Raw genomic sequence first — 51911 nt, forward strand, 5'->3', positions numbered from 1 at the left:
GGAAATCCCGAGTCCCCGCATCAAAATGGTTCTTTCTTAATTCTACGCTGTCGTTACAATATGTATATGAACTTCTTGTCTTTTTTTCTTTCAAAACACCTCTTTCGGTCTTTCAAAAGCGCCTTGCCTTATCAGCTAAGCGGGTGCAAATATACGCACCTTATTTCCTTACCACAAAATGTTTTTCGATATTTTTTTTGAAAAAAATTAGATTCATTTCTAAGTGCTTGTTTTCCAGTAATTCCTTTTTACGATCTTCCAAAAAATTATGAAAAGAAATTCCAGACCAACCCAAATCTGATCACAAAATCACGATAGGGATAATTGGGCGCCGAGTAGTAATTGGGCTCTGAAAAAATGGAATTCAAGTGTTCGGCCTTTAAATAAATCCTTGTTTGTCTCACTTTGGCATTTATAAAAAGATCTAACAATGGATATCCGCCAAACTCTTCATTGTTCTGAATATAGAATTCGCCCAACAGCGGATTGTAGGCATTCATATTATATGCGGTAAAATACTTAAAGGTTACTCCTGTTTGGATAAACATTGCCTTTTTAAAGACATCGCTGGAAAAATACAGACTGTTCCTTGTCACAATTTCTGGAAGATTGAGCACTTGGGCGCTTTGGTCCACGCTCTGATACATCACCGTATTCATTAAGGCCCATTTTCTCCACTTTACTTCCTTTTGATACTTTACCTTTAAATGGTTTACCGTTCCCGATTCCTGAAAAGGTCTTACGAAGGCCGTTTCTTGCCCCAACCCTATTTGCTCTTCATTGGCCGTTGATGCGAAGTAAGTGTAATTCTCCAATGTACTGTATTCCGCTGTTAAATCACCTAGCATTTTGGATTCCAAACCAAATTTGATGCTCTTTGTCCGTACATTCTCAAAAGTATCCGTGTTTTGCCAGTTGAAGTTGCGGTAGTCACTCTGATATAGCAGATAATTAAAATCGGGCATGCGCGACGATAGGTGTATGGAACCGGTTACCGAATGATTCTCGCCCAATCGATATCTGGCAAAGGCGTCCAAATTGTTTCCCGTAAGCTCACCCGATACCGTATAATTAACATCCCCCTCCAGATACAAAGGTCCAATGGTATTACTGTAACTTCCTCCTACAGAAATCTCTTCTCCCTGCAATTTGTTTTGAATGGTCTCTTCCTCCGTGATCAGAATACTGTTGAAGAAGTAATTATAGTTGAACAATCCAATATTGCCCGACAGTTTTCCCAACGTCCTATTTGAAAATTCTACGGTACCTTTATTGAACATGGTCTTCAGCCTTGCCCTATCCCTGATGGGAACCAAAAATGGGTCTTGCCCCAATGCATCATTTCGTTGGGTTTGCTCAAAATCATAAAGTTTGGTCTCGTAACTAAATTCGTGACCAATGGCCAAGGTTGTTGGATTGGTATCAACAGAATCTCTTTTTGCGTTGACCAATTTGAACCGTTGGTCCAAAAAATATCGCTTGCCCAATATTTTGTTGTTCGCATTTTCATAAAGCGGGTCGATCTTGGCCCGATCTTGAAAATCGGGTTGGTCATCCTCAAATTGGCTCCGATCTCGCAGACCACCACTTTCTTCCGTTCGCATATCCTGCGCGGCAATGTGTCCCCTGAGACTATATCGTCCATTTTGGGAAAGATAATTGAAGGTGACCCTGAATTTTCCGTCCTCTGCTTCTTCGTACCTATATTTTCCCAAGGACCTAAAACCATTGTAGGCCACTGATGCATTGAACCGTTCGGAAATATTGAAAGTGAGCAACGCATCCAAATACTGCCCTTGCTCCATGGTCGTCTTGAACATGAGCTCCGTCATGGGCGTAGGGACATTATAATAGTTGATGTCCTCTTTTTCAAAATAACCAGGGTGCTTGGCCGTTGCGCCAATTCTTGGGTAATAAGGTGTCGATACAAAGCTTTTGCCCAACTCATTATAAGGTTGCCCCATATTGGCAAAGGGCATTAACTCAAAATCATCTTCCCTTAAATAATTGTAGATATAATCCTTTCTGATAGTCAAAGTGGTATCGACATAAGTCGTGTCCCTTTGATAGGAGATGATCTTGTAATCGTTTATGGTAACGGAATCCTTCTGTTTTGATTCCATTTTGGTTCTACGTTCTTCCTTTGCCCTGCGCCTATCAGCATCCATTGGAGCAGCTTTAGTTTTTGGAAGTGTGAGGGAATCTTTGATTTGAAGCCTTGTAGAGTCCCCCTCCTTTTGCGGAGGAATCGAATCTTGCTGTGCCAAGACCGATTGGCCAATCAATAAAAGTAGGGTCAATGCTAAAAATCTCATTCCTTGATATTGGTTGGGCAAAGGTAAAAGTTTTGTTTCTAAAGAAATGTGAAAAGTTGAGACATAAAAAAACCCCCGCTGCTGGCGGGGGTCCTTTATTTTTAATGCGCTATTCCTATTCAAAAGGAACTACGGCATCCGATGTTTTGTTGTTCACCAAAATCTGGTTCAAATCGATTACGGTACTCGCAGTGGTTGAACCGGGCTCGTAGTTGATGGCATCAAGGTCACCTACTACAGCAGCAATGAAAGAAGGGATTACCGGAGTTGTACCCAAGTCACCTTCATTGATGTTCTCGTTCAACAGAATCTCGTTCTCATCGATGACCAGTTTTACACCCATGTCAACAAATCGAAGACCTTCGGCAATGAACACCTCTTGTCTAGTGCGGTACAATAGCGCCAATCCAGCATCGTCATCCTGCATGGCAGCAACGTCGGCAGCGGTCAAGGAAGTTCCAGAAACTGAAGGAACATCCACGTTTCCATCCTGACGGGACAATACAAGTCCAGCTCTACCATTTACGATGATATCATCGCTATCTGGCCTTGAACCTTCATCAACCTGGGAACGTTGCTCGATGGAATCATCGATGTTTCTCACTTCCCTTGTGTCGATCAAATCCAATAGATTGTTCAAGTTGGTTCTGGCCGCAGTGATGTTATTGTCTGCCAATGCAGCTTCAGCCAAAATCAAATAAGCCTCTTCCGCTTTTAGGTAATGCACGGGAGCATCTTGCGAAGTACTCAAGAAAGAATACTTTGGATCCAAGAAGTCCAAGGTTGGCAATGGCTGTAAATCATCGAAGGTAGCTCTTTGGTAAAGCGCGTTTTCGAAAATGTTTACAGGACCGTTCGCCTGATCGAACAATACAAATCGGTCAAAATCACCACTCAGGCCAAGTGCCGCAGTAGCAGCAGCTACTGCTTCGTTCTTGTTGCCCAAATAGTAGTTTGCCCTTGCCTTGGCCAGATGATATTCTGGTTGGGGGTTGAGCGCAATGGCAGCGTCAAAAGAAGCAATTGCATTTTGATAATGCTCATTTGCGGTTATTGGAACACCTGTAGGTTCTGCTGGCAATGCGGAAAAATACATTGCGGACATCAAATAGGACATTCCTTCGAAAAAGTTAAACTCTGCCTCGGTAGCGGTGTCATAGTTAGGGTCACCAGGACCTACTTGGGCAAGACCAAATACAGCCAATTCTCGCAAACGCTGAATCTGACGCTGAGTATCCCTCATGTCAGGGTCTGTAATCTGGATTTCCAGACCGTCCATAAACTGGTTGAAGAACGTCTGTGTGTTTACATAGTTGTCCGAACCTAGCTCCGAAAGGACCAAGGTTTCGTTGAACGCGATTGCCAACTGTCTTTCGAGTCCTGAAAGCCAGATGGAGGCCGAGTTGGGCTGCCCCACTACGGAAGACTCCGATAGGTTGGGGTTTTCAACCTCTTTAAAGTCCACTACATCGCCAAAGTCGCCTGTACAGCTAATGGCTAGCATGGATAGAGAAAATATAATCAGTTTTTTCATCGTTATCTTTTTTTATTAAAATTGAAACCTTAGCGAGGCTACATAAGTTCTTGGTGCGGATTCCGTACCGTAGGCAAAACCACCACTGGCAAAACCGTTCTGTGCTGTAATACCGGAACCTGTGGTCTCAGGGTCAAAGTTACCTGCCGTCCAGTTGAACGGATTGGTCACGGTTACGCCCAAACGAATGTTGCTGAACAATGGCTTGGCGATATCCCCGAAGTTGTACGAAGCACCGATGTTTCTAACTTTCAAGAAGTCGTTGTCGAACACAAAGAAGTTCACGTAGTTGAAAGGAGATGTTGTTCCGATCAAATCCTCTGGGATTCCAGTGTTGTCAGTTCCTCTTAAGTGTCTCAACAAGAAGCTCAAATCGGTGATCTGACCTCCAAATTGATAATCGGCTGTCGCGAAGAAGTTGAAATCTCCCCAAGTGTAGTTAAGTCCCATGGAACCAAAGTTCGGGGCGAAAGTATCTCCTAGAGGCGTATTTGGCTCAAAGGAGTAAGTACCATCTTCCTGAAGGATTGCTGCAGTACCCCTTAGGTAACCCAAGCTCTGTCCTTCTTCCACTACTGATCCCAATACGGTGAAACCACCCACAACGAATGCCGGTGCACCTCCTGAATCGGTCACCAAGTTTTCGTTGGTGTTATAAGATAGGTTAACACTCAAAGTGTGCTTGTCCGTTTGGATCGGAGTCGCTCTCAACTCAAATTCGTAACCTTTGTTCTCTACCTCACCAATGTTCTGGATCTGGTTCAACTGACCTGTTGAAGGCGCTGACTGAGGTGTAAACAATGCATCTTCGGTGATACCCACATATCGAGTACCGCTCAAGAACAACCTGTTGCTGAAGAAACCAAGTTCCACACCAAATTCAGTGGTCTTTACACGCTCGGATACCAACTCATCATTACCAGGATTGGCAAAGGTAAAGGAAGGTCCTCCCAAGAATGGGTTCTGGGCAAAGGTCCTGTCCTGCAAAAACGGCTGTGCAAAGTTGGTAGCCTCACCGTAGTTGGCACGCAACTTCACTGTAGAAAGTATATTGCTGATACCTGCATCCCTGTAAAAATCGTGGTCGCTCAAGTTATAGGTAAGACCGATTTTAGGAAGGAAAAGTGGATCGGTATTGGAACCGGAAGCAGTGTTCCTGTCCAATCTACCACCCAATTCCAAGAAGGCCACATCGTAGATACCGATGTTCTCCAAGAAGTACAGACCGTAGTTCGCGTTTTCAAGAACGAAATCCGAGAACGCTTGCTCTGAGAAGTTGTTCAAGGAACGGGTTCCATCAACACCTCCAGAACCGTCAAGCCTGTTCTGTCTGTCAGAAGTTCTAAAGAACTGCCCACCTAGAATACTTACAAAAGAGAAGTTTTCCAAATCGGCTGTATGCGTAATGTTTACGTCAGTAGTCAAGGTGAATGCAGAACGCAACACCCTGCTCAAACTACCTTGATCGGTAGTACCAGGAGCAATAGCACCAAGCTCTACCAAAAGGGCATTGCTTTGCAATTCTTCCTGAACTGTATTCCTGTTATCGATACCGATGGTGGCGTTCACCTGTAGGTTATCGTTGATATCATAAATGAACTTATTGGAAGCGGTGATACGGTTGGTGGTGCTGGTAATGTCTACCAACTCACCAATTCTTCTGTACCTGGCCACTTCATCTTGCCATTCTGCATCCGTGAATTCATCGGTTGCTCCCCTAGCGGAACCTTCGATGTTGGAGAAACGCGAAAAGCTTGTGTTTGCGTTGTAATCCAAGTTAGATTCGAAATTCACAAAAGAGAAAGACCCTTGGTACTGTAATCTGTCGGTTACCTTTGCGGTCAATCCGAAAGTAAAGGATCTTCTTGTTTGCTCGTTGATGTCATTGAAGCTATCATCGGTATACAAGTTACCGGCGAAGTTATAGGAGAATTTCTCAGAACCTCCATTCAATCCAACCTTCATCTCTTGGGAAAGTCCGGGCTCAAAAATAGCCTCGGCAGTTCTGTCGTATCTCAAGAAATCCTTGGTTGCTTTGATTACCCCAAGATTGGTTTCGAAATAGGCTGAACTTTTTCCATCCTTACCTTTTTTGGTAATGATTTGGATAACACCGTTCGCAGCATCCGCACCGTACAATGTAGTTGCAGCACCACCTTTAATGTATTCGATTTTTTCGATGGACTCCACTGGGATATCCGCAAGGGCCGAAACGTTCGCACCACCTGTTCCAATACCCAATTGTGGGTTGGAGTTCAAGTTATCCACACGGATACCATCAATAATGATCACCGGAGTGGCAGATGAAGCAGCAGAAATTGGACCCCTTGTCCTGATCAAAGCTGCAGTACCGGGCTGACCGGAACTCAAGCGAATCTGTGCACTTGGAGTAGTCGACTGTAATAACTGGTCAATCTGGTTGGCAGGCAATTTGTCGATTTCTTCGGCATCCAGAACGTCAACCGTTGTAGACAACTTTCTTCTGGCGATACCAGAACCCTGACCGGTTACAATAACCTCTTCCAACGCCTGGGCGTCGGCTTCCATTTGTACATCGATGGTGGATGAAGCTCCTACAGTCCTATCAACGGTCTTTTGACCAATGTAGCTGAAGCGCAATACTTGCCCCTCACTGACCGAGATAGAATAATTACCATCAAAATCTGTTTGTGTTCCGTTGGTCGTTCCAACAACCAAAATGGAAACACCAGGCAAAGGCAGACCTGTGTCGTCCGTCACGTTACCTGAAACTGTTTTCTCTTGTCCGAAAGAGAAAGACATACATAACACCAAAAAAGGTGTCAGCATCCATGCTAACTTAGCTTTCATTTATTTCATTTTTTGAATTAGTCCAGCCCAAAAGTCAATATAAAAAGTTAATATTCAAAAAAATTAACACCACCAACAATCGTATATTAGCGCAGTATCCATCAGGGTTTTTCATAATTTTAACAGAATATTCGCAAGCTAAAGCCTTATAAATAGGATATGTAGGAATTTTTTTAACTTTTCATTAATAATTATGTTTTTTCTAACAAACACCCTGTTAAATTTTTAAGAAATATGTTAAAATCGTGTTACCGAACCTTTTTTGAAGCAGGAACCGATGAAGCTGGCAGGGGATGCCTAGCTGGTCCAGTGACCGCTGCGGCCATTATTTTGCCCGAAAAATTCAACCACAACACCTTAAATGATTCCAAACAGCTTTCAGAGGCCAAGCGGACCCTTTTAAAACCAATTTTGGAAGAAGAAGCAGTCTGTTTTTCTGTAAGTCATGTTTTTCAAGAGGAAATTGATGAAATCAATATTCTAAACGCTTCTTTTTTGGCCATGCACCGAGCCATTGCTCAGCTAAGCCCACAACCAGAATTCTTGATTGTGGATGGCAATCGTTTTAAGCCCTATCCTAAAATCGAACACCAATGCATTATAAAAGGAGACAGCAAGTATATGAGCATTGCGGCCGCATCCGTTTTGGCCAAAACCTACCGTGATGAATACATGGCACGTATCCATGAAGAGTTCCCAATGTACAATTGGAAAAAAAACAAAGGCTATCCTACCAAAGAGCATAGGGAGGCCATTAGAACATATGGCCTTACCAAGTATCACAGAAAAAGCTTTAGGCAACTCCCTGAACAGTTGTCACTGGAGATTTAAAAACCCTAACTTTGTATGAAACTTCAAGAATGAGATTAAAGGTACTTTTCTGCTTGCTCCCCATTTTGATTGCTTCGTGCACAAAAGAGGTGAAGACCAAAGACTCCCTTCTTCAACATTTACCGCCCAACCCATCGCTTGTCGTAAAAATCAACAACCTCACCAATTTTAGGAGCGAGCTCAAAAACAATACCTTTTTGAAGGATGTGGAACAGCTCTCGCACCTGAACGACATCCTATCCAAAGTCAAAAGCCTTGAACATCTTTCTACCGACAAAACAACGGCACTTGGTATTTACGAAGTCGGAAAGGGCCATTATGATTACATTCTAGTCGCAAAAAACAACGCGGACCTGTTCAATGTCGATAGCATTGCCAATAAAACTATAGAATCCATCACCTACGAAGGGACCACAATAACCAAATACACTTTGGATGGACTGGAAGTTTTTGGAGTGCAAAAAGAGAACGACATGGTCATGAGCTCCTCCCAAATGCTCATCGAGAACATGGTCCGTATGAGCGGGAACCAACAAACAGACCCCAATCTGGAAAAGCTTTACGAAACGAGTGCCACGGATAAATCGGCAACGCTCTTCCTTAACCCTGAAGGAAATATCTCTTTGCTTTCCCTAAAGGAAAACAACGATGCCAACAAACCATTCTCTTCATGGATTTCCTTGGATTTTACCGCCAATTCAGATGAAGTGAACCTCAACGGAGTGGCCATGGCCACTGACTCCACCAAAACCTTTATCAATCTGTTTAAAGGCACTTCCCCCCTTGCCAATAAAACGGCTGCCTATGCCCCACTCAATGCACAGGCCATCATTTCCTATACCTTTGACGACTATAGGGTATTTGCCAACAACCAGAACTCTTATTTGGACAGGGTAAAACAAACTGATTCCCTCTTCAACACCATCGAAGAGGTAGGCATCATCTATTTGAACAACAAAAAGACGGTACTTCTAAAATCGTATGGTACCGAAGGGCTCTACGATTACTTGGACAGTAAAAAAACGGCCTCACAAAACTATCAGGGCAACGAGATCTTGGAACTGCAGGAGCCTAAACTCATTACCGAAAACTTCACGCCCCTAGTTAAAAATTTTGAGGCCAACTTTTGTACGGTCATTGAAAACAGCTTTATTTTTTCAGAGGATAAAGAAGCGTTACAGACCATCATCAGCAGCCACAAAAGTTCTTCCTCTTTTGATAAGGACCAGGGTTATTTAACCGCCAAAGCATACATGGCCAACGAGTCCAGTATGCTTTTTATTTCCAATGCTGCGGGCATCGATTTTTTTACCGAGGCGGAACTTTCCGAAGATGTGGCAGAAGATATCGTAAATGACGACCTGAACGACTTGGTCTTTGCTTCGCAAATGGTGATGGACAATGGCTTTGGCCATTTCAATTTGCTGACTTCCAAAATCAAGCAGAGCCAAGAGAAAAATGCGGTATCGCCCTTGTTCACCTTGGAACTCAATACCGATTTGGCTACCGATCCACAATTCGTGAAAAACCACAGGACCAACGAACAGGAAATCGTTGTGCAGGACCAAAATAATGTGCTTTACCTTATTTCCAACGACGGAAAGGTGCTGTGGACCAAACAACTGGATGGTCGAATTCAAGGGGACATCCAACAAGTTGACATCTACAAGAATGGAAAATTGCAGATGGCCTTTACCACCAACGATCAATTCATGGTCCTTGACCGCAACGGCGACGAGGTGGCCCCATTCAAAATTGATTTTGAGGGAGGCAACCTAAATCCATTGGCCGTTTTTGATTATGATGGAAGTCGGAACTATCGCTTTGTAGTGACCCAAGGCCGAAAAGTATTCATGTACAACAATCAAGGAAAAATTGTGCGCGGCTTTACCTTTACCGAAGCACCCAGCAATATTTTGGGTGCGCCTAAGCATTTTAGGGTAGGCAACAAGGACTACCTTGTCTTTAGATTGGACAACAGCACCATCCGCATTTTGCACCGTGTAGGTAGCGACCGCATCAAGGTGCCGGAAAAAATCGATTTCTCCAATAACGATGTGTTTCTGTACAAGGACAAATTCACGGTGACCAACAAAACAGGAGTGCTCCACCAAATCGATACCAACGGAAAACTGGTCGCAACGAATTTCAACCTAAATCCAGATCACGGTTTTTACGCCACCAGCAACACCTTGGTGTTTATGGACGATAATGTGCTGAGCATTAAGGGCAAAAAAGTGGAACTGGAACTTGGCGTGTATTCCAAGCCTGAGATTTTTTACATCTACGATAAAATCTATGTGGGCGTAACGGATATCCAAAACCGTCAAATCTATTTGTTCGACAGCCAAGCAGAGCCCATCCCCAATTTTCCCGTATTCGGCAGTTCCATGATCGACCTTACCGACATGGACAACGACAAACAATTGGAATTGGTCGCAAAAGATCAGGACAATTCCCTGATTGTGTACAAAATAAACTAGCCGTTCATCTGGATGCGACTTATACAATAGTTGCTACGAAACATACATATTTGATTTCAGGAAGGAGTTCATTTTAGTAATTTGGGTGGAATTGCTTTATCAACAAACTAAAACACTTAGAAATGAAAACCTCCAACAAACTATTCTGCTGTTTGTCCTTTGCCCTATTGCTGGGCACTAGTGCCGAGGCCCAATTCTTTAAAAAATTGGCCAAAAAAGCGGAAAAGGCAGCCGAACGAACGGTTGAACGCCGAGTAGAACAAGAAACCTCCAAAAAAACAGACCAGGCCCTCGATAGTATCTTGGAACCCGGTTCTGGCGGAAATACGCCAGGAAACACACCCGGCAATGAAAATACCAACGGGAATGCAGATGGTAATCCCTCCACTACGGGACCTATGACCACTGGGCCAAAAACCATGGAAGTCTACAGCAAATTTGACTTTGTTCCTGGGGACAAGCCACTTTTTTATGATGATTTCAACGACGATTTTATGGGTGATTTCCCATCCAAATGGAACACCAATGGTTCTGGAGAAGTAGTAACGGTAGGAGACCTTCCCGGAAAATGGTATTCCGTGGCCAATAGAAGTCTTACGATTCCCAATCTGGGCACTCAACTCCCAGAGGACTTTACCATAGAATTCGACCTCAAAGTCGTTAATTTGAGTAGAAATACAGGCTCAGGTGCCGTTCTTAGCATTTACCTTTCCGAGACCGATGGGTTGACGACAAACGAAAACAATGCATTTGCCAACCTCAATTTTTGCCAATACATCGCAATCGGGGTAAGAGTTGACAATAATTTTAGGGGAGACCCTGCCCCCATACAAAACACTTTACAGCAAGATCTACGTCAATTATATCAAGATGTAGTGCATGTATCCATAGCGGTAAACAAAAACCGCTACCGGCTTTGGCTCAATGAAAACAAGATTGCCGACCTACCCCAGTTTATCGTAAAACCGGAATTGATCAACTACCTGAAGTTTTACGTGAATGGCATCGACAAGCAAAAAAGACAGGAACAAGTGTTGATCAGCAACCTAAAGATTGCCGAAGGAGGCGTAGATCTTCGAAGAAAATTGATGTCCGAAGGTAAAATTTCCACCAACGGAATCCTTTTCAATTCAGGTTCGGCAGACATTTTACCGCAATCAATGGGTATCATCCGGCAGATTTCACAAGTGCTGAACCAAGATGGTTCCATCCAATTGAATATTGTGGGGCATACCGATTCTGATGGCTCCGATGAAAGCAACATGACGCTTTCCAAAAATCGGGCAGAGGCCGTTAAAAAGGCATTGGTATCTGTATATGGCATTTCTCCGGACCGATTGACTTCCGAAGGAAAAGGCGAAACCGAGCCTGTTGCCGATAATACCTCCGCACAGGGCAAAGCACAGAACCGCAGAGTTGAATTCATTAAAAAATAACACCAAACAAACACATGAAACGATATTTAATTCTTGTGCTGCTTGCGATATTCGCAGCACACACATCCAATGCACAAAACAGCTGCAGCACCTATTACCCTTTGGTCGATGGTGCCAATTTCCAATACACCAATTACGATAAAAAAGGAAGGGAAGAAGGTCAGATCAATTATACCATCACCAATGTGGAAAGCAATGGGGAAAATGTAAGCGCCACCATGCAAATGGAGTTCGTTGACAAAAAAGGGAACAGTTTCCTCTCCGATTACAACATGGTCTGCGAGGGCAATGTGGTAAAAATTGACTTCAAGTCTCTAATGAACGAGCAAATGCTCAGTCAAATGGGCGATGTGGAGATGGATATTTCCGGGACGGATGTGGAACTACCCAACAATCTTTCCGTAGGACAGGAACTGCCCGATGCCAATATGCAGGTCAAAATGAAAATGGGCGGCGCCATTAATATGAACACCAATGTGGAGACCATCAACCGCAAAGTGGAAAAGCGGGAAAGCGTGGACACCCCGGCAGGCACGTTTGACTGCTATGTGATCTACAGCGAGACCAAGACCAAAATGATGATGACCAACCAAACCTTTCCATCCCGCATGTGGTTGGCCGAAGGCGTAGGAATGGTCAAACAGGAATCCTACAATAAAAATGGAAAATTGATGGGCAGCTCTTTACTCACCCAATTCAGCAAATAGGAAGTCCTTATTTTATGACAATCAAAAACCGAGGTAAATGCCTCGGTTTTTTGTTAGTCCTTTTTGTTGGGTAAGGGAGAAATCATGATATGCGCACGGTGCGTCCCTGGATTCATGATCCAAGGGTGGTTAGACCCTATCGGTTGTTCCGGTAAACCTGTGGACTCCGCCGTGGCAAAGGGCAAATACACCACATAGCGGTACTGGGCATCTTCAACCTCGTGGGTTTCTGGGTCGTAGCGGTCGCTCTCACCATAGTAGATGTGCAACGTAGCTCCGGGTATTCCCATATCCAACTTGCCCGATTTGGCCTCTTCTTCACGGATATCAAAAATTTCCGGCCCTGTTTTGCCCTCGGCCCGCAATTCACGTCCCCTAGCCATAAACGGCTCCAGGCTTTTGTGGTAACATGCCGCATTAAAGCCTGATTTTTTGGGATCATCCGCAAGCACAATGAATTCATTATCCCCCTCCTTGAGCGTCACAAACTCCCCGGCCATATTATAGCCGATTACCTTGCACCCATCACGACTTTCTGCTGGCGCAGCCATTAGCGAAGTGGCAATCAGGGCCTCATCGGAATCAATGGGAACATAGTTGGTTTTTATTTCTTCGGCGGTGCTATTTTCTGTTGTTTCGGAGGAAGTGGAATTATCCGTATCCGTATTTTTTTCCGTATTGGTCTTGCAGGAGATAAAGGCTCCGATCAGGGCAATAGTTAAGAGAAATCGTTTCATGTTATGTTAAATTTAGTTACCGGAATATGAAGACCAACTAGCAAAATTTAATTTATTCCACTGATTTGAATCCCATATTCACCCATCATCGGGTAAGTTAAGGATTTTTGTACCAAGGTTAGTGGAGTTGCAATACGCCGTTGCCAAAATGACACTTTTGCTAAAACATCCACTATTTAAAACTACTCATATGCAATCTGGTTTTCTAGTCAAATTCCCATCTGACAAAAGGACCAAAATTATTATTGAAAACTTTGTCTGGTCCAGACCAATCAAAATTGACGCCCAAGCCGAATATAAACTGATTTTTCTGAACTCCACCCCTTAAGTAAACATAGCTGATATTATGTTCATTATAATTAATACTAAAATTGTGAATGAACTGTAATCTGCTATAAAATTTCCAGTTACTATTAATTGGTGGGTGATACTCATACAGCCCAAATAACTTTGCATCGAACCCATCATTGAGGAAAAAGGACAAATTTGTTACTGCCAAGAAATTTTTACTGGCAAAACTATGTTTAGGTCCTACTATGGGCGAGAAACCTGCGAACGAATTAAAGTCCAATCCCGCCATAATCCCAAAGCCCTTCTTAAAATTATATCCAAATTGAGAAATAATTATTGCCCTGTTTTCTTCAACTTCATTTTTATAGTTTGCTTTGTAAGTGGCTAAACCAAAAAAATCAAATTTACTGGTTGGACTGAAAAATCTTTTTAACACGAACTGTGAGTACACCTCTTTGTTTCCCGCCATTATCTCAATGGGAACGGAGGGGGTGGGATTTTGGGCAAAAACCTGTAAAGTGCTAAATGATAGAATAATTACAAATGAAAAGTAAAATTTAAATATTTTCATACCCATATCTTATAGTTTGGTGCGAAACTATAAACTTGGACAAGAAAAAAAGTTGCTCTAAAGCAACAATTAAATTTTTGATTTTAAGCGACTTAACGTGTATGGAGTAACACCTAAATATGAGGCAATCATTTTATTGGACAATCTGGACAAGATTCTAGGTTGATAACTCATTAGCCATCTTAATCGTTTTAAGGTGTCCTCTCCCTGAAAATTATAAATCCTTTTTACCGATGTCACATAGGCCATCTCCAATATATCCCGATAAATTAGATTTATTGATGGCTCTGTTTTAACCAACTCATAAAAATCATCTTTATCTATATATAAAATCTCTGATTTTTCAATTGACTGAATATTCTCTCTGGATGGTTCATTAGTGATTAAGCTAGTGAGATCGGTTCCAAATTTCCCTTCAAAGGCAAAATACCTTGTTAATTCTTTACCTTCTTCATTAAGATGAAAAAATCTCAAACATCCATGATTTATAAAATAAACTTTTCTACATACTTCACCTGCCTTTAAAATCTCTTCATATTTCTTTAAATTTCTAACTTTAAAGCAATGTGAAAAACGATTGAAATCTTCCTCATCAATAGCTGTTTTTTTCTTTATATAGCTAAATAAAATAGAGTGCATCCTGTTTAAATATAAATCATTTGTGAAAATTAGAGCCCAGTTTGGTTTTTCAAATTACATCCAATTACAAGTGATTTCAGTAAATTATTATCCGCAATTGATGTACTATGTTTGCAATTTGACATTTGGAAGAAAAACTAAACCCCAGTCGCTTCCTTAACCAACTCCGCCTCAAAAAGGTTGGTGAAATGATAGAGCAACTTTTCCTTGACTTCGCCCATATCCACAACCTTTTGACCGAGCTCAACATTGAGGGAAGTCACCGCTTTGTCCTTGATACCGCAGGGAATCATCAAATCAAAATAACCCAAGTCGGTGTTCACGTTGAGAGCGAAACCGTGCATAGTGACCCAACGGCTGGCACGAACGCCCATAGCACAAATTTTTCGGGCAAAGGGAGTGCCCACATCCAACCAAACGCCGGTTTCTCCTTCGGAGCGTTGGCCCTTGAGCCCATAATCGGCCAAGGTCAAAATCACCATTTCCTCCAAAAAACGAAGGTATTTATGGATATCGGTAAAAAAGTTGTCCAAGTCCAAAATGGGGTAGCCCACAACCTGTCCCGGGCCATGGTAGGTAATGTCTCCCCCACGATTGATCTTGTAAAAAGTAGCGCCCTTCTCCGCCAGTTTCTGTTCGTCCACCAACAAATTATTGATGTCTCCACTCTTGCCCAAGGTATACACGTGCGGGTGCTCCACAAACAAAAAATGGTTCGGTGTTTCAAGGCCTGCATCCTCCCGCCTATTGCGCACTTTGGTGTCCACAATATGCTTAAACAATGCTTCTTGGTAATCCCAAGTCTCCTTGTAATCCTTGAATCCTAAATCCTGTAGGGCAACCTTTTTGTTCATGCCACAAAGATACAAAGGCTTGTTCTAGAAAACTATTTCTCCAGCTCAACCTCCAAATCGAGTACAGAGGGGTCCTTCATCAAATCCAAAAAGTTGACTTCATAGATCAAGGTTTTGCCATCTTGACTAAAGGTAGCCGCCTCGGCGGTGGTGGATTTTATTTTCTTGGGAAAGTGATACTTCAAGGTATACGTAGACCCGGAAAGGAACATTTCGGCTCCTTCCAAACTGTCCAATTGCTGCTGAAACAGTTCTTGATCGATAATCTCAGCCTTACGGGTAAACTTGTTCTTTTTAAAGGTGTAGTAAACCTCCGTGGGCTGCTCGGTGGGTTTCATTTGGCCTTGCTGCGGATTGGAATTGTTTCCGATGGAACTTGCATCCTGAAAAGCGGCAAAGGCATCGTTTACATCGCTAACGTCCTTAAACTCGCTGAACAGGTCAAACTTCATCACCTTTTGTTCCGGGTCCATGACCATTCGCATATTAAATGGCTCCAATTTTTTCAATTTCTCTTGCTCTTCTAGCGGCAATTGAGCAATACTGTCCTTTTTTTCCTCTAAAAAGTCTTTGAAAGAGATAATGGAGTCAATGGGCTTTTCATTGGTCTTGGTCAATTCATCGCCTGCCATATCCATCATCTCCGAACCGTCAAAATTAATGGAGAGTCGACCCGAACCATCCTCTTGCAAATGGATTTCTTCCGTAAAATTACAGGAAGCGGCCAAAAGGATTATAGCCGTAACTATGGCATATTGAATTTTTTTCATGGTAGTTGTTTTATGGTTAGTGATACCTCTTTTGAGCTTTGTTCGATTGTATTTTGAACGATAAAAGTATCATAATCGGGCAACACCTACAATCACCACAGGTAAATTTAGATGAAAAGCCATCCGATCACATAATCAGAAGATGATTAATTCGGATTGTTCAAAATGACCAAGGCTGCAATTACCCCGGGAACCCACCCGCAAAGCGTCAATAAAAAAACAATAAGAATAGACCCGCAGCCCTTGCCGATAACGGACAGGGGAGGGAATAGAATGGCCAAAAGCACTCTCCAAAAACTCATAGGTATTCGATTTGATTGATGATACTTATAGGTAGTGAAAATGGGTGTTTTGTTACAGAAAACCACTATTTTTAACCAAAATCGGATACCAAATGCGGTTTTTCATACAAATCCTACTTGTTTTCACCTCATCAGCGCTATGGGGACAATTCCATTTCTCGGGTCAGGTGTCCCAAGAACATGCCGGCAACCCCATTTACCTTTCCTTGGTGGAGGATTATCGCAAATCTTCAAGGGTATATGTAGATCAAATTGTGCAAAAAGCAACGGTCGATTCCTTGGGCTATTTTGCTTTTGAAGGGGACAACCTCAATGTGCAAAACCGCATCTACCGTATCCATTTGGACGGTTGTTCGGACAATACTGGGGCCAATCATTTCCTAGGCCGATGCAACAATAGCCAGAATGTGCTATTTATCGCCAATAACACGGACACCTTGCAGTTTCCTACCTCTTTTGAGGACCAATCGCTATGCACCATAGCCTCTACCAACCCAAATTCTGGACTGCTTTTGGAAATAGAGGAACTCAAAGGCCAAATGGCCTTCGACTTTGCGGATTATCCATCAGAAGCTAACAAGAAACTGAACTTGGAGAAATGGTTCAAGACCCTTCACACCTTTGGAGAAGAAGCCAACGAGCCCTTGGCAGAACTCTATATTTACGATTTTTTGTCCGACAAACGAAACGAAACCTTTCGATTTTATCTGGATGACCTCACCACCAATGAATACTACGAAAACCTTTCCGAACGATTGGACAGCACCTATCCTATGGCTACATTTACGCAACAATACGAGGCTGAAATCACCACGGATAGGGAACTGGCGGGATTCAATCGTCCAAAATCTTCCAAATGGAATCGGACCATTATTGCTCTTTTGGCGGTTTCCCTTTTAGGGAATATCCTGTTTTTTCTTGGTAAACGGAAAAAGAACCAAGCTTCACAATTAATTGAAAGACTAACTCCCCAAGAGCAAAAAATCCTTCATTTAATGCTGGAAAACAAAACCAACAAAGAGATTGCCTCGGCGCTTTTTGTGAGCGTAAGCACCATCAAAACACACATCAACAACCTGTACAAAAAATTGGAGGTTACTTCGCGTGAGGAGATGGCGTTGCGCTTCAAAAATAAATTTCAACCCCCGGTCTAGTCCCCATTTCCAACGGGCATTTCTTCTCCCAGACCCTGATTTTAGTGAATTTGGCCGCCAAACCAAAAATCACTGAAAATCATGAAACGAGTATTGACCATTTTATTTGTACTAAGCTTCATCAAAATTTCCGCACAAGAATTCAACAAGGAAGTCACCACGGAAAACGGTCGGCAATTGCTAGTGGGTCAAATCAATCTGGAAGGACTACAAACAGAACCCTACGCCAGTTGGTTCCAAAGTGGATTCGACAACTACCAAGCAGACGAAACCTTGACGACTTTGCTGAAAGAAAAACTGGCCGACTACCGGATTAAATTATTTTTGGGTACTTGGTGCGGGGATAGCAAAAGGGAAACTCCAAGACTCATCAAAATATTGGAAGCCACGGATTTCCCCATGCAGCAATTGGAAATCATTGCCCTGGATTACCGGAAAGGTCGTTACAAAACCAGTCCCACAGGCGAAGAAAAGGACCTGAATATCATCAAAGTACCCACCATCATCTTTTTTAAGGATGGTAAAGAAGTGAACCGCATCGTGGAAAGTCCGTTGGAAAGTTTAGAAGAAGATATGGCCCAAATCATTTTTCAGAAGGGCTACACACCCAATTATGCATATTAAGTTGATGGCAAGGCAAGGATTTAAAGCGCAAAAGTGTAATTTTGCGCTTTAAATTTTTACAGACTATGCAACTATCGGAACAAGAGATCGTTCGAAGGGAAAAATTGACCAAACTTAGGGAAATGGGCATCAACCCATACCCCGCAGCGTTGTATCCTGTTGATGCCACTTCCAAGAGCATCAAGAATGATTTTGAAGAAGGGAAAAAAGTAGTGATTTCCGGTAGATTGATGTCGCGCAGAATTCAGGGAAAAGCCTCCTTTGCCGAACTGCAGGATAGTGAAGGGCGTATTCAGGTCTATTTTAACCGGGACGAAATTTGCCCTGACGACGACAAGACCCTCTACAACGATGTGTACAAAAAGTTGTTGGACATTGGGGATATCATCGGAATTGAAGGGGAGCTGTTCACCACCCAAGTAGGCGAAAAAACCGTGATGGTGAAAAACTTCACCTTGTTGAGCAAAAGTTTGCGCCCCTTGCCGCTACCAAAGGTAGACGATGAAGGAAAGGTGTACGATGCCTTTAACGACCCAGAACTGCGGTACCGCCAACGATACGTGGATTTGGTGGTAAATCCACAGGTAAAGGACACCTTCATCAAAAGGACAAAAATTACCAACAGTATACGGGAGTTCTACAATCAAAAGGGATATTTGGAAGTGGAAACCCCGATTTTGCAGCCCATACCCGGTGGAGCGGCCGCACGCCCCTTCCTCACCCATCACAATGCGTTGAACATCCCGTTATACCTACGGATAGCCAACGAACTGTACTTAAAAAGGTTGATCGTTGGAGGATTTGATGGTGTTTATGAATTCGCCAAGGATTTCCGGAACGAAGGCATGGACCGTACCCATAATCCCGAGTTTACCGTAATGGAGCTGTATGTGGCCTACAAGGACTACAACTGGATGATGGACACCACGGAAAAACTCTTGGAGAAAGTGGCCATTGATGCCACGGGCAGTTCCAAAGTAAAAGTGGGCCAGCACGAAATAGAATTCAAAGCGCCCTACCCAAGGGTTCCCATTTTGGAGGCCATTAAAATCCACACTGGTTTTGACGTAGCCGGAATGGATGAAAACGAACTTCGCGAAGTGGCCAAAAAATTGGACATCGAAGTGGATGATACCATGGGCATTGGCAAGTTGATCGATGAAATTTTCGGGGAGAAATGTGAGCACCACTACATTCAGCCCACCTTCATCATCGATTACCCAAAGGAAATGAGTCCTTTGACCAAAGAGCACCGCAGCAATCCTAGATTGACCGAGCGTTTTGAGTTGATGGTGAACGGCAAGGAGCTGGCCAATGCCTACTCTGAGCTTAACGACCCGATCGACCAACGGGAGCGATTTGAAGAGCAATTGAAACTCTCCGAAAAAGGGGACGACGAAGCTATGTTCATCGATCAAGATTTCTTGCGCGCCTTGGAGTACGGGATGCCCCCAACTTCTGGAATTGGTATCGGGATAGACCGTTTGGTGATGTTGCTCACCAACAATTCATCCATTCAAGAAGTGCTGTTCTTCCCGCAAATGCGACCAGAGAAAAAACAGGTGGAGCTCACCGAAGAGGAGAAAATCATTTTGGACATTCTTAAGCCACAAGGTCAGATGGCCTTGACCGACCTCAAGGAAAAAGCAGGGCTTAGCGGTAAAAAATGGGACAAGAGCACCAAAGGTTTGACCAAACATGGACTCATCAAAATTGAAAAAACCGAAGATGCCCTACTCGTAAAGTATACTGGATAGGTCAAAATCACCATTCCAGAAATAATCAAACCCCTGTACTTTGAATCAAGTGCTGGGGTTTTTATTTTTAAAAAAAGTTCTATCTTTCGACAGTTTTCTTCATAATCAGAAGGAAATTTCCAGCAGCATACCCCAATAATCTTACTAAAACCTATTTAAATGAAAAGAATGAAATTTGCATTCCTTTTTGTGCTGTTGGTATCGTTTACCGGTATGGCACAAGAGGTAACCGGAACCGTTTATGACGACCAAAACGTGCCCTTACCTGGAGCCTCAGTCCGAGTCAAAGGAACTCAAACAGGAGCCATCACCGATTTTGATGGTAATTACACCATAGAAGCGAATGAAGGCGACATCTTGGTGTTCTCTTATGTTGGCTTCAACTCCAAAGAAGCAATCGTAACGGGTAGCACCCTAAATATTACCTTGGAAGCTGGGCTGGAACTGGAAAATGTCGTGGTTGTTGGTTCTAGAAATCCAAATCGAACGGCAACCGAAAGCACTGTTCCTGTAGATGTCATTGATATAAAGGAACTTAATAATGTTGCTCCGCAGGTAAATTTAAATCAAATACTAAACTATGTGGCGCCATCCTTCACCTCTAACACGCAAACCATTTCTGACGGGACTGACCACATTGACCCTGCCTCTTTAAGGGGACTTGGACCAGACCAAGTATTGGTTTTAATCAATGGGAAACGAAGGCATACCTCCTCCTTAATCAATGTGAACGGTACTTTTGGCCGTGGAAGTGTTGGTACCGATTTAAATGCAATTCCAGCTTCAGCAATTAAGCGAATTGAAGTGCTCAGAGATGGTGCAGCAGCACAATACGGTTCTGATGCCATTGCCGGTGTAATCAATATCGTCCTGAACACCACGGTTAACGAATTGACAGCGACAGTTACAAGTGGTGCCAATTTTTCCAAAAATGCAAACGGGCAAACAGGCGGTGTAGACGGTGAAACAACAAATTTTGCAGCTAGTTATGGTTTGCCTCTAGGTAAAAATGGAGGTTACATCACATTCTCTGGAGATTTTGACGTCCGTGAAGATTACAATCGCATGAAAGAATGGGAAGGCACAATTTTTAATCTATACAATACCGTAGAACGCTTTGCTAGTCAAGACGGTTATGATCTATCCAATTTATTGGACGACGATGTCGCAGATGTAATTCAGTATGCAAATCAGGCCAATATTAATCTGAACGGAGCTACTAGCAAAGAAGAACTTCAACCCATTTTATCAGCAGATAATACTGAAGCGGAATTGGCAGCACGTGGGTTGCAAAGAAGTGATTTTAATATGCGTGTAGGTCAATCTGCCCTGAGAGGTGGTCGGTTTTTTGCCAACTTCGCTTTACCCGTGGATGATAAGGGTACAGAACTGTACTCCTTTGCCGGTATTAGCTCAAGAACGGGGAATTCGGCAGGATTCTATCGACTTCCAAATCAAAGTAGAACGTATACACCGGCTTACATCAATGGATTTTTACCCGAGATCAATTCCACTATTAGAGACCGTTCTTTCTCCGCAGGCATTAAAGGAATGGTCGGGGATTGGAATGTAGATTTTAGCAACACCTATGGTAAAAACTCCTTTCTGTACACCATTGGGAACACCTTCAATGCTTCTTTACAAAGCTCCTCTCCCACTGTCTTTGATGCTGGAGGTTTTGCCTTTAGTCAAAACACTACCAACTTGGATGTCAATCAATTTTTTGATAACGCAATGTCTGGCATGAACATCGCTTTTGGAGCGGAATATAGGGTAGAAAACTACAGTATTGAATCAGGTGAAGAGGCGTCATATTCTCAATACACGGCAGATGGCCAAGTAATTAGACTGGCTTCGCAACAACCATCCCAAGATTTCTTTGGAAATGCAAGACCTGGTGGGTCTCAAGTTTTTCCTGGTTTTAGTCCGAGCAACGAACTTTCTAGGGGAAGAAGCAGTATTGCTGGCTATTTTGATGTTGAGGCAGATTTCACAGAGAAATTCTTGGCGAGTTTTGCAACTAGATTTGAAAACTACAGCGACTTTGGATCTACTATCAATTTTAAACTAGCCACCCGATACAAAATTTCTGATAATATAAATCTGCGTGCTGCGGCAAATACTGGATTCCGAGCTCCTTCGCTACACCAAATAAACTTTAATTCAACATCAACCATTTTTGACCAGAACGGTAACCCTCAAGAGGTTGGCACCTTTGCAAATGACAGTAGGGCAGCTCAGCTTTTGGGCATTCCAAAACTTAAGGAGGAAACGTCTCAAAGTGTTAGTTTGGGAGTAACGGCTAAAATCCCCGATGCCAACTTAACTTTTACGGTGGACGGTTATTTTGTAAAAATTGACGATAGGGTAGTTTATACAGGGCAATTCCAAGGACCAGGAAATGGTTCGGAACTTGATAACCTTTTAGGACAGGCAAATGCTACTGCTGCATCTTTCTTTGCAAATGCCATCGATACCGAATCGAAAGGATTGGATGTTGTCATTACACATAAGGCACAGCTTGGAGCCAATTGGAGGTTAAATTCCGATTTGGCAGGTACCTTTTCCGAAACAAGACAAGTAGGGGATATAAATGCCTCAGAAGTTTTAAAAAATGCGGGATTGGTAGACACTTATTTTCCAGAAGATAGCAGGGTTTATTTGGAAGAGGCTGTTCCTAGAACCAAAGTTAATTTATCCAATAGCCTAAGCTCTGATAAGCTGATTTTCTTTTTACGAAATATATATTTTGGTGAAGTTACAGAGGCCACTACCAATGTGGATAGGCAACAAATATTTGGGACACAAGTGGTGACCGATTTATCCATAGGATATAAGTTCACTCCTTCATTAACTTTTACCGTTGGAGCCAACAACCTATTTGATATTTACCCAGATAGAGCCGCAGAGGTTTTGGCCGATGGTGGAAATAATCGAAGTGATGGGCGTTTTGACTGGTCAAGAAGAGCACAACAATTCGGAATTGGGGGTAGATTTCTATTTGCCAGGGCTAGTATTTCTTTAAAATAACGATATTCCGTTTCATTTTTTATTTTGGAAGCCCCATCACGGGGCTTCTTTGTTTTTATCTTTTATCAAAATATCCTAGCTTAGAACCCCAATGGAGCTAAGCAAAAAAATTGGATTGGCCCTTGGGCCCATCGCTTTCCTGATACTGAACCTGTTGCCTTTTGAAATAGTATCCGAAAAAGGCGACCCCGTAATTGCCATAGCAGCCTGGATGCTGATTTGGTGGATCACCGAAGCGGTTTCCATTTCGGTGACCGCACTGCTTCCGTTACTTTTGATGCCTATTTTGAATGTACTCCCCATTGCAGAGGTGGGGGCCAACTACGGCAGTCCAATTGTATTTCTATTTTTTGGGGGATTCGTCATGGCCTTGGCACTGGAAAAAGTCAATCTGCACCGACGGATTGCGCTCAATATCATTAAACTGACGGGCACCACTCCCAACAAGGTTATTCTGGGTTTTATGATTGCCACCGCGACCTTGAGCATGTGGATCAGTAATACGGCAAGCACCGTGGTGATGCTGCCCATAGCCCTTTCCGTCATCAATTTATTGATCAACGACGAGGACGGTTTTACCAAAAACGACCAAAATTTTGCGCTGAGCGTAATGCTCGGCATTGCCTTTTCCGCCAATGCGGGGGGAATTGCCACAGTAATCGGCACACCACCCAATTCCGTATTGATCGGGCTTTTGGAAAATGAATACAACACTGAAATTTCCTTTCTGAAATGGATGACGATTGGATTGCCCTTTTCCATCATCATGATTGCCATATGTTATTTGGTTTTGGTCAAATGGATGTTTCCCAACCGGGATTTAAAATTCAGCGCCTCCAAAGAAGTCATTCATACAGAGCTCGAGAAATTGGGCCCCACATCCGGCAAGGAAAAAATGGTGCTCATCATTTTTGGGGTAACGGTGTTCCTATGGATTTTCAGAACCTTGATCAATGGCATTTTCCCCAGTTTGGGACTTACGGATACCATGATCAGTATTTTGGCTGCCATTGCCCTCTTCGCCATTCCGTACAATATTAAAAAAGGAGATTTTATAATCGTCTGGCAGGACACCTCCAAATTGGCCTGGGGCATCTTGATCCTTTTTGGTGGAGGTTTGGCCTTGGCCCAAGGCATGTCCGCTAGTGGCATTGTGGATATGGTCGCCAACGCCATTGCGCAAAGCGAGGTAAGTGTTTTGTTCACCGCTGCCCTATTGATCTTTTTAATGCTGTTTATGACCGAGTTGATGAGCAACGTGGCCCTTGTGGCCGTACTTGCCCCAGTGGTAGCGGGTATTGCCATTGGTCTGGACATTCCCATGCTCCATCTACTGATTCCCGTGACCATTGCAAGCAGCTGTGCCTTTATGCTGCCCATGGCCACACCGCCAAATGCCATTGTCTTTGCCAGTGGTTATGTGAAAATACCACAGATGGCGCGCGTGGGCGTTATCCTAAATTTGATTGCTGTGGTGCTGCTTATTTTGGTGTTCCAATTTGTGATTCCGCTATTGTTCTAAACTAAAAATGCCCCTCCGGGCGGAAGGGCATTTTCACAAACTAACTAACTCAAAAAAATGTAAGAAACTAACTTAACTTACGCTACTTGCTTTTGCCACAAGTGGCACGTAACTCTTTGTTAGGTACAAACTTACAACCCTTTTTTGTGAAGAATATTGTAATTAGCCTTTTGTTAACGAAGCGGGCAAGACCTTCGTTTGACTGCGTTAAGGCCGGTAATGCTGTAAAGTGTGAAATTATCGCAGTCAAAAGGTCAAATCATGAAATAATTCGCACATAAAAACCTTTTTCATTGAAAATAATTCCACAAAGATGTCCATGTTATATTTATGTTAACCAGACACTTATATAGATTTCGTTAACAGATGGGCAGTTACGGAAAACTAAAAAACCCCTCGTCGGAGGGGTTTTTCATAGCTAACTCAAATAAGTTGTAAAATGATGAACATTTTACTGTATTGATCCTGAGTAGGGATCAAAACCTTCTGGGAGATAATTGGACGTATCAAATCCCAAATCCATTTCTTCATCTTCCATATAGTTGATGGAAGTAACGGCAATAACATCGGTATACGGATTGAAACCTTCGGGCAACAAATATTCGCTGTTAATGCCCAATTCAAGCTCCACATCACTTTCCATGTAAGGGATTGCCTTCAAATTCACGTACACCTCATAGGGAGAAAAGTCTTCAGGCAAATAGTCCTTGGTATCGAATCCAAGTTCCATATCCTCCTCTTCCATATAGTTGATGGAATGTACATCCACTACCTCGTTGTAAGGATTAAAGTGCTCCGGCAAGTACCTTTTGGTATCAAAACCTAGTTCTGGTTCAACATTGTTTTCGAGGTATATGATGGAATTCAGATCAAAGTAGCTTTTGTAAGGGTCAAAACCCTCTGGTAGATAATCGGAGGTATCAAATCCCAAATCCAGTTCGGGCTCATCCTCTATATAAACTACTTCATCCAAATTCAATTCGTAAGAGGCATATTCGCCCATTCCCGAAGTTGAATCGTTTACATCGGCATTGATGTTCAATGTCGTTAAACTGTTCTCTAAACTACCAAGTGTCTCCGATTGGAGCTCGGCCACCTTGGCATTTTGTTGGTCGTTGGCTATGGCGGTACTACTTAATAGGACACTTCCATAAATTAATAATAACTTGTTCATTTTTTGATTGAATTTTGTGATTGATGATATGCCTATAAGACTATTCAAAAACCAAAACGTTACAGTATTTAGGATTTTTTTACGAAAACCAAATGTCCGTTAGGCCCCGAAAAACAAGGTGTTTCACTCCAAACCATCAGTAAAAGGCAGGACTCCCAAAGGTTAGGCACTTACGTTAAAAAAAGTGCCGTTAATATTTATTTAACAGTTAGTTCTGCCGATTTTTAGGTTCTTTGAATCTTTTAGTTATTCAAACCACCCTATAATGATCAAAAATTTACTACCCCGACTACTTTTAGTCATTATGATTTTGGGCTCCCTTCAAACTGCGGAAGCCCAACTCTTCAAAAAGAAAAAGAAAGAAACCGAACAAAAAAAGGAAAAACCCAAGGCTGGCGACATCAAAGCTTATGATGAAGTCATTACCAAGAACGCCAAGACCGATGAAGGACTCTTTAGCGTGCACACCGTGGACGACAAGCAGTTTTATGAAATCCCGGATTCCTTGTTCGGGCGTGAAATGCTTATGGTAAGCCGAATTTCCAAAACCGCTACCGGTATCGGCTTTGGTGGCGGAAAAATCAACACCCAAGTATTGCGCTGGGAGAAAAAAGACAAAAAGGTGCTCTTGCGTGTCGCTTCTTACGAGAATGTGGCTGCCGACTCACTGCCCGTTCACGAAGCCGTGGTCAACTCTAACTTTGAGCCAGTACTTTTTGCCTTCGATATTCAGGCCATCAACAAAAAAGATTCGCTGAACCCTGCAACCGTGATCGAAATAGATCCTTTGTTTACCAAGGATGTGCAGGCACTTGGATTTCCCGATGGTTACCGAAAAAGGTTCAAAGTAAGCCGTTTGGACGGGGATAGAAGCTATATCGAGTCCATCAAAAGTTATCCCTTGAACATTGAGGCACGCCACGTAAAAACATACCTCTCCAACGATCCGCCAAGCAACGAAAGCCTTGGGTCCATTTCGTTGGAAATCAATAATTCGATGATTTTACTGCCCGAAGAACCCATGAAGCGCCGTTATTTTGACGAACGTGTAGGATGGTTTGCCCGAGGACAGGTGGATTATGGCCTCGATGCCCAAGAAAGCAAAACGGTGACCTATTTAGATCGTTGGAGACTTGAGGTGAAGGACGAGGACATTGAAAAATTCAAGGCAGGTGAATTGGTGGAGCCCAAAAAGCCCATTGTGTATTATGTGGATAGGGCCACCCCAAAAGAATGGGTACCCTACATTAAACAAGGTATCGAAGATTGGCAGGTCGCTTTTGAAGCGGCCGGGTTCAAAAATGCCATTATCGCCAAAGACCCGCCATCACCCGAAGAAGACCCGGAATGGTCTCCCGAGGACGTGCGCTATTCGGTGGTACGCTATTTGGCCTCCCCCATTCCAAACGCCAACGGTCCACACGTAAGTGATCCACGAAGTGGTGAAATCTTGGAGTCGGACATCAACTGGTACCATAATGTAATGAGCTTGCTACGGGGTTGGTTTTTTGTACAGACCGCCGCCATCAATCCCGAAGCCCAGAAAACCCAGTTCAAGGAGGAAATTATGGGTAGACTGATACGCTTTGTGTCCTCCCACGAAGTAGGGCACACACTAGGGCTTCCGCACAACATGGGAAGCAGCGTGGCCTACCCTGTTGATTCCCTGCGCTCTGCGAGTTTCACGCAGAAATATGGGACTGCGCCCTCCATTATGGATTATGCACGTTTCAACTATGTGGCACAACCCGGTGACGAAGGCGTGGCCCTTATGCCCGATATTGGCGTTTATGACAAGTATGCCATTAAATGGGGATACAGACCTATTTTGGACAAAACAGCGGAAGAGGAAAAACCAGTGCTCAACGCATGGATTTTGGAACATGCCGGCGATCCCATGTACCGATTTGGGCATCAGCAAGTGGGCGATATCCACGATCCGAGCTCCCAAACCGAAGACTTAGGGGACGATGCCATTAAAGCCAGCCTTTATGGAATCGAAAACCTAAAGCGCATAGTTCCCAATCTTATGGACTGGACCACAGAAAAAGGCGAGGACTATGACGACTTGGAAACCATGTACGGTCACGTGGTGGCTCAGTTCCGCAGATATATGGGGCACGTGGCCAACAACATTGGCGGCGTATACGAATACCATAAAACTGCGGATCAAGAAGGAGCTGTTTATACGCCCGTAAGCAAAGCGCACCAAAAGCGGGCCATGAATTTTATGCAAGAGCAACTTTTTGAAACCCCGGAGTGGTTGATCGAGCCCGACATCTTCAATAAAATTGAATACTCTGGATCGGTGGAACGCATCCGTGACACCCAAGAACGTTACTTGAACACCATGCTGCATTTGGGCAAACTGGCGCGACTTATCGAAGCGGAAACCCTTTATGGCCAAGAAGCCTATGGTATTGTGGAAATGATGGGCGATCTACGCAAAGGAATATGGTCGGAGACCAGAAGCGGAAGAACCATTGATACCTATCGAAGGAACCTTCAAAAAGCGCATATCGACCGTTTGGAGTACCTCATGACCGCGGACAGTCAGGGCAAAATGCCCGATTTTGGTGGATACCGAAAGTCAACACCCATCAACACGAGCCAATCGGATATCCGTTCAGTGGCAAGAGCTGAGCTGAACAATCTGAAAAGGGATATCAGAAATGGCCTGGCCCGAATCTCGGATACCATGAGCCGCTACCATTTGCAGGATGCCATGGAGCGTATCGACCTAATATTGGAGCCCAAATAGGCCTCCGGATAAGAACAATAAATTAGATCTTCAAGGTGTGGTCGGTGCATTCATCGATCACACCTTGTTTTTTTATCCCTTCACATCAGCCAAAAGTAGTTTCACAACATATAAGTGGGATTTCCCTTCGTATTGATTACTTTAGTAATCCCAAATCTCACATCATGAACTACAAAACTAAAAGCTTACTCTACTTTTGCGGCTTCGTGGCAGCTTCGGCTCTTTATTACGTAGTAGAGCAACACGACAACTTCCAGGAACATCTCAATTCAAAAAGCTATGTCGAGACCCAATTTGAGGACGCCGACGAGTATGTGGATGATTCCGAGAAAAAGCTTGAGGAAGAAATCAAGTAGTTCACACCCTTACCTTTTTTGAACTGTTAAAAGCATCACAAACCCAGTTTTGATGGTTAAACCTTTGGATAGCCGCTTTGTCCAAAGCATATCATTAAAATTTAAGTTTATGAAACGATTAGCAGTAACATTGGTCTTGCTGATAAGTATCGGCGCGACCGCACAAAGACATGATGGCCAACAAATGCGCAAAGCTCCCCAAATGGACATGACCGCAGAGCAAATGGCCACCCTGCAAACCAAACACATGGTCTTGGCATTGGACCTGACCAAGACACAGCAGGACAAAGTGTACCACATTAATCTGGAAAACGCCAAGTTCAAAAAAGAGAAATGGGACGAGATAAAGGTGGCGAAAGAAAACGGGGAATGGGAAAAACCATCCTCCGAAGAGCGATTTGAAATGGCCAACGCACGTTTGGACCGTCAAATCGCCCTTCAGGAAAAAATGAAAGACATACTGGACGAAAAACAGTATGAGACTTGGAAAAAGTTCACCCATCACAAAAAAATGCATGGCAGTAAAAGAATGCAGGAGAGAGGGAGAAGAGGATAGTGTTTTTTGTTGATTTAAGAAGCCGCGCCTGCCATGGTCGCGGTTTCTTTTTTTATGGCTTTTTTACAGATACACTTGGTTATCTGCTTTTTTACAGATATATTTGATTATCTGCTTTTTTACAGATATAATTAATTATCTGCATATAAACAGATATTTTAATCAAGAAATATCATGATAGCCATTCTCACCGGAGACATCAAAAACTCCTCGGAACATAAAGCCAGTACATGGTTACCCCTTTTAAAAGGGGTACTTTCGCAATATGGCCAAGAGCCCAAAGATTGGGAAATATACCGCGGTGACAGCTTTCAATTACAGACCACCGCAGAAACAGCATTACAAGCCGCCATCCATATCAAGGCCAGCATCAAGCAAATTCGACCATTGGATGTTCGTATTGGCATTGGACTGGGCGAAAAAAACTACGATGCACCAAAGATTACCGAATCCAATGGCCCTGCCTTTGTCCATTCCGGTGAATGTTTTGAAAAGCTAAAAAAACAAAATCTCGGACTACAAACCAGCAATGAAACGTTCGATGGACATATCAACCTTCTCTTGGAATTGGCCTTGCTGACCATGGATGATTGGACACCGGCCATTTCCAAAACCGTGAAGTATGCCATAGAAAACCCTAAGCTGAATCAAAAGGAACTGGCGGCACTTCTCAACAAATCACAAGGCAATATAAGTGAGGAATTAAGTAAGGCAGGATTTGATGAAGTCCAAAAAATGATTCATTTTTACAAAGCACAACTCGCCCAATTATGATGCTTTTGGCCCTAAAACTACTGCTTGCCCACTTTATCGGGGACTTTGTTCTTCAACCCGGGCATTGGGTCGAGGACAAGCTGAAGAAAAAGGGACGTTCCAAATATTTGTATGCTCACATCGGGGTACATCTTTTGGCCCTCCTGCTCTTACTGCAATTCAAACATATTGGGGCGATTGCCGTAATCGTGGTGACCCACTTTCTGATAGATTTGGCAAAGTTATCCCTCACCAATCCCAAAAACTACCGTTGGCTCTTTGTGCTGGATCAGTTGTTGCACTTATTCGTCTTGGGCAGTGTTTTGTACTGGCTATCCCCTTTTCAAATTGATGTTAGCTTTTTCTGGGATGAAAAGACCTTATTGCTTATCACCTTTTTGGTGTTTGTTACCTACGTGTCGGGTATCCTGATGCGCATGTTGTTGGCACCTTATATTGATGAAGTTGCGAAGGACGACCCTACGGGCGAAGGAGGTTCCCTCAAAAATGCAGGCACCTATATCGGCATGTTGGAGCGCCTTTTTGTATTTGGTTTTATACTGATGCAGCAATGGGCGGCCATTGGACTTTTGATCGCTGCAAAATCCGTGTTCCGTTTTGGCGACCTCAACAAGGGCAAGAACCGAAAACTCACGGAATATGTCCTTATCGGAACCCTATTGAGCTTTGGTTTGGCCATTCTTTCTGGCCTGTTTTATGGCTATTTGATGGAAATCATCTAGACCCAAAAAAAAGCCACCCAAAATTGGATGGCTCCTTAACATTACTAAACTTAAAAACACTTAGTTAAAAACTTGGCTTTCCTTAAGGATCTCCATACTCTCCAACACTTGGCTTACGGCCAAGGTCATGGATTTGGCAGAGACCGTTGCACCGGAAATACCGTCAATGTCCTTTCCATACACCAAGGTTTCCCCCGATTTTCTACCGATAAATTGTTTCAACCAACGCTGGCTGCCCACTTGGCGTCCATGGTCCTCGCGGTAAATGAGTATTTTGGATTTTTTAATGCTCATATCCGCGTCAAAAAGCACTACGTAATCAAAAGTTTTCTTGAGACTTGGGGCCACGCCCACATACACATATCCCAAACTTTTTCCTTGCGACACCACTTCGAACAAGTTGTCGCCGCCCAATTCGGATGGGGTTTTTTGGTTCAGTTCGGGCGTAATGTCCACCCAGTTCATGGTGAAATCCGTAACCTCGTAGGTGCCTGTCACCGCACTGTTGATTTTCTCCTGTAATCTTGGCGATAACTTATCCACCTTGAATCCGAATAAAAACAAGGTGGATAGCATCACCATAGCACTGATCTGCTGAATTTTATTGGCCCTCAACATTGTTCTTTACAGAGGTGTTCGCTACAAATTTGTTAATGGTCTCCAAGACTTCCTCCTTGGTAGCACCTTTTTGCTCCAAAGCGTAAAAATGCACAAACAACGGTTTATCATCCACCTTTTTTAAGAGGGTAAGGTCACCTTCCCTATTGTATACCTCATCCCAAGCGGCCCTGGCAGTCGCCCAAAAATCTTGGTTCTCCGCCCACCATTCCTTGGCAGCCTGGCATCTTTCGTCAGCTACTTTTACATAGGTATTGTATCCTTTCTCTTGGGCCAAAAGCACATCTTGCTCCCCATCGGTGCGGATAATTTTATTGTTGTCCTGTTCATGCACCCAGCCGTTGGCGGTAATCTCCTGTCTGTTGCCGCGGCTCATAACATTGTAGTCACTCCTTTTGGTGTATTCTCTTCGGGGCAGTGGCGAGTCGCTCCTATTTTCCCAATAGTGTCTTCCATCAAAATGTACCCATGTAGAAGATCCGGAATACCGTGGGCTATCATCCACTTGATACACCTTTTGGGTCCACTGGCCCTTTACCGCATTGGCAGGCAGTTGGGTAAAAACCCAATTATTGTCCTTGTCGTAGTGAAACACCGCCTGGTTTTCGTACAACCAATCCTGTCTCCAGTGCTTGATTACCGTGGTATCGTTCAATACCAACAGATGCTGCAACGAAATTTTGTTGTCCTCGTCCACAATCGGCAAGGCCAGTTCCAAGGCCTTGGAGGTATAGTCCAGGTGCTTTTCATAATCGATTTCTGGGGCAAAGGTCTCGGTATACTTAAAGCTTACCTCGTAACAGCCGCACATATCCAAAATAGCTTGGCGGTCCAATTCTTTTTTTTCCTGTGAGGTTGCCATGGTGGTTACAAAGGCCAAAAGCAACGATGAAGCGATTGTTTTTTTCATATCAGTTTCTATTTGATCGTTTTAGAATTTGTTCGGGTCAAAAATACTAAACTTATTTAGATTGAATAAAAATTAAATATATATTTGTCACCAAATTTAAATGGAATGAGTCTAAATAAAAATATTTACCTCTTATTTTCAACACTTTTAACACTCAGCTTGGTCTCTGCCCAAGAATCCCCCATCCAACAAAAAGACTCCATTATCACCGAAAATCTGGATGAAGTTGTGGTTACGGCAACCCGAACGGTGCGCCAACTTTCTTCCCTCCCACTGCCTGTGACCTTGATTCCCAAGGAACAGATCAATCGTTCCGGGGTTACCCGATTAAATGAAATCCTAAACGAACAGACCGGAATTGTGATGACTCCTGATGCAACCATTGGTGGTGGCGAAGGGGTACAGATCCAAGGAATCGCTTCCGATTATGTCATGATATTGATAGACGGGGTTCCCGTAGTAGGCCGAAGCTCTGGAAATCTGGACTTGAGCCGTTTTGCTATTGGCAATATCAAACAGATTGAAGTGGTAAAGGGTCCCTCCTCCAGTCTTTTTGGTTCAGAAGCCCTGGGCGGGGTCATCAACATCATCACAGAAAAACCGAATACCGATGACATTAGCGGTCAGATTTCCCATCGCGCGGCAACGTTCAACAATCAAAATAGCACCATCAACCTGAATCAAAGAAAAGGGGACCTTGGCTACTCACTCTTTGTGGACCGATTGAGCACCGACGGTTTTGATCTGACTCCCAACTCGGAGGGGCAAACCGTGAATCCGTTTTTCAACTACACCTTAAATGGAAGGGTATACTTTAATGTGTCCGACCAACTCAAGGCTTTTGCATCTGGGCGTTACTTTCTTCAGGATTTCGACATCCCTTCAGGAACAAGCGAAGAGCGTGATGGCAATGTACACCTACGATTGGACCATGAATTGAGCAAGAAATCCAGCTTCGAGTACGAGCTGTATTACACCAATTATGTCACCAACGAGCAAACGGTAGACCCTATTAACGATGAAATTCTGCTCGACAATGATTTCAACCAAAAACTCTTCCGTCCCGAAGTACGCTTTAACCACGCCTTCAGTTCGGATAATACGGTAACGGTGGGCGCCGGTTACAATCTCGAAAACTTGGAGCGTTCGCTTTTTGCGGAAAACATCACCTTCAACTCCCAATATGTTTACGCACAATACGACTTTAAACCATTGGAAAAGCTAAATATTATCGCAGGGGCCCGTTTTGACAACCATAGTGAGTACAATTCCCAGCTCAGCCCAAAACTATCCGCCCGCTACGACCTTTCCCCATATTGGTCCGTAAAGGGTTCCGTGGGCAGTGGTTTTAAGGCCCCCGATTTCCGTCAGCTCTACCTCGACTTTACCAATGCCGCAGGTGGTGGCTATTCCGTTTTTGGAAAGGAAGTGGAGGCCGCAGGCATTCAACGTTTGCAGGAAAATGATGAAGTGGCCAACCTTGTCGTGGACCCCAACGACCTTGGGGAACGCTTGGACGCCGAAAGTTCAGTGGGCATCAACTTGGGGGTGGGCTTCAAAAAAGGGCAATTTCGAAGTGATCTAAATTTCTTTCGAAACGACTTTACCAACCTAATCGATACCCGCATCTTGGCGGCCAAGACCAACGGACAAAATGTGTTCGGGTACATCAACCGCGAAAGCGTGTACACCCAAGGCCTTGAGGTGGACCTTCAATACAAGGTTCTTGAAAATTTGGACCTGTCCGCAGGCTACCAATTGCTGTATGCGTTCGACAAGGATAAGGAGGATGCCATTGAAAATGGTGAGGTCTTTGCCCGTGACCAGCAAACGTTGGAAACCATTCGATTGGACCGCAGCGATTACTTTGGGCTCGAAAACCGTTCGAGGCACACCCTCAACTTCAAAGCTTTTTACGAAGCGCCCGAATGGGGCGCCAATGCCAACCTACGCGTGGTGTACCGTAGCCGTTTTGGACTCACCGACCGTAACGGCAACGATGTGCTCGACGAGCTGGACAACTCCTTTGTGGATGGCTACGCCCTAGTGAATCTTTCCTTCGGAAAAACATTTTTTAAACACTATGAATTGCAACTGGGCGCCAATAATCTGTTGGACTTTCAAGGGTCCAATCCTTTGGCATCGCAGGACAATGAACAATTGATCAATCCCGGAATACAATTATTTGCACGACTTAATATTCAATTTTAAAACCAAGATTACATGAAAACAACCCTAAAACTATTCAGCCTTTTAGCCCTACTCTTTGCCTTTGTTGCCTGTAGCGAAGACAACGACGGTGGCATGACGGATTTTACCGTGACTGCCATAAGCGCGGAATCGGGAACCGTAGGCACCGAAATTACCATCTCCGGAACCAATTTCCCCGAGGCTTCGGATATCAGCTTGACTTTTGGTGGCGTAGCGGCGACCATCAGCTCGGCAACCAGCACCCAAATCGTTACCACTGTTCCCAACGGGGCCACTTCAGGAGCTGTGACCCTTTCCGCCAACGGGACTTCCCGGGAAGTGACGGCTTCTTTTAGCGTATTGGCCAATTTGGTGAGCGCTACCGTCGAAAACTTGGAGGCTCCGCAAACAGGAGGTCAAGGACAACCGATTGGCGGCCCATTCACCAAATTCAGTTTTGAGACCGGTGAGGTGACCGATAGTGAAACGGATTGGGATATTGCCTTTAGGGGAACCACCATTGCCGTGAACGGAGGAACCGTGACGGGAACCAACGACGAGCCCGCTAGAAACGGAAATGCCGGTGCGGCCATTGAATCCGGTTTGTTTACCGATGTGACCACCGCAGAGGGACTCACCTTTGAGGTAGATGCCGACGGTGCCTTCGCCATCCCCACAGGAAGCCAAGAAGGTTGGTACAACTACAACTCCGCCACCTTTACCGTGACCCCGATTCCGGGACGGGTTTTGGTGTTCCGCACCCACGATGGAAAGTATGCCAAAGTAGAGATTTTGAGCTACTACCGCGATGCACCCGCAGAACCAGATGCCTTTACGGATGAATCCAGAGTGTACACCTTCAATTTTGTGTACAATCCAAACGATGGGGAAACCTCACTAAACGCCAACTAATATGAAACCCATAAGCATTGTTTACATTGTATTGAGGCTGCTATTGGGCGGATTTATGATCTATGGGGGCATCCAAAAGTTCCAAAAGCCCATACCCACCCCTGTAGAGGTGGTGGAAAAAGCCGAAAAGTTCACCTCGCCCGAGAAGGAAAATACCCTGCAGAAGATTTTGTACATCAGTGGGGCCAAACAAACGGGTTACTTTTGGGAAGTACTGGGGATTTGCGAACTGCTGTTCGGACTCTTGTTGATCCTGCAAGGCACCAGTTTTGTAGGAGCTCTATTCCTGCTGCCCATTACCCTGCATATTTTCTTGTTCCATTTGTTTTTGGAATCGGATGAATTACCAGAACTGTTACAAACCTTTGGTTTGTTCGCAGTGAACATTGCCTTGGTCCTCAAGGAAAGGCGCCATTGGCAACATTTGCTGTGGATAAAACCCATCTAGCAGCAACCATTCGGATAGTTTGATGAGAAAGCGGGGCAATTGCCCCGTTTTTTTTATCCGTTTTACGACACGAAAAAAATGGATAACGTTAAGCCGAACCGTCAAAAATGTGGTATTTTATAAAAAAGTTTATTTAAATGACGGATGACATGGGAGTAATAGCCACCAACGAACGGGAAATCAAACTATTTTACAATGCCGAGACCAATAAAGGCATGCAGACCTTGGCCTACCTGAAATCGTCCCAGAAAAAAGTGTTGGACATCGACCTTTCCAAAACCAAAGTTACGGGCACGCAATGGACCGAACTGGCCAAACTGTTGGGCAAGCCCATCAAAGACCTCATTAATACCGAACATCCCGATTTTATTAAAAAATACGGCGAAAACCCGGAGTTGCCCGATGATGAAGATTGGTTAAAATTAATGGAAAACAACCCCAAAGTGGTGACCCAACCCATTTTGGTAAACGGTGACCAAGCCGTACAAATAGACACTCCGTCCGAAGTGATGCAGTTTATCGAAGACGAAGACTAAACTGCCCCCATCCCATACTTAAATCCGTTCATCCGTATGCCGCAATCGAAAAGAGCCCGTTATCTCGGGATTGGAATCCTTCTGCTGATTATCTCGGCAAGCGTAGCGGTACAGTGGTTTTTTGACCAAAAAGTGGCTTCGCTGCTCCAAAGTGAAGCCATCCAACCTTATCAGTTGCAGTACGAAGGGCTGCACACCAATGTATTTTTGGGAAACATCCGACTTAGCCAAGTTTCGGCCCGTACCCCGGACCGGCAATGGGAGGTTGCTGCGGAAACCCTTCAGGTGAGGGGTCTTCACTATTGGGTCTTGCTTCAAAAAGAGGATGTGATATTTTCCAAAGTGCACATCCAATCGCCCTCGATTAATTATCATCCCAAAAAGCAGGACAGTTCTTCCGCTTCTGAAACAAATTCTTCCTCCCCACGCATCACCATCGAAAAACTGATTGTTGAAAACGGTTCTTTTTTAATGAAGGATACCACTAACCAACGTTCGGCCCTTCTGGAAGATATGACCATCAACATTAGCGACCTAACCTACCCCACCGAAGAGTCCAATGCCCCCTTTCCCGTGGACTACGGAACCTACCAAATTACTGCCCAAAACGGCTATTACGACCTGAGTGATTTGGAAGCCATAACATTTGGGCAGATGAATCTCAATCCCGATGATGGGGCGTTCGAGCAATTTGCACTGCGTAGCAGGTATAGCAAAACGGAACTGTCCCGCCAAGTGGCCCAAGAGCACGACCATTACGATTTGGGCATTGCCAACGTACTACTGAACGACTGGGAGGCGGGTACCACCAAAGGTGAACCTTATTTCCATTTGGGCGAATTGCAATTGCAGCAACCCATGTTTTATGTGTACCGCGATAAATTGTTGCCGGACAACACTTCGCATAAAAAACTCTACAATCAGGCGTTGCGGGATCTGCCGTTGGAGTTGCAGGTAGATTCCGTGACCATCTCGGAGGGGATGATTGCCTACGAGGAACGGATAAAACCGGATATAGCCCCCAAAGACCTGACCTTTACCGAAATCGATGCGACCATCCGCAACCTACACTCCAAGGGCACGGGCGAGGTACGGGCGAACATCACAGCCAAATTGATGGACAATGGCCCGTTTCGGTTGGATTGGTCGTTTGACCCGCAGAGCAAGGCCAATACGTTTTTGGTGAAGGGCGAACTATCGCATTTTCAGTCGGAAAGCATTAATCCCTTTTTAAAATCGAACTTGGGCGCCGAGGTGGAGGGCACGGTGCAACAACTCTACTTTACGATCAGCGGGAACGAGCTGGAATCACAGGGCGACATGAAGATGAAATACGACAACTTTGAGTTTACCGTACTCAAAAAGAACCGTTTGGGCGTCAATAAAGTGCTCACGGCCGTGGTGAACTTATTTACCAAGGACGGTAACAAAACGGACGAGGACGGCTTTCGTCATGGCGATTTTGAGATGGAACGCAAGCAGGACAAATCGTTCTTTAATTATTTATGGCTCAATCTGCAGGAGGGCTTGGTGGACACCATGACAGGCCGCGGCAAAAAAAGGGAGTAGCTGTTTCGGGTTGAGGGTTTCGGATTTCGGGTTTGGAACTTGTGCTTGGACTTGATGCTTGAATTTGGGTTTTGGAATTTGGCGTTTGTTGTTTATTGTTTGTTGTTTGGCGTTTATTGTTTGGCGTTTATTGTTTGTGGTTTCAGGTTTCAGGTTTCGGGTTTGGAACTTGAGCTTGAATTTGGGCTTCGGATTTTGGAATTTTTGGTTTGTGGTTTGTGGTTTCAGGTTTGAAGTTTTGAATTTGAACTTGAACTTGAACTTGTATTTGATACTTGTATTTGGGCTTTGGATTTTGGAATTTGGTGTTTGGTGTTTGTGGTTTGGTGTTTGTGGTTTGGTGTTTGTGGTTTCAGGTTTCAGGTTTGAGGTTTTGGTTTTGGTTTTGAGTTTGAATTTGAACTTGAGCTTGAATTTGAATTTGACACTTGAATTTGGGCTTTGGATTTTGGAATTTGAATAATACAGCTTCTCGACCGCTCCCATGTTTAAACCCACTTCCCTTTACCCTTTACCTTCAACCCTTAGCCCCTTCCCACCCGTCCCTATTTTCCATCTCCCGCCTGATAACTGATTACTGCCCACTGTAAATTGTTCATTGCTGATTGCCTCCTGTCCACTACCCCCTGCTAACTAATTCCTGCTTACTGCCAACTGTACCTTTCCCCCAGTTTTTTTAAGGTTTTGCTGCAATGGAATTTTACAAGTAATTATTATTTTGGCACCTCAACCTCCTATTGTTTAATCGAACACGTATTGCAACTATGACCTATGTCGTAGGATAACCCCCTATACCTGTTAGTCGAGTTATAAATTGTCTATGAAATCACTTTTACAAAAGAGTCCCTACATCATAGTTCCTCTAAGCTACATCTTGGCGGGTGTTATTTTTTACGGCGATCATTCCTTTATGCTTCCCATTACCCTAACCACCTGTTTCTTGGTCGCCTACTTCTTAAAAGAGCGTCCAAAACGACAATTGCTGTGGGCTTTTATGCCACTATGGCTATTAATTCTTGCTCCATCCATCATCAGTATGGATTTTAAGCGCTCCATTCTCTATTTGGTGTGCATACCATTAGTGGTTTTTCTGGGACGATGGGCCCAAAAAGCCCATTTTATTCCCAAGCTGCTATTTACCATAGGTTTTGCCCTGTTTTTAGGGAAATATGGATATCCCAGCATGCTTTTGGCCTTAACGGACGACTCTACATTTTATGAAACCAAACCTTTTCCCTCGGACTTGGTTTTTTTGGACAAGCACAAAGACACTATTCGGTTCGATCAAAAAATCACCGTTCTGGATTTTTGGAACACGGCCTGCAAACCCTGTTTTGAAAAATTTCCCTACTACGAAAAGATCAGTGAAAAGTACCAACATCCCGAAATTGCCTTCTATTCGGTGAACATCCCGCTAAAAAACCAAAGGTTTGAAGCCAGAACCCACGTAGCGGAAAAACTGAATTACTCCTACACCACCCTGTATGGCGAATCCATGAAAAAGGTACAGGAGGCTTTGGACTTTAATGCATATCCACACTTAATTATCCTAAAGGATAGTACCATTATTTACAGCGGTAATTTTGTGACGGGCGAAAGCATTTATATTGACAATCTGGACCGACAATTGCAAAAAATTGTCCGTAAACAAGACTTGCCGTTTTAGATTTATGTAAATGTTTGACACCAGAAAAAAGAAACTTACCGCGATAGGACTCGCAATGGTTTTGTTTATACTGCTACTATTGAAAATCCTATTTTTTTAATCTAGGATACAATTATCACGGTATCGGGCTTCACATTCTAAAGTGGCTTACTGCTTCCCCTTTCCTTTTGTCCCTTTACCCCTATCTCCTGCCGCCTGATAACTGATTACTGCCTACTGCCAACTAATTACTGCCTACTGCCTACTGACTACTGCCCCCTGCAAACTGCACTTTTCCCCTAGTTTTTTTAAGGTTTTGCTGCAATGAAATGTTATGGGTAATTGCTATTTTGCATACCGCAGCCCTACCCCCGCTCTTACGTATTAAACTATGCTAAGACATCGATAACATTCCTGTTTGGGTGTTTATGGATGTACTTTATGCTTGTTTAAACAAGTTGGCAGCAAGGTGAAAAACTCACAAATGACCGATAAAAACAATACAAATCCCTTATTCGACTCGCAAAGAGAAAAGGCAGGGGCTAAAACTATTGATAAGTACCTATATCAGTATCATTGGGCTTTATACAGAGTTATTTGTGAACATGATACAACGAATGAATATGCAGTATTTATTGAACTTCATGAAGATGTCGTGATTAGTGATTCACTAAATTCTCAAAATGCAAAATTCGAATTCAATCAGGTTAAAACGAATTCAGCAAAATTTACAAATTATCAATTAGTAGAGAAAAAAAAGAGCGGCAGGTCAGTTTTAGGTAAGCTAATTGAAAGTGTTAATTCTAAACCTTATGCAGACAAGATTACCTCCTTGAATCTTGTTTGCACTAGCAACTTTAATCTTGAATTAAAAAAAGATGATGTTGAACTAAAAATTATTCGAAAAGAAGATTTAACAGACAATCAACTTAAAAAATTAGAAGACGCATTAAAAAGTGAACTTTCGATTTCTGAGTTACCGTCAACGTTAAAGTTTATTGTACCTGATTTAGCCGAAAAAGATTATCAGAAAATCCTTGTTGGTGAAATTTCTAGTTTAATAAATCGCCTTTATCCGGAATCACGATTTAATGATGAATCGATTTACAGACTTCTTATTGATGAACTTATACGAAAAGGAAAAGTCACCTATGATTTCACCAAATGGGATGAACTCATAAAAAATAAGGCGCTGACTTCAGAAAAAGTAACTAGTGTCATAAATGAATTCACAAATATTAAAGACGAAGCTCAATTGGATTTGGAGTTCAACCGTATTTGTGCAGAAATAGGTCTTAATTCAATCAAGTCCATGTTATTAAAACGATCATTTTTAAGATACAAGAGACAAAGGATAAGTAATAATAGTAGTTTTCAACACGACACAACAACTATCCTTCAAAAAAGAATTGAAGAATCAATTGCTTCAGGAGAATCTGAATTCAAAGAATTAATCATTCAGGTATCGACTAATCTACCTGCGAAAATTCAAAGACAATTTTCTTCACAAGATGAAATAACGTCAGCTGTAATCTGTGAATATATAATGATGATGTAATGGATAAAAGCAACTTTAAAATATTGATAAGAAATCTTAGAACTAAACAAAATGAAAAGCTTAAGATTGATACAACTGCTAGTTCTGTCAAACACAGCAAAGTCAGCAAATCAGTTCAAATTCAGCAAAAACCTGAATCTGATAACGGCAAAAGATAATAGTGTAGGAAAATCAACATTATTAAAATTGATTTTTTGGGGACTTGGCTGTGAACCCGAACTTGATACTACTTGGAATGCTCAGGACTGTAAAACAATCGTTGACTTTGAAGTTGCCGACAAAACTTTTAGAGTAAAAAGATATAAAAATGAAATTTCTATTAAAGAAGGTAGTTCTGATTATGAAGAGTTTCAAAAAATAACAGGTGAGTATTCTCAAAGATTTGCAGAGATTGTTGGTTTCAGCGCATTATTACCAAATCAAAATTCAGGGTTGTTAGAGACTCCCCCTCCTGCTTATTATTTTATCCCGTTCTATATTGACCAGAAGAGAAGTTGGGCTAAAGCTTGGGACAATTTTGATAGATTAGGTCAATATCGTAATTGGAAGTCTACTATAATAAAATATCATGTAGGACTCCTTAAACCTGAACATTTTGAATTGGAATCTGAACGAACAGATAAGAAGGAATCACAAAAAAATATTGAGTATGAAGTAGAGAAAATTGACACAACCCTTGAAGTTATTGAAAGCTATGTTCCTGATTCAGTAAATACGGTTACTACGGTTTCTGCAATCAATAAAATTACAGACAGCATAAAAAAAGATTTGGAATCGCTTCAAAAAAGTCAAGAAGAATTGCTTCATGCAATAGCTATCAATAATTCCGAAAAATCGTACCTCTATCAACAGCAGGTAATGACTGAGAAACTGATATCAGAACTTGACAAAGACTATAAATATTCTGTTGAAAACATTGAAGATGATGAAATCGAATGTCCATTATGTGGTGTTGTTCACGAAAACTCAATTGTGAACCGTGCTTCAATTATGACAGATAAAAATCAAGCTGAAAATCAGCTTAAAGAAATAATCCAATCTACTGTTAAAATTGACAAGAAAATAACTTCTAATGAAAGGCAATTGGAGAGTATCAAGTCGCAAATTTCTGAAATAAATGAAAAGTATGTAATTGAAGACGAAACTGAAATAATTGATTTTAATCAAATAATTGAAAGTGTTGCCGGAAACTCTATCAAAAGCAAAGTAACTATAAGTAAGAATATAAAAAATACCGAAATAGCAATACTGCAAGAAGAAATCAAAGACTTAAAAAAGAAACAAAAGTCTTTAACAACTGAAGAAGAAACTGATAGTATTTTGAACTCCTTTAATTCAATTTTATCAAATTACGTTAAACTACTTGACGCTGAAGCAGTAAATCTATCTGAAATAAACTCTCCATTAGACTACAATAAAGTCATAAAAGAAGGTGGAGCCGCTGAAGGTGCAAGAGCCATATTAGGGTACTACTTGACTATTTTTTCGATGGTAGAAAAATTTGGAAATGAAGCTAAGTCTCCTCTAGTCATTGACACCCCAAATCAGCAGGAACAGTCATTTACAAACTATGAAAAAATAGTAGAATTATTAACAGACGATTTTTTAGATGGCAATCAAATTATAATGAGCGCTATGGAAAATGAACAACTCAAGCCATTTGCTAATAAAGCACAAATAATTACTCTAGATGAAAACAAATTACTCAGCAAAGAGAAGTATGATGAAGTGAAAAATATCTTTAAATAAATAAACCCAGCAGCCAACAATGTACATAAAAAAATAGGCGAAATAGTGGTAAAATCAAGAATTTTGGCTCATATCAAAATTTGTGTTTAACCGAAAAGTTAGTGCGTAAAAACCCGCTGCTATTCTTATACTAAACCGTTAGCTGCAAGTTAAAACCCACCTATGAGAGAATGGACTGAAATCCCAGATATTGAACTTTTTTCTGATGGAGGAGCCGAACCAAATCCAGGTAAAGGTGGTTTCGGAGTGATTCTATCCTATAAAGGAAGAAGAAAGGAATTTTCCCAAGGTTATGAATTAACTACGAATAACCGAATGGAATTAATGGGGGTAATTTTTGGACTTGAGCAATTAAAAACAAAATCCAATGTTCAAGTATTTACAGATTCTAAATATGTAATCAATGGAATAACAAAAGGTTGGGCGGAAAAATGGAAAAAAAATGGATGGAAAAGAAAAAAGAATAGTCCTGCAATTAATAGTGACTTATGGGATAGATTATTAAATGTAATATCTAAACATAATGTTGAATTCAATTGGGTCAAAGGGCATGCAGGTCATACAGAAAATGAACGTTGTGATACTCTGGCGAATATTGGATTAAACTCTAATGAACTTATTGAGGATGTTGGGTATGAACCTAAAGAAATCGACAATGACCAAAGTTCATCTACTGACAAAACGTTTAGCAAACAAAGCAAAGTTAAAATAGAAAACGTAGGAGATGAATGCCGCAAATGTGGGGAGCCAGTAATAAAGAAAACACCGAAAAAGAAAAAATTAAAACCAAATCAATCGTACTATTTTGAATATTATCTTTTTTGCCCTTCTTGTAAAACTATGTATATGACAGAAGATGGAAAAAGAGAAATTGTCAATGAAAATAGATTGTTTGAATGAAAGTAACCTTGACTCTAAAAGATGACGGAAACCAAAACTGATTTAAGCGGACTTAACGAGAAACAAAGACAAGCAGTAGTAAGCGAATGCAAAAGATTACTCGTGCTTGCAGGTGCAGGTTCGGGAAAAACCAAAACGCTGCTTCAAAAACTTATCTACCTAATTGAGGAAAGGGGTGTTAATCCAAGTAATATTTTGGCAATCACTTTTACAAAAAATGCTGCCAATGAAATGCTTGATAGATTAATCATTTCAGCAGATGATACGGAAGAATATGCCGAAATTCTTGCAGACAAAAATCGAACAACTAAAGAGAAAGATACTGAACGCTATTTTTTTGCCAAAAAACACAAGTGGATTGACAACCTAACCCTAAAAACCTTTCACAGCCTTTGCTACGGAATAATCAGAAACTTTGGTGTAAACGAGTTTGACAACAAATTCAGGATAATTGGAGATACAAAAGCAACTGATGATGAATTTGCAAAGTATTCTGCGACTGAAACAGCTTTTGAAGTTGTTCATAAAATCTTAATCCGAAACTGTGAATCCAACGAATATCTGCTCAACTTGAAAAGATACATTTTGGATTATGTGATTGACAAAATCCATATAGAGAAAGTCAACCGCCTTTCGCTACCAAAAGATGGGAAGTATTACACCACATTGAACGGCACAAAAGTTCGGTCAAAATCGGAACAATACATTGCAGATTGGCTATACCGTCACAGTATCAATTTTGAGTATGAACCAAATGTAAACTTTAGGGATTTTGATTTCAGGCCTGACTTTTTCATTCCTGAAGCTAACCTTTATTTAGAACATGTCAGTGATAAAAGTTATCCTACAAAAGGAAAAGAACAACAGTTCAACAAAGCTAACAAGCTACTAGTAAAAACCTTTGAGCACCAAACAAAGGATACGGCCCTATTCAACTTGGCTTTGGAAAGAATTGTAAAAAATAGGCTTCCATCAAATTATCATTTTTCGACAGCTTTATCGTTTGAGGAAGAATTCAATTCCTACCATAAAGAAATCAAGGACTTTTTACGTCAAATAATGAGAGTGGTTGATATGGTTAAAGTTGAAAACATACCAACCAAAACCGTCTTAGAAAATTCAAAGAAAGACCAACACGAGCGAGTTCGGGATTTTTATAAACTTGCAATCCCTATCATAGAACAATATCAAGACTATTGCACCAATAAATCATATCTTGATTTCAACGATATGATTACAAAGACTATTTCATTATTTAAAAACCATAGTGATATAGCCGATAAGTTCAGAGGAAAGTTTCAATACATTCTTGTTGATGAATTTCAAGATGTCAACAACTTACAGGTTGAGTTAATCAAGCTTCTATTAACAGATAAAAATCAACTTTTCTGTGTTGGAGACGATTGGCAAAGTATTTATGGATTCAGAGGTTCCAATGTAGATTACATTGTCAATTTTAAAGAGCATTTTAAAGAATCTGATACCATAAAGTTAAGTATGAATTATAGAAGTACTGAGCATATTGTTGGTGCCAGTAATGAGGTAATCAAACACAATAAATTTAAGGTAAACAAGAACGTCCAATCAAATAAAAAGTCAAGTAGCAAAACTCACATTTATGCAGGAAAAAATGTGGCTGAAAATATTGAGTACGCTCTTGACCAAGTAAATAAGCTCAAAAACAAAGGTTATAAAAAGGAAGATATTTTGTTTCTCTACAGAAGAAGCAAAATGTACAGTCCTTACTTTGATCGATTTAAACAGGAAAGGGTGTTCGTTTCTGGCAAAACCATACATGCTTCAAAAGGTCTTGAAGCAAAAGCGGTATTTATTATAGGTTTGACCGAAGGAAGTGGAGGGTTTCCAGATATTTGGATGGAGGATAGAATTTACCAAGTAATAAAAGAGTCCAATCACGATTTGCTTCTGGAAGAGGAAAGAAGATTGTTTTATGTCGCTATCACAAGAGCAAAGGACAATTTGTTTCTGATTACTGAAAAAGGAAATGAGTCAAGTTTTCTTAAAGAAATTCCCGATAATTTTACATTTAAAACCAGTGTTCCCTTTAAATCTGTTGTTGAAGAGATAGTTCTTTGTTTAAAATGCAAAAGTCGACTAGATGAAGGTTTCGTATACTGCCCATACTGTGGAAGTGAGCAAAAGCTTTTAAATTAAAACACCTTATCCACCGCTTCAATCGTTTTATCCAAATCCGCATAGCTGAGCGCATCGTTTAAAAAGTAGCTTTCAAAAGCAGAGGGCGGTAAGTACACCCCGTTCTCCAACATGCCATGGAAGTATTTTTTAAAGGTATCGTTATTGCCCTTGGCAGAGCTGGCAAAATCCACCACAGGCTCGTCCGTAAAGTGCACGGAAATCATACTGCCATAACGGTTAATCTGGTGGGACACCCCCTTTTCGGTCAGGGTTTGGGCAATGCCCTTGTGCAAATAGGCCGTTTTTTCGGCGAGGCTGTCAAACACCTCGGGTTGGTTGTTCAAAGCGGTGAGCATGGCCAGTCCGGCACTCATCGCCAACGGGTTGCCGCTTAAGGTTCCCGCTTGGTACACCGGTCCTTCGGGCGCCAAATGTGCCATGATCTCGGCACGGGCCGCAAACGCGCCAACAGGCAGTCCGCCCCCGATCACTTTCCCGAACATCACAATATCGGCATCAATGCCCAAGGTTTCCTGCGCGCCGCCCTTGGCCAAACGGAAGCCGGTCATCACCTCATCAAACAACAACAAAATGCCCTCTTGGGTGCAGAGGTCGCGCAATCCCTGTATAAATTCCTCCTTGGGGATAATACAGCCCATATTCCCCGCTACGGGTTCCAAAATAATGGCAGCAATTTCGCCCTTGTTGGCTTCCACCAAGGCTTTTACCCCTTCCAAATCGTTATAATCCGCTAATAACGTATCCTTGGCCGTACCCTGGGTTACCCCGGGACTGTTGGGACTACCAAAGGTAACGGCACCGCTCCCGGCCTGTATTAAAAAGGAATCGGAATGCCCGTGGTAGCAGCCCGCAAACTTGATAATCTTGTCCTTGCCCGTGTACCCGCGCGCGAGTCGCACTGCACTCATACAGGCTTCGGTACCACTGTTCACAAAGCGGATTTTATCGATATTGGGCACCATGGAAACCGCTAATTGGGCCAGTTCCGTCTCAATTTCGGTAGGCGTTCCAAAGGAAGTGCCCTTTTTGGCCTTTTCGATTACAGCGTCGATCACTGGCTGGTACGCATGACCCAAAATAAGCGGTCCCCACGAAGCAATGTAGTCGATAAGTTGGTTGCCATCGGCATCGTAGAGGTAGGCCCCTTTGGCTTCTTTGATAAAAACAGGGTCGCCACCTACGGCTTTAAAGGCCCGTACGGGTGAATTGACCCCTCCGGGGATGTATTTTTTGGCCTCTGCAAACAAGGCGCTGCTTCGTTGGTAAATCATAAATATGTTTTCGTCATGCCCGCGCACCTGCCTGTCGTCAGACAGGGGCGGGCATCTATATTATCTTTCTCTTCCTTGTCATGCCCGTGAAAACGGGAATCCATTACTTTTGGATTCCGCATCGTGCTTCGACTCCGCTCAGCATCCGTGCGGAATCAACAATATTGCTGTCAGTTCGAGCGCAGTCGAGAACGCCTTTTAGCCCAATCCCTTTTGCACCCCTCGACTCCGCTCAGCATCCGTGCGAAATCAACGACCATGCAGTTCTCGATACATCTTGATCTGCGATCAAGCCACTCGAACTGACCGGTTGCCCCAATGTGTCTTCATGCCAAAACACAAGACCCCTCGACTCCGCTCGGGATGACATCCGAAGCACAAAGGTAATGAGGATAAAACATTTTGGGAAATGGATTTTCAGCCGCGTCATGCTGAATTGGTTTCAGGTTAACGTTTGTCAGTTCCGACACCCAGCTGTCAGTTCGAGCGCCCGCCTGCCGGACGGGCAGGCAGTCGAGAACCCCTTTTGCATTCTCTTTTTATTGCACCCCTCGATTCCGCTCAGCATCCGTGCGGAATCAACGACCCATGCAGTTCTCGATACATCTTGATCTGCGATCAAGCCACTCGAACTGACCGGTTGCCCAATGTGTCTTCATGCCAAAACACAAGACCCCTCGACTCCGCTCGGGATGGCATTCGAAGCACAAAGGTAATGAGGATAAAACATTTTGGGAAATGGATTTTCAGCTGCGACATGCTGAATTGGTTTCAGGTTGACGTTTATCTATTCAACTGGTTTTTGGGGGTTGAGCGGAATGATAACATTGCGGTCAGTTGGAGCGCCCACGTGTCAGTTCGAGCGCAGTCGAGAACGCCTTTTGGCCCAATCCCTTTTGCACCCCTCGACTTAGCTCAGCATCCGTGCGGAATCAACGACCACCATGCAGTTCTCGATACATCTTGATCTACGATCAAGCCACTCGAACTGACCGATTGCCTCAATGTGTCTTCATGCCACAACACAAGACCCCTCGACTCCGCTTGGGATGACAAACGGACAACAAATAAAATCATTTAGCTCAGAAGATTGGTGTTGTCATTTCTAAGGGGTCACAACAGTGCAGCCATTCAACCACCTAAAAACTATTGCGCCCTGCGGATATTGAGCACCTGCCCAATGGAAATGATGTTGTCCCTTAAATTGTTCAAGCGACGGAGTTCGTCCACCGAAATATCATAGCGTTTGGAAATCCCGTACAGCGTATCGCCCTTTCTCACCTCATGGGTAAATACTTCGTATTGTTTCGGTTCGCGGACGGTAGAAAGTCCGTTTTCAACCACTGCTTCGTCATATTTGTGCAGCTCGTAGCGCTCAATCAGGGCTATCAACTTTTGGGGGTACTTGCGGTCGGTGGCATACCCTGCTTGGCTGAGGCCATGGGCCCATTTTTTATAATCGTCCCGTTTGTAGTTGAACAAAAAGGCGTAGCGCGACCGTGTCGTTAGGAAGAGACTATGGTCCCGAAAGGAATACATGGGGTGGTTGTATTTTCTAAAACACTCGCCTTTGGCGTCGTCGTCATGAAAATCGAATTCCCCTTCCCAACCCGTATGGCATTTGATGCCAAAATGGTTATTGGTTTTTAGGGCCAGTTCCCCCCTACCGGAGCCGCTCTCCAAAATGCCCTGTGCCAATTTAATACTGGCCGGAATGCCAAAAGCACGCATTTCGTACTGTGCCACCTCGGCAAAGGTTTCGATATATTCTTGGGTATCCGAAATCAAAAAGCGTTCAAAACGTCCGGTATCCTCGGGCATGGGATACAAGCCCGTAGCATCGTCTGCATCGAGTTTTGGGGTGTTCGTACGGGCCTGCCTATCGGAGTTGACCACTTTGGGCGCCCCTTTTCGGTGGGTGGTGCGCTTCTTTTTTGCCCCACAGCTAGTGAGCAAAAGGGCCACCATCAATACATATCCTATTCGCCTGATCATATGTCCAATAACGGTAATTTCTTCTTTTTCAGTATAGCGTTCATGCCCGGTATGCCCTGTAACCCTCCCGTGTGGATGGCCAAAATCTGGCTTCCGGACGGAAAAAAATTCTTTTTGATCAAGTCAAAAATACCAAAAAGCATCTTTCCCATATAAATGGGATCCAAAGGGATTCCGGTCTCTTTTTTAAAGCGGTTGATGAAAACAATGAGTTGTTGGTCCACCTTGGCATAACCTCCAAAATGATAGTCGGTTACCAGTCGCCAACGATTATTTTGGGCAAATGTACGAATCTCCTCGGTCAAAAAATCACCTTTAAGTGCAGGGAAGCCCAAAACGGTCTGATGCGGTTGGGAGGCATTGATAAGTCCTGCCAGGGTACCGCCCGTACCCACAGAACTGCACACATAATCGAACTTAGCATCCGCTTCGGTCAGGATTTCCGTACACCCCTTCACGGCCAACTCGTTGGTACCGCCTTCGGGCAGCAGGTAGACATTTCCAAACTGTTCTCTAAGTGTTTCCAGAAAAGCAGGTTCATTTTTGTGGCGGTAATCGCTGCGTGACACAAAATGGAACTGCATGCCATGCTCGTGTGCCAATCGCAAGGTGGGATTGTCCTGCCATTGGGTCTCCAGTTCCTCACCCCGAATGACACCAATGGTCCTAAAACCGTGTTTGTGGCCCGCATAGGCCGTGGCGGCGATATGGTTGGAGTAGGCCCCACCAAAGGTGAGCAAGGTATGTTGGCCTTGGGCCTTGGCTTCAAGCAGGTTGTATTTGAGTTTGCGGTACTTGTTCCCAGAAATCAATGGGTGAATGGTATCCTCCCGCTTTACGAACAGTTCAACTCCCTTTTCTCGGAGAAGGGGCAATACAATATGCTGATTGGGGATAGTCAAACTAAAGGCGATGGATTAAATTCATTAACATTCCAAAATATCAATACTTATTTGTATTAAAATATATTGTAATTTAGTCTCATTATTCAATACAAATATAAGCCCAAATGTTAGATATTGTTCTCGAATATAAAAGTCTTCTTGAAAACCTTCATCAATACATTGAGGACAGCAAGTACAAAAAGGAGCATATTATCAATGAACTTGGTATATCCAGAGCCACCTTTTACAATAAACTGAAGAAGCGCAGTTTTAGTATTCCAGAAATGATCACTTTGAGCAGTTTACTATTTCCCGAAGATACCAAGGCTTTGGAAATCAAAAATGCGTTGGAAAGAAGTAGAAAGGATAGTGATGCAGGTCGGGTTCTGGAACACGAATCGGTAATCGCCGCAGCCCGAAAAAAAATTCTTGAGTCCAAGTGAAGGTTATTTGGACGCACGAGGCGAAAAAATCTTTTGACGGCATTCTGGATTATCTCCTAAAAGTCTGGTCCCAAAAGGAAGCTTTGGCCTTTGTGGATTTGGTTGAAGATACCATTGCAAAAATCAAGGAACACCCAGAACTTTTCAAAATTTCCAAATACAACCACACAAGCCGGGAAGCCTTTATCACCAAACACACGACCATGTTTTACAGGATTTTGGAGGAATCCATCGAAATAGAGTACTTCTGGGGCAATTTTCAAGACCCAAAGAAGGTAGAGAAGTTCTTAAAATGAGGATTTTCAACCATCAAATCCACCAAATGATCATCGGGTCAGGTACTTCAAAAAGCCGAAGGTTCGGCGCTTGGCAAGATACTCCATATCCTTTTCGTTGGCATACGCCTCCCGCTCAAAACTAATGTTCTGATAAGCGCGATAACTGTCCAAATAGAGCACCGTGCGCAGCAGCCATTCGGAGATATACCAAAGGTAAAATGGCAAAATAAGCAGTTCCCGCTGTTGTTTGAGGTGGATACGCTCGTGGTTGATGAGCACCTCGTCCGCCATCAAGGAATCTTCCTTTAGGATAATGAAGGGCCAAAGGGAAAGACCTACATAATTTTTATAGAAGAAGTGTTTGAATACCAGTATCAACTGCTCGCTATCTAATGGTTCACTAACAAATATAACTGCAAAAAGTGCTCAAAATTTGATGATGGGCAGAAATCCATCAACATTTTCGGTGAACAACCCTGTTTTAGAAATCTTAAAATCCATTTTCCTTTGCTACAAAATTCGTAAATTCATATAGTAATTGGTAAACAACGCATGAAAGAACGCATTCCCTTGGAAGAGGGTGATTATTACCTTTCGGAACAAGGGTATAGGGTATTTACGGAAAAGTATCATCTCAAACGAGGGTACTGTTGTGAGAGTGGTTGCCGCCACTGCCCGTATGGATACAACACCAAAACAAATACTCAATAATAGCGATTCGGCATAATTTTTGTGCCTTATTTAAGTATACCTCAAGAATTTAAAAAAGATACTATGAAAAGTTTACAACGTTTTGCATTCATCGCCTTCGCTTTTGGTCTTTTGGCCTCGTGTACTTCCGTCAGGGTGGTTTCTGATTACGACCAAAAAGCGGACTTCGACACCTATAAAAGCTATGCTTTTTACAAAACAGGCATTGACAAGGCCCAAATTTCCGATTTGGACAAGAAACGGATTTTACGTGCCATTGAGACCGAAATGGGATCCCGTGGATTTGTGAAATCCGATAATCCAGATGTGCTGATCAGCATTTTTACCAAGGAACGTGAACAAGTGGACGTCTACAACAACAACTTTGGCTGGGGTGCTGGCTGGGGC

General features: G+C 42.9%; 44 protein-coding genes. 28 read left to right on the forward strand and 16 right to left on the reverse strand.

The features are described from left to right. Nucleotides 1-266: 266 nt before the first annotated feature. The 3 genes from RBB12_RS15870 to RBB12_RS15880 all read right to left on the reverse strand — a co-directional run bounded on the left by RBB12_RS15870 (nucleotide 267) and on the right by RBB12_RS15880 (nucleotide 6678). Complete coding sequence (locus RBB12_RS15870) at nucleotides 267-2315, reverse strand: putative porin (protein WP_306014667.1); 2049 nt, start codon at nucleotides 2313-2315, stop codon at nucleotides 267-269. Nucleotides 2316-2430: 115 nt separating this feature from the next. After that, nucleotides 2431-3849 carry a hypothetical protein gene (locus tag RBB12_RS15875; protein ID WP_293287091.1) on the reverse strand — a complete coding sequence of 473 codons (1419 nt, stop codon included), beginning with the start codon at nucleotides 3847-3849 and terminating at the stop codon, nucleotides 2431-2433. 15 nt (nucleotides 3850-3864) lie between these two features. Further along, nucleotides 3865-6678: a TonB-dependent receptor domain-containing protein gene (locus RBB12_RS15880; RefSeq protein ID WP_293287089.1), complete on the reverse strand. Its 2814-nt coding sequence runs from the start codon at nucleotides 6676-6678 to the stop codon at nucleotides 3865-3867. A 234-nt stretch (nucleotides 6679-6912) separates the two neighbouring features. Between RBB12_RS15880 and RBB12_RS15885 the strand changes: the two genes are divergently transcribed. From RBB12_RS15885 to RBB12_RS15900, 4 genes are all read left to right on the forward strand, one after another. Further along, a complete protein-coding gene (locus RBB12_RS15885; RefSeq protein ID WP_306014668.1) occupies nucleotides 6913-7509 on the forward strand; it encodes a ribonuclease HII in 597 nt (198 codons plus the stop codon). 29 nt (nucleotides 7510-7538) lie between these two features. Further along, nucleotides 7539-9992: a ribonuclease HII gene (locus RBB12_RS15890; protein ID WP_306014669.1), complete on the forward strand. Its 2454-nt coding sequence runs from the start codon at nucleotides 7539-7541 to the stop codon at nucleotides 9990-9992. Nucleotides 9993-10114: 122 nt separating this feature from the next. Beyond that, complete coding sequence (locus RBB12_RS15895) at nucleotides 10115-11428, forward strand: OmpA family protein (protein WP_306014670.1); 1314 nt, start codon at nucleotides 10115-10117, stop codon at nucleotides 11426-11428. Between the two features lie 14 nt (nucleotides 11429-11442). Then, entirely contained in the window at nucleotides 11443-12135 is a 693-nt protein-coding gene (locus tag RBB12_RS15900; protein WP_293287081.1) for a hypothetical protein, read from the forward strand. 53 nt (nucleotides 12136-12188) lie between these two features. On the opposite strand, the gene RBB12_RS15905 is transcribed toward RBB12_RS15900, so the two are convergent. The 6 genes from RBB12_RS15905 to RBB12_RS15930 form a co-directional block, all read right to left on the reverse strand. Beyond that, nucleotides 12189-12872: a hypothetical protein gene (locus tag RBB12_RS15905; RefSeq protein ID WP_306014671.1), complete on the reverse strand. Its 684-nt coding sequence runs from the start codon at nucleotides 12870-12872 to the stop codon at nucleotides 12189-12191. A 205-nt stretch (nucleotides 12873-13077) separates the two neighbouring features. After that, on the reverse strand, nucleotides 13078-13740 hold the full coding sequence (locus RBB12_RS15910) for a hypothetical protein (RefSeq protein ID WP_306014672.1): 663 nt from the start codon (nucleotides 13738-13740) through the stop codon (nucleotides 13078-13080). Nucleotides 13741-13803: 63 nt separating this feature from the next. Further along, nucleotides 13804-14373 carry a Crp/Fnr family transcriptional regulator gene (locus RBB12_RS15915; RefSeq protein WP_306014673.1) on the reverse strand — a complete coding sequence of 190 codons (570 nt, stop codon included), beginning with the start codon at nucleotides 14371-14373 and terminating at the stop codon, nucleotides 13804-13806. A 137-nt stretch (nucleotides 14374-14510) separates the two neighbouring features. After that, nucleotides 14511-15227, reverse strand: coding sequence for a lipoyl(octanoyl) transferase LipB (gene lipB / locus RBB12_RS15920; RefSeq protein ID WP_306014674.1), 717 nt, complete (start codon nucleotides 15225-15227; stop codon nucleotides 14511-14513). Nucleotides 15228-15259: 32 nt separating this feature from the next. After that, entirely contained in the window at nucleotides 15260-15997 is a 738-nt protein-coding gene (locus RBB12_RS15925; protein ID WP_306014675.1) for a hypothetical protein, read from the reverse strand. A gap of 146 nt (nucleotides 15998-16143) precedes the next feature. After that, nucleotides 16144-16299 carry a YqaE/Pmp3 family membrane protein gene (locus RBB12_RS15930; RefSeq protein WP_090291467.1) on the reverse strand — a complete coding sequence of 52 codons (156 nt, stop codon included), beginning with the start codon at nucleotides 16297-16299 and terminating at the stop codon, nucleotides 16144-16146. A gap of 92 nt (nucleotides 16300-16391) precedes the next feature. Here RBB12_RS15930 and RBB12_RS15935 point away from each other — a divergent pair, with 92 nt between their 5' ends. The 5 genes from RBB12_RS15935 (at nucleotide 16392) to RBB12_RS15955 (ending at nucleotide 24386) form a co-directional block, all read left to right on the forward strand. Further along, nucleotides 16392-17453 carry a response regulator transcription factor gene (locus RBB12_RS15935; RefSeq protein ID WP_306014676.1) on the forward strand — a complete coding sequence of 354 codons (1062 nt, stop codon included), beginning with the start codon at nucleotides 16392-16394 and terminating at the stop codon, nucleotides 17451-17453. Between the two features lie 81 nt (nucleotides 17454-17534). Further along, entirely contained in the window at nucleotides 17535-18077 is a 543-nt protein-coding gene (locus tag RBB12_RS15940; protein WP_306014677.1) for a thioredoxin family protein, read from the forward strand. Nucleotides 18078-18142: 65 nt separating this feature from the next. Further along, on the forward strand, nucleotides 18143-19834 hold the full coding sequence (lysS, locus tag RBB12_RS15945; protein WP_306014678.1) for a lysine--tRNA ligase: 1692 nt from the start codon (nucleotides 18143-18145) through the stop codon (nucleotides 19832-19834). A gap of 159 nt (nucleotides 19835-19993) precedes the next feature. Continuing rightward, nucleotides 19994-22864, forward strand: coding sequence for a TonB-dependent receptor (locus RBB12_RS15950; protein WP_306014679.1), 2871 nt, complete (start codon nucleotides 19994-19996; stop codon nucleotides 22862-22864). 91 nt (nucleotides 22865-22955) lie between these two features. After that, nucleotides 22956-24386: an SLC13 family permease gene (locus RBB12_RS15955; protein ID WP_306014680.1), complete on the forward strand. Its 1431-nt coding sequence runs from the start codon at nucleotides 22956-22958 to the stop codon at nucleotides 24384-24386. Nucleotides 24387-24837: 451 nt separating this feature from the next. Here the strand turns inward: RBB12_RS15955 and RBB12_RS15960 are convergent, their stop codons facing one another. Continuing rightward, nucleotides 24838-25560, reverse strand: coding sequence for a hypothetical protein (locus tag RBB12_RS15960; protein WP_306014681.1), 723 nt, complete (start codon nucleotides 25558-25560; stop codon nucleotides 24838-24840). A gap of 265 nt (nucleotides 25561-25825) precedes the next feature. Between RBB12_RS15960 and RBB12_RS15965 the strand changes: the two genes are divergently transcribed. The 5 genes from RBB12_RS15965 (at nucleotide 25826) to RBB12_RS15985 (ending at nucleotide 30729) form a co-directional block, all read left to right on the forward strand. Further along, on the forward strand, nucleotides 25826-28321 hold the full coding sequence (locus RBB12_RS15965; RefSeq protein ID WP_306014682.1) for a zinc-dependent metalloprotease: 2496 nt from the start codon (nucleotides 25826-25828) through the stop codon (nucleotides 28319-28321). Between the two features lie 164 nt (nucleotides 28322-28485). Then, nucleotides 28486-28677, forward strand: a complete 192-nt coding sequence (locus RBB12_RS15970; protein WP_306014683.1) for a hypothetical protein — start codon at nucleotides 28486-28488, stop codon at nucleotides 28675-28677. Nucleotides 28678-28786: 109 nt separating this feature from the next. Then, nucleotides 28787-29233 (forward strand): hypothetical protein, encoded by a 447-nt coding sequence (locus RBB12_RS15975; RefSeq protein WP_306014684.1) that lies wholly within the window; start codon nucleotides 28787-28789, stop codon nucleotides 29231-29233. Between the two features lie 174 nt (nucleotides 29234-29407). Next, the gene (locus RBB12_RS15980) at nucleotides 29408-30007 is read left to right on the forward strand and encodes a transcriptional regulator (protein ID WP_306014685.1); all 600 of its coding nucleotides are present in this window, start codon (nucleotides 29408-29410) and stop codon (nucleotides 30005-30007) included. Next, nucleotides 30004-30729 (forward strand): DUF3307 domain-containing protein, encoded by a 726-nt coding sequence (locus RBB12_RS15985; protein ID WP_306014686.1) that lies wholly within the window; start codon nucleotides 30004-30006, stop codon nucleotides 30727-30729. The genes RBB12_RS15980 and RBB12_RS15985 overlap by 4 nt, the downstream gene beginning before the upstream one ends. Before the next feature lie 60 nt (nucleotides 30730-30789). On the opposite strand, the gene RBB12_RS15990 is transcribed toward RBB12_RS15985, so the two are convergent. Together RBB12_RS15990 and RBB12_RS15995 are read right to left on the reverse strand one after the other, a co-directional pair. Further along, on the reverse strand, nucleotides 30790-31347 hold the full coding sequence (locus tag RBB12_RS15990; RefSeq protein WP_306030359.1) for an FMN-binding protein: 558 nt from the start codon (nucleotides 31345-31347) through the stop codon (nucleotides 30790-30792). Beyond that, nucleotides 31331-32257, reverse strand: coding sequence for a DUF6607 family protein (locus tag RBB12_RS15995; protein ID WP_306014688.1), 927 nt, complete (start codon nucleotides 32255-32257; stop codon nucleotides 31331-31333). Before RBB12_RS15995 ends, RBB12_RS15990 begins: the two co-directional genes overlap by 17 nt. A gap of 105 nt (nucleotides 32258-32362) precedes the next feature. Between RBB12_RS15995 and RBB12_RS16000 the strand changes: the two genes are divergently transcribed. The 10 genes from RBB12_RS16000 (at nucleotide 32363) to RBB12_RS16045 (ending at nucleotide 45939) form a co-directional block, all read left to right on the forward strand. After that, entirely contained in the window at nucleotides 32363-34468 is a 2106-nt protein-coding gene (locus RBB12_RS16000) for a TonB-dependent siderophore receptor (RefSeq protein ID WP_306014689.1), read from the forward strand. 12 nt (nucleotides 34469-34480) lie between these two features. Continuing rightward, complete coding sequence (locus RBB12_RS16005; RefSeq protein WP_306014690.1) at nucleotides 34481-35359, forward strand: IPT/TIG domain-containing protein; 879 nt, start codon at nucleotides 34481-34483, stop codon at nucleotides 35357-35359. Nucleotide 35360: 1 nt separating this feature from the next. Continuing rightward, the gene (locus tag RBB12_RS16010) at nucleotides 35361-35807 is read left to right on the forward strand and encodes a DoxX family membrane protein (RefSeq protein WP_306014691.1); all 447 of its coding nucleotides are present in this window, start codon (nucleotides 35361-35363) and stop codon (nucleotides 35805-35807) included. 137 nt (nucleotides 35808-35944) lie between these two features. After that, the gene (locus RBB12_RS16015; RefSeq protein ID WP_306026674.1) at nucleotides 35945-36343 is read left to right on the forward strand and encodes an arsenate reductase family protein; all 399 of its coding nucleotides are present in this window, start codon (nucleotides 35945-35947) and stop codon (nucleotides 36341-36343) included. A 36-nt stretch (nucleotides 36344-36379) separates the two neighbouring features. After that, a complete protein-coding gene (locus tag RBB12_RS16020) occupies nucleotides 36380-37912 on the forward strand; it encodes a DUF748 domain-containing protein (protein ID WP_306014693.1) in 1533 nt (510 codons plus the stop codon). Nucleotides 37913-38732: 820 nt separating this feature from the next. Beyond that, nucleotides 38733-39578: a TlpA family protein disulfide reductase gene (locus RBB12_RS16025; RefSeq protein WP_306014694.1), complete on the forward strand. Its 846-nt coding sequence runs from the start codon at nucleotides 38733-38735 to the stop codon at nucleotides 39576-39578. Nucleotides 39579-40041: 463 nt separating this feature from the next. Beyond that, a complete protein-coding gene (locus RBB12_RS16030) occupies nucleotides 40042-41115 on the forward strand; it encodes a DUF4297 domain-containing protein (RefSeq protein ID WP_306014695.1) in 1074 nt (357 codons plus the stop codon). Nucleotides 41116-41166: 51 nt separating this feature from the next. After that, entirely contained in the window at nucleotides 41167-42864 is a 1698-nt protein-coding gene (locus RBB12_RS16035; protein WP_306014696.1) for a hypothetical protein, read from the forward strand. Between the two features lie 162 nt (nucleotides 42865-43026). Next, nucleotides 43027-43764, forward strand: coding sequence for a ribonuclease HI (rnhA, locus tag RBB12_RS16040; protein ID WP_306014697.1), 738 nt, complete (start codon nucleotides 43027-43029; stop codon nucleotides 43762-43764). Nucleotides 43765-43785: 21 nt separating this feature from the next. Next, a complete protein-coding gene (locus RBB12_RS16045) occupies nucleotides 43786-45939 on the forward strand; it encodes an ATP-dependent helicase (RefSeq protein ID WP_306014698.1) in 2154 nt (717 codons plus the stop codon). On the opposite strand, the gene hemL is transcribed toward RBB12_RS16045, so the two are convergent. The 3 genes from hemL to RBB12_RS16060 all read right to left on the reverse strand — a co-directional run bounded on the left by hemL (nucleotide 45936) and on the right by RBB12_RS16060 (nucleotide 50083). Beyond that, nucleotides 45936-47213, reverse strand: a complete 1278-nt coding sequence (gene hemL, locus RBB12_RS16050) for a glutamate-1-semialdehyde 2,1-aminomutase (protein WP_306014699.1) — start codon at nucleotides 47211-47213, stop codon at nucleotides 45936-45938. The two genes, RBB12_RS16045 and hemL, sit on opposite strands and share 4 nt — an antisense overlap. Before the next feature lie 1146 nt (nucleotides 47214-48359). Next, nucleotides 48360-49208, reverse strand: a complete 849-nt coding sequence (locus RBB12_RS16055) for a glucosaminidase domain-containing protein (protein ID WP_306014700.1) — start codon at nucleotides 49206-49208, stop codon at nucleotides 48360-48362. Next, a complete protein-coding gene (locus RBB12_RS16060; RefSeq protein WP_306014701.1) occupies nucleotides 49205-50083 on the reverse strand; it encodes a 1-aminocyclopropane-1-carboxylate deaminase/D-cysteine desulfhydrase in 879 nt (292 codons plus the stop codon). Before RBB12_RS16060 ends, RBB12_RS16055 begins: the two co-directional genes overlap by 4 nt. A 134-nt stretch (nucleotides 50084-50217) precedes the next feature. Here RBB12_RS16060 and RBB12_RS16065 point away from each other — a divergent pair, with 134 nt between their 5' ends. Both RBB12_RS16065 and RBB12_RS16070 read left to right on the forward strand, forming a co-directional pair. Further along, nucleotides 50218-50535: a hypothetical protein gene (locus tag RBB12_RS16065; protein ID WP_293287029.1), complete on the forward strand. Its 318-nt coding sequence runs from the start codon at nucleotides 50218-50220 to the stop codon at nucleotides 50533-50535. Continuing rightward, the gene (locus RBB12_RS16070) at nucleotides 50532-50831 is read left to right on the forward strand and encodes a type II toxin-antitoxin system RelE/ParE family toxin (RefSeq protein WP_306014702.1); all 300 of its coding nucleotides are present in this window, start codon (nucleotides 50532-50534) and stop codon (nucleotides 50829-50831) included. Before RBB12_RS16065 ends, RBB12_RS16070 begins: the two co-directional genes overlap by 4 nt. A 30-nt stretch (nucleotides 50832-50861) precedes the next feature. Here RBB12_RS16070 and RBB12_RS16075 read toward each other — a convergent pair whose 3' ends face one another. Then, the gene (locus RBB12_RS16075) at nucleotides 50862-51191 is read right to left on the reverse strand and encodes a hypothetical protein (protein ID WP_179385663.1); all 330 of its coding nucleotides are present in this window, start codon (nucleotides 51189-51191) and stop codon (nucleotides 50862-50864) included. Nucleotides 51192-51365: 174 nt separating this feature from the next. Here RBB12_RS16075 and RBB12_RS16080 point away from each other — a divergent pair, with 174 nt between their 5' ends. Together RBB12_RS16080 and RBB12_RS16085 are read left to right on the forward strand one after the other, a co-directional pair. Beyond that, on the forward strand, nucleotides 51366-51524 hold the full coding sequence (locus RBB12_RS16080; protein WP_164732849.1) for a DUF5522 domain-containing protein: 159 nt from the start codon (nucleotides 51366-51368) through the stop codon (nucleotides 51522-51524). A gap of 63 nt (nucleotides 51525-51587) precedes the next feature. Then, a partial coding sequence (locus RBB12_RS16085; RefSeq protein WP_306026724.1) for a DUF4136 domain-containing protein occupies nucleotides 51588-51911 on the forward strand: 324 nt, incomplete at its 3' end.

This window comes from Allomuricauda sp. MMSF_3307, assembly GCF_030733585.1.
Taxonomy (GTDB): Bacteria; Bacteroidota; Bacteroidia; order Flavobacteriales; family Flavobacteriaceae; genus Flagellimonas.

Coding starts and splice junctions, on each gene's coding strand:
- RBB12_RS15870 (WP_306014667.1), bottom strand. CDS start 2,315: ATGAGATTTTTAGCATTGACCCTACTTTTATTGATTGGCCAATCGGTC.
- RBB12_RS15875 (WP_293287091.1), bottom strand. CDS start 3,849: ATGAAAAAACTGATTATATTTTCTCTATCCATGCTAGCCATTAGCTGT.
- RBB12_RS15880 (WP_293287089.1), bottom strand. CDS start 6,678: ATGAAAGCTAAGTTAGCATGGATGCTGACACCTTTTTTGGTGTTATGT.
- RBB12_RS15885 (WP_306014668.1), top strand. CDS start 6,913: ATGTTAAAATCGTGTTACCGAACCTTTTTTGAAGCAGGAACCGATGAA.
- RBB12_RS15890 (WP_306014669.1), top strand. CDS start 7,539: ATGAGATTAAAGGTACTTTTCTGCTTGCTCCCCATTTTGATTGCTTCG.
- RBB12_RS15895 (WP_306014670.1), top strand. CDS start 10,115: ATGAAAACCTCCAACAAACTATTCTGCTGTTTGTCCTTTGCCCTATTG.
- RBB12_RS15900 (WP_293287081.1), top strand. CDS start 11,443: ATGAAACGATATTTAATTCTTGTGCTGCTTGCGATATTCGCAGCACAC.
- RBB12_RS15905 (WP_306014671.1), bottom strand. CDS start 12,872: ATGAAACGATTTCTCTTAACTATTGCCCTGATCGGAGCCTTTATCTCC.
- RBB12_RS15910 (WP_306014672.1), bottom strand. CDS start 13,740: ATGGGTATGAAAATATTTAAATTTTACTTTTCATTTGTAATTATTCTA.
- RBB12_RS15915 (WP_306014673.1), bottom strand. CDS start 14,373: ATGCACTCTATTTTATTTAGCTATATAAAGAAAAAAACAGCTATTGAT.
- lipB (WP_306014674.1), bottom strand. CDS start 15,227: ATGAACAAAAAGGTTGCCCTACAGGATTTAGGATTCAAGGATTACAAG.
- RBB12_RS15925 (WP_306014675.1), bottom strand. CDS start 15,997: ATGAAAAAAATTCAATATGCCATAGTTACGGCTATAATCCTTTTGGCC.
- RBB12_RS15930 (WP_090291467.1), bottom strand. CDS start 16,299: ATGAGTTTTTGGAGAGTGCTTTTGGCCATTCTATTCCCTCCCCTGTCC.
- RBB12_RS15935 (WP_306014676.1), top strand. CDS start 16,392: ATGCGGTTTTTCATACAAATCCTACTTGTTTTCACCTCATCAGCGCTA.
- RBB12_RS15940 (WP_306014677.1), top strand. CDS start 17,535: ATGAAACGAGTATTGACCATTTTATTTGTACTAAGCTTCATCAAAATT.
- lysS (WP_306014678.1), top strand. CDS start 18,143: ATGCAACTATCGGAACAAGAGATCGTTCGAAGGGAAAAATTGACCAAA.
- RBB12_RS15950 (WP_306014679.1), top strand. CDS start 19,994: ATGAAAAGAATGAAATTTGCATTCCTTTTTGTGCTGTTGGTATCGTTT.
- RBB12_RS15955 (WP_306014680.1), top strand. CDS start 22,956: ATGGAGCTAAGCAAAAAAATTGGATTGGCCCTTGGGCCCATCGCTTTC.
- RBB12_RS15960 (WP_306014681.1), bottom strand. CDS start 25,560: ATGAACAAGTTATTATTAATTTATGGAAGTGTCCTATTAAGTAGTACC.
- RBB12_RS15965 (WP_306014682.1), top strand. CDS start 25,826: ATGATCAAAAATTTACTACCCCGACTACTTTTAGTCATTATGATTTTG.
- RBB12_RS15970 (WP_306014683.1), top strand. CDS start 28,486: ATGAACTACAAAACTAAAAGCTTACTCTACTTTTGCGGCTTCGTGGCA.
- RBB12_RS15975 (WP_306014684.1), top strand. CDS start 28,787: ATGAAACGATTAGCAGTAACATTGGTCTTGCTGATAAGTATCGGCGCG.
- RBB12_RS15980 (WP_306014685.1), top strand. CDS start 29,408: ATGATAGCCATTCTCACCGGAGACATCAAAAACTCCTCGGAACATAAA.
- RBB12_RS15985 (WP_306014686.1), top strand. CDS start 30,004: ATGATGCTTTTGGCCCTAAAACTACTGCTTGCCCACTTTATCGGGGAC.
- RBB12_RS15990 (WP_306030359.1), bottom strand. CDS start 31,347: ATGTTGAGGGCCAATAAAATTCAGCAGATCAGTGCTATGGTGATGCTA.
- RBB12_RS15995 (WP_306014688.1), bottom strand. CDS start 32,257: ATGAAAAAAACAATCGCTTCATCGTTGCTTTTGGCCTTTGTAACCACC.
- RBB12_RS16000 (WP_306014689.1), top strand. CDS start 32,363: ATGAGTCTAAATAAAAATATTTACCTCTTATTTTCAACACTTTTAACA.
- RBB12_RS16005 (WP_306014690.1), top strand. CDS start 34,481: ATGAAAACAACCCTAAAACTATTCAGCCTTTTAGCCCTACTCTTTGCC.
- RBB12_RS16010 (WP_306014691.1), top strand. CDS start 35,361: ATGAAACCCATAAGCATTGTTTACATTGTATTGAGGCTGCTATTGGGC.
- RBB12_RS16015 (WP_306026674.1), top strand. CDS start 35,945: ATGACGGATGACATGGGAGTAATAGCCACCAACGAACGGGAAATCAAA.
- RBB12_RS16020 (WP_306014693.1), top strand. CDS start 36,380: ATGCCGCAATCGAAAAGAGCCCGTTATCTCGGGATTGGAATCCTTCTG.
- RBB12_RS16025 (WP_306014694.1), top strand. CDS start 38,733: ATGAAATCACTTTTACAAAAGAGTCCCTACATCATAGTTCCTCTAAGC.
- RBB12_RS16030 (WP_306014695.1), top strand. CDS start 40,042: ATGACCGATAAAAACAATACAAATCCCTTATTCGACTCGCAAAGAGAA.
- RBB12_RS16035 (WP_306014696.1), top strand. CDS start 41,167: ATGAAAAGCTTAAGATTGATACAACTGCTAGTTCTGTCAAACACAGCA.
- rnhA (WP_306014697.1), top strand. CDS start 43,027: ATGAGAGAATGGACTGAAATCCCAGATATTGAACTTTTTTCTGATGGA.
- RBB12_RS16045 (WP_306014698.1), top strand. CDS start 43,786: ATGACGGAAACCAAAACTGATTTAAGCGGACTTAACGAGAAACAAAGA.
- hemL (WP_306014699.1), bottom strand. CDS start 47,213: ATGATTTACCAACGAAGCAGCGCCTTGTTTGCAGAGGCCAAAAAATAC.
- RBB12_RS16055 (WP_306014700.1), bottom strand. CDS start 49,208: ATGATCAGGCGAATAGGATATGTATTGATGGTGGCCCTTTTGCTCACT.
- RBB12_RS16065 (WP_293287029.1), top strand. CDS start 50,218: ATGTTAGATATTGTTCTCGAATATAAAAGTCTTCTTGAAAACCTTCAT.
- RBB12_RS16080 (WP_164732849.1), top strand. CDS start 51,366: ATGAAAGAACGCATTCCCTTGGAAGAGGGTGATTATTACCTTTCGGAA.